The sequence below is a fragment of the Prevotella heparinolytica genome (assembly GCF_002998535.1).
In the GTDB taxonomy this organism is placed as follows: Bacteria; Bacteroidota; Bacteroidia; order Bacteroidales; family Bacteroidaceae; genus Bacteroides; species Bacteroides heparinolyticus.
This window is the reverse complement of the sequence record NZ_CP027234.1, coordinates 2,635,415-2,693,085: the sequence shown is the minus strand read 5'-3', so window position 1 is coordinate 2,693,085 and position 57,671 is coordinate 2,635,415. Positions and strand designations below refer to the sequence as shown.

Genomic DNA, 57,671 nt, shown 5'->3' with positions numbered 1-57,671 from the left:
CTTTGGTTTTCTTCTCATAATAGTCAAATCCGAAGCTCAAACGGTCGTTCAGCATCCGGAGGTCAATACCCAAGTCTATCTGTTCGGAAGTTTCCCACTTCAAATCATAGTTACCGGTTGCAGAAGGCAACGACCCCGTTTCATAAGACACATCACCGGACATCGGATAATTGATTCCAGACAAAATCGTAGCATCATACATATAGTCTGCCAAACCGGCGATACTACCATTCTGTCCCCAGCTTGCACGCAACTTCAAATGAGAGATTGACTTGAGGTTCTCCATAAATTTCTCGTTGGAAAGCACCCAACCGACAGATACAGCCGGGAAATAGCCCCAACGTTTCTGCAAAGGAAGGATAGACAAGTCGGCAGCATCCGCACGAAGAGTGAATTGGGCAAAATACTTGCCTGCATAGTCATAGGATGCCCGGCCAAAGTAAGAAAGATTGGCATACCTCCGCTTCTCTCCACCACTTACCGTACGGGTGGCAGTACCGGTCTGGAAAGCAAAATAGGCATAATTGGGATCCAACTTGGTAATACCTAAATCAACCTTGTCGCCGGAACGGCTACCATTGATTCCTCCCGTCACTCCAAAGGAGGTATTGGAAGAATAGGATATACCAAGCATCGCGTTTACATTATGCTTATTTGCAAATGTCTTGGTATAGTTGACAAAGTTTTCCCATTGCCAGTAGGTGGTGTTGGAGCTTGTCGCACTCACCGATACATAGTCCTGATAAAGGTCAGAGCAGGTAATGTTAGGCATAACATAGCCATAGGAATTGCTGTACGTATAGCGGTATCCCAAACGTGAAGTGATGACCAGCTCTTTGATCGGAGTAAAATCCAGATAAGTGGAACCGCTGAACACAAAACCATCTCTTTTTGTCGTACCGCGGTCACGCATGATATACGGATTGATATTATTGGAGTCGCCATAAGGAGAAATGGAATAATAATCACCATTGGCATTCTGAAGCAGGGTATGTCCTTGGTTCATATAGTTAACCATTGTGTCGGGCAGTTTGTCCGGTGCATAGGTAACCGGCGTCAGAGGGTCAAGCTGAATGGCAGACAGCATCAGGGAACCGGTTGCCGAACCTTCGCTCACCGCCTGTACATGATACCGGGAGAATGAATTGTTTGTCGTGAATTTCAGCCAATCCTTCACCTTATAGTCTGCGTTGACAGTACCGGTAATGCGGTCGAAAACATCCTTATTGCCTACAATGGGACCATTGTTGCTTAAATAAGAAAGTGATGCAAACAGTGAACCATTATCATTGGCTCCTTGGAAATTGATATTGTGACGTTGCATCATGGATGATTCAAACGTTTCTTTCACCCAATCTGTATTTGTTCTTCCATCCCAATACCTATCTATTGTTTCCTTGGGAATAAGATTGCCCTCAGTCATATAATCGATATATTCCTGGGCATTCAGAATATCAGGAGTACGGCCCAAAGATTGGGAGGACAACTGGAAATCATAAGAAATACGACGGACTCCTTTTTTTGCCTTCCGGGTGGTAATCAAAACAACACCGTTACCGGCCTGGGCGCCATAGATAGCAGCAGAGGCAGCATCCTTCAACACTTCCATACTCTCAATATCATTCGGATCGAGGTTGCTGATATCCTTCGTACGCAGCCCATCGACTACATACAAAGGATCTGAACTGGCATTACTGCTATATCCACGGATACGAATGGCAGGATTCGAACCTGGAGCTGCAGATGCAGAAATAATTTGCACACCGGCTGTCTTACCCTGCAGGGCCTGCTCGGCATTGGTTATGGTACGATTTTCAAAGTCTTCAGCCTTTACAGAAGAGATAGCCCCCGTTACGGAGCTTTTCTTCTGTACACCATACCCCACAACAACCACTTCGTCCAAAGTCTTGTTATCTTCTTTCAGCACTATATTCATAGTACCCGCAACGGCTTTCTTTTCCTGGGTCACATAACCTATATACGAAAAGACGATAGTGGCGCCCTCATTCACCGACAAGGTATAATCACCATCCAAGTTAGTTATGACACCATTTGCCGTGCCTTTTTCCAATACACTTACACCAATCATCGGTTCATTAAGCTCATCGGTGATTCTGCCAGATACACTTACATGTTTCTGCGCAAAAACAGATGTCATAGCTACCAAAAGTAACAGCACCGAGGCCATTAACCTTTTCTGTTTAATTTGTGTTACAATCGTTTTCATTTATTACTATTTTGGGTTAACAATGAATTAAAAAAATCAGTTTGAAAGAGTGATCAGTACCAATCCCACAACAAAGAGTACAAACATGGTCGCAATCATAGGAACAGTTCCTTTGGGAGCTCCTTTGAACTCTTTCCAGACAAAGCCCCCCCAGATCATGGCTACCACCGGTGCAGCATTGCTCAACGCATAGGCTATGGCCGGATTGGCTGAACCGGCCCCCATAAAGCTGACTACCATACCACTCATCCAGATAAAACCTCCCAACATACCGATCAGATGCGTACGGGCATCACCTTTCAGATAGTCCTTCATTGTGACCTTGTTTCCCTGAGCTGGATGACTCATTGCAAACGTATTGAAAACAGGAGTAGTGATAAGGACACCGGTGGCAAAACAAAATACTCCGGTATAGGGAGTCAGTGACCCCGTACCACCCGTAACATACTGGGAATCGAGTGATTTTACGACCAATCCATAGAAGAACATGATGGCCAATCCTGCCACAACAGCCAATAGGATACCTTTTTTAGGGGTGGATGCCTGACTTGCCGACATCTTTCCATAAGCCTTCCCACAAATGCAGATGGCTACAATGATAACAACGACCCCTATCCAAAGTAATGCCTGATTTCCGGGGTACACTTCACCGGCCAAAGCTATCAGCAGATAATTGAAAATTATACCCCCTATCCAAGCTAAGCCTCCACCAATGGGGAACCCTATTGACATACCAGCCACAGCGATAGCTGCCGTCAAAAAGATATTACCGAAATTCCATACAATACCACCCAACAATGCATACTTCATGCTGTTCCAATCCATTGCCGCTAAGTCCTCAAAGAAAGTACGGCCTTCACTTCCCAGACTTCCCAATGTCAAAGCCCCCAACAGAGCCGTGAAAAACAAACCGAAAGTCAAGTCCCAATAGAAAAGCTCGAAACTCCAGTTTTTCGAGGTCACCATCTTCTGCGTATTCGCCCAAGAGCCCCAACAGAGGCAGCAATAGACACAACACAAAATGGCCAAAATATAGTTGTCAACAAGTATCATAATTATCTTCTGTTGTTTACCGTGTGTTTACTATTCATTCATTCATGCACATACAGATTCCAGCCCAAATAATTCTCGATGGCTTCGTTCAGAATATCTTTCACATCATTGCGAACCATAGCCACATGATGTTCAAAACCATTTTTACAAATATACTTCATCAGAGTCTGCAAGTTATTCACCTTAGTAACAGCTATACATCCATCCATTCCATACGGGTCATCCGTGATTTCACCAGTACCCAAATAAGCCTTGATAGCGCCTTTAGTATCATCAGTGGAAATACGGAAGAACGTGAAGTCACCTTTGGCCACTTTGCCATATACGGCACCGAATGTATTGACCTTACCCAGCGTACGTCCCAAAACGCCCAGTGTACCAAGCTTCAAATCATTTCCGACAAACGATTTCGGGAAGTTACCGCAATGGGTACATACACATTTGTTCCGTTCTTCTGCAAAATTGTTGTTCCAGTCGAGCAATGCCGATTGACCTTGCGCTGCCAATGTCAGAGCATACATGGATACAGCGCCGGCAATATCTACCTCACAAGCGGCAGGAAGTATTTTTTCACCCAGCATACTCATTGTCACACAAGCTGCACAACCATAGTTTTGTTCCAAAGAGTCCCAACACTGAACAGCCACAGCATCAATCTGGTTGGCTTCAATCCAACGTTCTACAGCTACACCGAATTTTGCCTGAAGCACCAGCTTGTCACTATATTCCTTGGGAACTGCCGCATAGCACTTAATTTCTTCAAGCTTCTTCAGCAACTCCGCATCCGTATCCTCAATCTTGCGGGCAGCGCCGAGTATTTCAGAGAGGTCAACCGGAACGACTGTAATGCCACTCTTCTGTAACAGTTTCTCACTTGCACGTACCGTCTGGAAGCCTGCCGGACGGGCACCGATAGCACCGATACGTGCATGCCGCAACCCATTGACTACACGACAAATACCAGCAAACTTGTTGATATCCTTGGCTAACAATTCGGAGTATATAGAATAGGTGTGTAGCGTGGTATCTGTAAAAGGTATGCCATATTGATACAGATTGTTACAAACTGAGATCTTACCGCAGAAAGCATCACGGCGGCTGTCCAAATCCACCTTGTCGTTCTCGTCGTCACAAGCCTGTACCAAAACGGGGACATTCAAATCAGCCACACTGATAGCATTGATGATTCCAATCTCAAAGCCAAAGTTGGGCAGGGAAACTATGATACCGTCAATGCGGTCACGATTCTGTCGGAATAGTTCCGCACACTTCAATCCGTCTTCGCGGGTTTCAATACTGCTACTACCGGTAGGAGTAGCGTCTTCAGGTAAGATCACATAGTCATAGCCTTCGTCAACGAGTGTTTTCAACAATTGTTTGCGAACGTCTTTTGCCAATTCTGAATTAAAATAAGCACGGGTGCCGATAATTATACCGAAGCACATTCTTTCCTTGTTTTTCATTGTAGATAGTGGGTATTTAAATTATACTTTGAAAATATTTATCTGATTAATTGGTTTACCGCTTTCAACCAGCCTTCACACCATTTTTCTACCTGTGGCAAGTTACTTTGCGGTTCTATGCGGTAGCGACTCCGGCATAATACGGACACCTGCTCAAAGCTCGTCCATATCTTGCGGGCCATTCCATTCATTACAACGGCTCCCAAGGCCGAAGCTTCTTCAACATCTGAGCAATTGATCGGTACACGTAAGCAGTCGGCCTGGAACTGCATCAGGAATTTATTTTTTGTAGGTCCTCCATCGGCTCTGACTTCTTTCAGCTTTATACCTGCCTGACCGGTCATCACTCTGACCAGATCATTCACTTGATAGGCTATGGATTCAAGTGCTGCCCTGAGAACATGCGACTTCCCGGTACCTAAGGTCAGCCCTAAAATGGCTGCCTTTACATCCCCTTGCCACCAGGGAGCCCCCAACCCGGCAAAAGCCGGTACAATATACACTCCTCCATTGTCTTTTACTGTAACCGCTAACTCTTCCGCTTCGTCTGGCGAACCAATCATCTGCAATCTCTGCTCTAACCACTTGATAGTAGCACCAGTACAATGGATATTGCCTTCAAAAGCATAGAATACTTTTCCAAGTGCGGCAAAACCGATGGAAGTGACCAATCCACGGGGAGCAACGGCAGCTTTTTCACCAATATTCACCATCACTGATGAGCCGGTTCCATAAGTGACCTTGCCCAGCCCTTCTTCAAAGCACATCTGACCGGCCAGTGCACCATGGGAATCACCCAATACACCGGCTATGACAATAGGATTCTTGAATAGTCCTTCCACCGTGGTTTCTCCAAAAACAGCATCACATGGCAGTAACTCGGGCATCATAGTTTCGGGTATGGTAAATAGCTCCAGCAGGTCACTGTCCCATTGCATCGTATGAATATTAAACAAAAGAGTCCTGGAAGCATTGGTATAATCTGTCACATGGCGTTTACCATCAGTCAATTTCCAAATCAGCCACGTATCAATGGTTCCCATCAACAAGTCACCGTTATCAGCAGCCTGACGGGCTCCTTCCACATTGTCAAGTATCCACTTTACACCACTGGCCGAGAAATAAGGATCCAATAGCAAGCCGCTTTTTGCCTGCACGATTTCACTGTATCCATTGGCTTTCAACCCATTACAAATATCAGCACCACGCATGCATTGCCATACCACAGCATTGCATACCGGTTTGCCCGTATGCTTATTCCATACAACCACTGTTTCACGTTGATTAGTGATGGCCAACGAATACATATTGTCTGCCACTTCCTCCTTTATCAGTTCGGCTATACTTTTCTGTACATTCCGATAGATTTCTTCAGCATCATGCTCCACCCATCCGGATTTGGGATAATATTGTTCATGGGTGACATTGACGCGTCTCAGCATTTCACACCTCTCATTGAATAGCATGGCTTTGGTAGCCGAGGTACTTTGATCTATTGCAATTATCAGATTTTTCATTTTAGGTATTATTAAAGGCTGATTGATTTTAAGTTTATCGAACTGGAATTACTTAAGGAAGTCAAGGGCAGTTTTCACGATACCGGGTGAATCGAGCCCATAATGTGCAAAGATTTCAAGAGAGGTCCCATGCACCACATTCTCGTCAGGGATACCCAGGATTTTCACCGGTACGGGATGCTCGGAGATGATTTCAGTCACCATTGCCCCAAGACCTCCATACTGGCTATGCTCCTCAACCGTGATGATACGTCCGGTTTCAGAAGCAGCTTTCAAAACAGCTTCCGCATCACAAGGTTTAATGAAGGACATGTCCAGTACCCGGGTTGAAATACTATATTCACGTAACTTCAAAGCTGCCTGACGTGCGTGATATACAGTTTCACCGGTTCCGATAATAGTCAGATCTGTCCCGTTCAGCAACATGTTAGCCTTACCTATGGCAAAATCAAAATCATCGTTCTCATAAACATCGGGAACTGCTGCACGACCTACACGTACATAAACCGGTTCGGGATAATCAACCAAGAGTTTAACCAGTTTTTTCGTCTGTCGGGCATCGCAGGGTAACACAATATTCATTCCGGGGAAAGTACGCAGCACAGCAATGTCGTGCAAGCTATGATGAGTAGCCCCCAAAGCTCCGTAAGCTACTCCTCCACTTACTCCCAATATCTTTACGTTGTTCTGGCTATAAGCCAAGTCCACCTTTACCTGCTCCAAGCTACGAGCTACATAAAAACAAGCCGGGCCACATACAAACACTTTCTTTCCGCTATGGGCCAACCCGGCCGAAATACCCACAGCATTTTGCTCCGCAATACCACACTCCACGAATTGCTGCGGCAATTCCTTGGCAAAATCATTTAACGTCACAGAACCACGGGCATCCGTCGTCACAGCAATGATGTCCTTGTCCATCCGAGCCAATGACAACAAAGTGTCGGTGAAACTTTTTCTGCAAGCTATCATATCAATTATATTCTAAATCCTTAATTTTTTCTGATATTTCTTGAATGGCCAGTTCATACTGTTCATTACTCGGAACTCCATGATGCCATTTAGCTATCCCTTCCATAAAAGATACTCCTTTCCCTTTTGTCGTATGAGCCACCAACAAATGAGGATGAAGATTCGCATAATCAATAGAACGGAAAGTCCGGATAATATCTTCCATATCGTCACCATTCATATCCTTTACTTCCCAACCGAATGCCGTCCAGCGTTCATGGATATCATCAATCCCCATCACATCTTCCGTATTTCCGCTAATCTGCAAATGATTACGGTCTATTATCGCCACCAAATTATCTAATCTATACTGCCGGGCAGCCATTGCAGCCTCGTAGATGGAGCCTTCACCCTGTTCACCATCCCCCATCAACACATAGGTCTTATAATCCTTTTTGTCCATTTTGGCCGCTATCGCTATACCTACTCCGATAGACAAGCCATGCCCCAAGGCTCCGGTACTCACTTCAATACCCGGAACTCCGATAGTGGGATGCCCCGAAAGGATGGAACCATATTGCCCCAATGTATCCAAAATGCCTTCTGCTATAAATCCTTTGGATTCCAGCGTCACATACAAAGCCTCCACACAATGTCCCTTGCTCAAAATGAAACGGTCACGCAAACCATCCTTAGGACTACCAGCATTCACATTCATCACATCAAAGTAAAGAGCCGTAAGAACATTGAGGCAAGACAAATCTCCACCGATATGCCCGGCTTTTGCCTTATAGATAATTTCAATTAACCTTTTTCGATTCACTTCCGATCGAAGCGCTAATTCTTTTGTTTTCATTTCTTATTTATTTTCCTTTCCTTGCAAAGGAAACAAATTAAAACCATAAAACGAAATAAAACGAAAACTTTCCGCTGTTAATTAACGTATTTTATGATTAAGCCGAGGAAAAAGGAAAACAAATATCCAAAACAAAAGAAAATAAACGAAAGCATAGGAGATGATATATAAGAATAAAAAAAGAAAAACAGCAAAAAATAGACTTTCATTTGACTTTTTCTGACTACCTTTGCGAAAAAATTAAATGATTACATAATGCTCAATACTGTAGACGAAGGAATAGAAGCGATTCGACAAGGAAAAATAGTGATAGTTGTCGATGATGAAAATAGAGAAAACGAAGGTGATTTTATTGTATCCGGCGAAAGAATAACCCCTGACATTGTTAACTTCATGATTACACACGGAAGAGGGCTTCTTTGTGTACCGCTACCGCGTTCACGTTGCAAAGAACTCCAACTGTTCCCAATGTCTGAGGACAACACATCCCTTTTAGGCACGCCGTTCACCATGTCCGTTGACCTGAAAGGCTATGGCTGCACAACAGGAGTTTCCGCCTATGACCGCTCCGCCACCATACACGCTTTGGTTGCCGGTAATATAAAGCCGTCAGAACTGGCACGTCCCGGACACATTTTCCCTCTTTACGGACATACAAATGGGGTATTGGGACGTGACGGACATACAGAAGCATTACTTGACCTGACAAGAATGGCAGGATTGACACCCGGCGGTGCACTCATTGAGATACTGAACCAGGATGGGACAATGGCTCGTTTGCCACAACTGCTTGAAATAGCAAAAAAGTTCCGACTGAAGATTATAGCAATCAAAGATATCCAGGATTATCGCAGGAACAACAATATATAAAGTTCCTATGTTTAAAATCGGAAGTGACGGATAACAGAAGATAGCCCTAAAAAAGCTATACCATTATAGTTAACTTTGTAAGTGAAAAAAACAATATTAACTCATAACGATATAGCTTATGAAACGTGTACAAAGTAACACATTAGATTTTAGTGGACAAAATATTTACGTAGGAATTGATGTCCACCTGAAGAGTTGGTCGGTAGCAATCTTATCGGAACATTCAGTACTGAGAAGATTCAGACAAGATCCGGAGCCGGAAGCGTTGCATAAATATTTGGTAAGCAATCATCCGGGTGCCGATTACTTCTCAGTTTATGAAGCCGGTTTCTGTGGCTTCTGGATACACGAGAAGTTGACAGATTTAGGTATCAACAATATAGTGGTCAATCCTGCGGATGTTCCGACGATGAGCAAGGAGAAATTACGTAAGACCGATGCGGTGGATTGCAACAAGCTCGCCCGTGAGTTACGTTCAGGTTCGTTAGAAGGGATATATGTTCCGGGAACTGACATCCTGGAAATGCGCTCTTTGATAAGGCTGAGAAACCTGATAGTAAAAGACAGCACACGTGCCAAGAACCGTATCAAATCATTGCTTCGTTTCCATGGAGTGGAAATACCGGAAGAATTTACCCGGAGTTCAATCGGGTGCTGGTCGAAGCGTTTTCTGAATTGGCTGCACTGCCTTGAATTCTCAACGGAGTATGGAAAGAAAACACTGGAGCTTCACCTTGAGCAGTTCATCCGCTTGAGGAAGATGCTGCTGCAGGAAACACGTGCCATCCGTGAAATATCCCGGAAAGCACCATTCGACAAACCGATACGCCTGCTGACATCCGTTCCGGGTATAGGTGTTACAACCGCCGCTACCCTGATGGGCGAGATTGACGATATTGTCCGTTTCAGCAATGCGGACCATTTAGCCTCTTTCATTGGATTGGTTCCCATGTGTCATTCCAGTGGTGATAATGATAATGTGGGTGACATTACACCCCGTCGGCATTTCATGCTCCGGTGTCTGTTGGTGGAAGCCGCATGGGTTGCCATCCGGAAAGACCCGGCCATGACAATGGCTTATACGGAATACCGGAAACGGATGAATCCGCAAAAGGCTATTGTGAAAATTGCCAGACGGTTAGTGAACAGAGTCTATTTTGTACTTAAACATGAAAAGGAATATGTGCCATGTGTTATCAAAAGATATAGAATCCTATAAGGTAAAACAACTTTCTTTTGAGAGAAATACTACATATCTTTTGCGGCTTTGAAGTCCGCTCAAAAAAGTCTGTAACTCTCATTACATGGTTTGACTGATAAAGGAACTTGCGGCTCACTTCGTTGATGTCCGCTGTGGAAAGTTTGTTTTACCATAGGATTTTGGCTCAGGTTTTCTTAGCCATATCAGACAGTATCAGTAATACAAAAAGAGAGGCGTGTAACCGCCTCCACAAGTAGCATTACTGCGTGCCGTCAGGATGCTTATCGCTGGTAGGTTGCTCCTCAGCAGAGCCTACTTCCTCTTAACATCCTGATACAAAGATAAAATACAAAAGTTAATTATTAATGAATTATCCAACTTTGTTTGGATTTTAAATGGAAAGTAGATATGGCACTAAACCAAAGAAGAGTCAAGATTTTGGATCTAATCCGTGAAGACGGGCATGCAAAAGTTCAAGAGTTAAGCAGGATTTTCAATGTAACGGATGTAACAATCAGACAAGACTTGGAAGCTCTTGAAAAATTGGGGCACATCCAAAGAGAACATGGCGGAGCTTTCCTGAAAGACGTAGGCTCATTTGCAAAAACCGGAAAGGTCTTCAACCAGACCCATATTGAGGAAAAAAGGAAAATTGCCCAAAAAGCAGTGTCGTTTATCAGTGAAGGTGAATGTATCATCCTCGATTCCGGTTCCACTACCACAGAAATAGCCAAACTACTTATACAATACAAAGAGCTGACCGTCATCACCAATGCTCTGAATATTGCACTTATATTGGGCGAGAATCCTGGTATCAATCTCATTGTGACGGGAGGAGAATTCAAAGCACCCACCCTTTCACTGACCGGAAAGATGGCAGCCGATTCACTCAAAGGTTTCCATGCCAACAAACTGTTTCTTGCCACAGCAGGCATATCCCCGGACATGAGCCTGACCTATCCAAGCCTCAGTGACCTGATGGTTAAATCGGCCATGATAAAGGCTGCCGAGGAAGTCATCCTAGTAGCAGATTCCTCCAAGATAGGGGTTAGTGCATTTGCCAGCTTAGGTTCAATATCTATGGTAAATTCTTTCATCACAGACAATAATATCTCGGAAGAGAATATCGAAAAGATGAAAGAAAAGAGCATAAACCTTCTGATTGGATAATTTGAAAGGAAAGAAACATTCATTTCTTTTGTCTATTCATATTACAAGTAAGGGTATATACGGACTGGTCTCCAATGTTTCTTTCTCTTCTTGACCGAACCACGTTCAGAAGCTATTATGCAGGCTATCCAGACAGTAATGAAACAAGGTTGTTCTGAGTAAAATTATGAAACATTCTTTGAATACAGCCAAGCAAACACCAGTACGATAAGATGTACAGTTAAAAAACTATTATGCCGCTTTCCTATAATAGAATTAATTTCGTACTTTTGCCCGCAACTGAAAATCAGCCATATCATTGAACAGACAATCCCCGAACAAATATGAACGAAGATTTTGAAGCTCCGAAAGACGATTTGGACAACGAACTGCCCGCCAGCAAAGAAGAACACTCCGACTACAAACCTGCCGACACGAAAGACGCCAACGTAAAACACCAGCTGAGCGGCATGTATCAGAATTGGTTTCTGGACTATGCCTCGTACGTGATACTGGAACGTGCCGTGCCTCACATCATGGACGGGTTGAAGCCCGTACAACGGCGCATCCTGCACTCCATGCGCCGCATGGAAGACGGACGATACAACAAGGTGGCCAACATCGTGGGGCACACCATGCAGTTCCACCCCCACGGCGACGCTTCCATAGGCGACGCCTTGGTGCAACTGGGGCAGAAGGACTTGCTTGTAGACTGTCAGGGGAACTGGGGAAACATCCTGACGGGCGACAGCGCGGCCGCACCGCGATACATCGAGGCACGCCTCTCCAAGTTTGCGCTCGACGTGGTGTTCAATCCCAAAACCACCGAGTGGAAACTCTCTTACGACGGACGGAACAAAGAACCGGTGACGCTGCCCGTGAAATTCCCTTTGCTACTGGCACAGGGAGTGGAAGGAATCGCTGTGGGGTTGTCATCCAAAATTCTGCCGCACAACTTCAATGAACTATGCGACGCCTCCATCAAGTATCTGCACAACGAAGCCTTCAAGCTCTATCCCGACTTCCAGACGGGAGGCTCCATCGACGTGTCCAAGTACAACGACGGCGAGCGGGGAGGCGCCGTACGCGTGCGTTCAAAGATAGAGAAGATTGACAACAAGACGCTTGCCATCAAGGAGATTCCTTACGGGAAAACGGTGGCCGGCATTTGCGACTCCATCGTAAAGGCAAGCGAAAAAGGGAAAATAAAAATCCGTAAGGTAGAAGACCTCACATCGGGCAATGTGGAAATTCTGGTGCACTTGGCGCCGGGCGTATCGTCCGACAAGACGATAGACGCACTCTATGCCTTTACCGATTGCGAAGTGAGCATCTCGCCCAACTGTTGCGTCATCGACGAGCAAAAGCCGCACTTCCTCACCGTGAGCGACGTGCTGCGCAAATCGGCCGACAACACGCTGGCCCTGCTGCGCCAAGAATTGGAGATACGCAAGAGCGAGATTCTGGAAAGCCTCCACTTCGCCTCGCTCGAAAAGGTCTTCATCGAAGAGCGCATCTACAAGGACAAGGAGTTCGAGCAGGCCAAGAGCATGGATGCCGCCTGCGAACACATCGACGACCGCCTGACGCCCTACTACCCCACCTTCATCCGCGAAGTGACCAAAGACGACATCCTCCGCCTGATGGAAATCAAGATGGCACGCATCCTCAAGTTCAACTCCGATAAGGCCGAAGAGCTGATTGCCCGCATGAAAGCGGATATCGAGGAGACAGACCGCCACTTGGCAAACATCGTGGAATATACCGTGGACTGGTTCCGCATGCTGAAAGAGAAGTACGGCAAAGGCTTTGCCCGCCGCACGGAATTGCGCAACTTCGACACTATCGAGGCCACCAAGGTCATCGAGGCCAACGAGAAGCTCTACATCAACCGCGAAGAGGGCTTCATCGGCACCGGCCTGAAGAAAGACGAGTATCTGGCCAACTGCTCGCCCATCGACGACGTCATCATCTTCTTCCGCGACGGGAAGTACATCATCACGCCCGTGGCCGAGAAAAAGTTCGTGGGCAAGAATATACTCTATGCCAGCGTATTCAAGAAGAACGACAAACGCACCATCTACAACGTGTGCTACCGCGACGGAAAAGAGGGAACCACCTACATCAAGCGTTTCGCCGTCACCGGTGTGGTGCGCGACCGCGAGTACGACGTGACGCAAGGCACGCCCGACTCCCGCATCACCTACTTCAGCTCCAACCCCAACGGCGAAGCCGAAATCATCAAAGTGACGCTGAAGCCCAACCCGCGCATACGTCGCATCATCTTTGAAGAAGACTTCAGCACCATCAACATCAAGGGACGTCAGGCCATGGGAAACATCCTGACCCGCAACCCGGTGCACAAGATAGCCTTGAAGCAACGCGGAGGCTCCACATTGGGCGGACGGCAGGTATGGTTCGACCAAGACGTGCTGCGCCTCAACTATGACGGACGCGGAGAGTATCTCGGAGAGTTCCAGAGCGACGACACCATCCTCGTGGTGCAGAACAACGGCGATTTCCACACCACCAACTTCGACTTGAACAACCACTACGAGGACAACATACGCGTGCTTGAGAAGTACGACCCCAACAAGGTATGGACGGCCGTGCTCTACGATGCCGACCAACAAGACTATCCGTATATCAAGCGTTTCTGCTTCGAAGCTACATCGCGCAAGCAGAATTATCTGGGCGAAAACAAGAACAACAACCTCATACTGCTCACTGACGAATACTACCCACGATTAGAGGTCATCTTCGGCGGGCACGACAACTTCCGCGAACCTCTGGTAGTGGAAGCTGACGAGTTCATCGCCGTGAAAGGTTTCAAAGCCAAAGGCAAACGGCTGACCACTTTCACCGTCGACACCATCAACGAGCTGGAACCTACCCGCCGCCCCGAACCGACGCAACAGCCGGAAGACGGGAAGGGGGAAGACGAACCGGAAATTCTGGACCCCGACCACGGGAAGAGCGAGGGAGACATTCTGGATGAGATGACAGGGCAGATGAAACTGTTTTAGAGTGGTTAGCAATAAGTGATGAGCGGTTAATATGGAAGGAAGGGTTATGAAGTTATATTGGATAATCGCCTTGGTGGGGCTGCTTTCAGGCGGCGGCGCACTGCAAGCTCAGGATGCGGAGGCCGACTTCGTGCAGAAGCTGCGTACAGACTCCGCAGCCCGCAGCCGCATCGTCAGCCGTGCCACGCTATACGGCGTGGGCTTCGCCAATGTGTTCGATACTTATCTATCGCCACAGGAATACAAAGGCATCGACTTCCGCGTCTCCCGCGAAAGCATACGGATGACACGGCTGATGAACGGCAACATCTCGCAACAGACCTTCTTTCAGGCCGACTTGGGATATACGCACAACAAGGCGGAGAATAACAACACCCTCTCCGCACTGGCCAACTGGAACTACGGCCTGCACTACAACTTCGCCATCACAAGCAACTTCAAGCTGCTGGCCGGAGGCGTGGCCGACCTCAACGGGGGCTTTGTCTACAACCTGCGCAACGGCAATAACCCCGCCCAAGCACGCGCCTACATCAACCTTGCCGCATCGGGCATGGCCATCTGGAAGTTGCGCATCAAAACCTCCCCTTTCACGCTGCGCTATCAGATAAACCTCCCGCTGGCAGGCGTGATGTTCATGCCCAACTACGGACAGTCATACTACGAGATATTCACGCTGGAACATTGGGACGGAGTGGTGAACTTCACCTCACTGCACAACCAGCCGTCACTGAGGCAGATGTTCTCCGCCGACTTCCCTGTGGGGCGTTATACCATACGCCTTGCCTACTTGTGGGACGCACAGCAGTCAAACATCAACAAGATAAAGACGCACACCTACTCGCATGTATTCATGGCGGGTTTCGTAAAAGAGTTCTATCTATTCCCCAATAAGAGGAGGTAAGATTTTTTAGTAACAAGAAGACGGTAAGGACGATGAAAAGAAGATACCTTTTAAGCATTTGGGGCATTCTGCTCAGCCTGCTCCCCCTGCTGCACGGATGCATCCGTGAGGAGGAATATGCCAACACCCCGCAAGGCAATTTCGAGGCTTTGTGGCAAATCATCGACGAACGCTACTGCTTCTTCGACTACAAGCAGATAGACTGGAACGACATTCACGACAAATACCAAGCGCTCATCACTCCGAACATGGGCAACGACGCCCTGTTCGAGGTATTGGGCAACATGCTTGCCGAACTGAAAGACGGGCACGTCAACCTATACTCCTCCTCTAACATGGCACGCTACTGGGATTGGTATCTCGACTATCCCCGCAACTTCAACGAAGCCATCGTAGAAAAGTATCTGGGCAGGGACTACCGCATTGCCGGCGGCGCCAAATACACCATTCTGGAAGATAACATCGGCTACATCTACTACGGCAACTTCTCCAGCCCCATCGGCGACGGCAATCTGAGCGAGATTCTGTCGTACCTCTCCGTGTGCAACGGGCTGATTATAGACGTGCGCAACAATGGTGGAGGCAACCTGACAAACGCCACCCGCATGGCCCAACGCTTCACCAACGAAAAGGTGCTGACGGGCCACATCATGCACAAAACCGGCAAGGGGCACAGCGACTTTTCCGAACCTACACCCATTTATATAGAGCCCTCGAACAGCATTCGCTGGCAAAAAAAAGTGGCCCTGCTCACCAACCGCCATTGCTACAGCGCCACCAACGACTTCGTCAACTCCATGCGCTACTTCCCCAACGTTACACTGATAGGCGATAAGACCGGCGGCGGCTCCGGACTGCCTTTCTCGTCCGAACTTCCCAACGGGTGGGGAATACGTTTCTCGGCTAGCCCACATCTTGATGCAGGCAAGCAGCAGATAGAGTTCGGCATCGCCCCGGACAAAAAGGTGGACATGAGCAAGGAAGACGAGGCCAACGGAATAGACACTATTATTGAAGAAGCTCGAAAAAACCTTAAAATAGGGGCTTTGAAGTAACTTTGCAACTTCAACTATTTGCTGAAATGAAATTTCTTTCTACCTTTGCAGCCACTACAAAACGAACTTGCGGGTGTGGCGTAATTGGTAGCCGCGCCAGACTTAGGATCTGGTGCTGTGAGGCGTGTAGGTTCGAGTCCTATCACCCGCACGATTTATAAGAAGAACAATCAAACAAAACAAAACGGAAAGGAGAGCGTCGTGAGACAGTTTCCTTTTATCTTTTTATATCCCCCTTTCTGATGACATGCCTTTGCGATAGTCAGAAAAGCCGATGGGCAAACCCTTTCTTTCTTGCTACAAAAAAGTTCAATCTTATATGCTTGGCAGACATAACCCCACATCCGGGCAATTCCAAGCCCACACTTCACGAGGCCTATGCCCACACTTCACGAGGTGTAAGCCCACACTTTACGGGACGTAAGCCCACACCTTAGAGGCGCTACTCCCGCGTATCGAGGCAAAGTAAACCCGGAGGAAGACGAAATGCCACCGGGACTTTGCTGATTGTTCGGCCGTTTATACAAAAAAGGATGCGGAAGCACAACATTCAGGAGTATCGGCAATGAAAGAACTATTCCGCAGATAATACAACAAAGACGCGGAGGCGCAGCATTTCCTGTTCGTTGCAGATGAACGGAAAATGTTGTGCCTCCGCGTCTTCCTATACCAAACCTTCCTTATTCGGCTCCTCCACCGCCACTGTTTCCCTCGCCCTTCACGTCATCGTTGCTGATGGTGCGCGAGGCTTTCTTCACGCTTGCCTTCAGTTCGCCGATGCGATAGCTGACGCTCACGCCGAAACGCCGGCGACTATACTTGTAGCGACTTTCTTGTATGAAGTTGGCATTCTCCAACGTATTATTCTGATGCATATATTTCGAGAAGAAGTTTCCGGCAAATGCCGACAAGGTAAGACGCTTTTTCAGGAAAGACTTGTTAACGCTCAAACTGTAATCGAAGAAACTGCTTCCCTTGCCTTGAAGCATTATCCACGGAGTCTGTCCGTACATGTTCATACTGATGCGCCAGTCGCGAGGCAACGACTGCTGGATGCCGCCATAAGCAAAGAGACTCCACCCGTCGTTCTTCAGTCCCCTGCCGTCTTCCATATAGGCGTAACTGCCATAGAAGTTCATATAAATACGCGTGTTGGCAGTCGCGTTCCAGTTCACATAGCCGCTCAACCCCGCATTCCTGCTCTTACCGATGTTTTGATAGGTGTTGTAGAGGACATCCTTGCCGGTAGGGTTCTGCAATCCCTTTTCCACCAGCGTTCTGTCCGACACAAGTTCGGTGATGCTCTCGATGCTGTTGTTGGTGAACGAATAGCGCATGGAGAGGTTGATGTTGAACTTTTGGGTAAAATTGCTGTAGCTAAGGTTGAACGAATGGTTCTTCTCACTGTCCAGATTCGGATTACCCTGACTGATGTAGGTGGGATTGCTGTCGTTCAGATAAGGATTCAGGAACCAGATGCCCGGACGGTAAATGCGCATGTTGTAGCCCAGTTGCAGGTTCGACATATCGGTCAGCTTCCAGCCGATGCTTGCCGAGGGCACCACATCGTTAAAATGCTCCTTGAAATCATCGCCCTTGCCCAACCTGTATTTCACGTTCTGGATGGTATGCTCATAGCGCACACCCAACCGTCCGGAAAGTTTCTTTACCCTCAATCCATAGCCCAGATAGGCGGCCAGAATGTCGTTCTGATGCTTGTAGTGAGAGCTGTGGTCTCTGTCGAACTCGTAAGCATCCGCTCCAATCATACGCTCATAGCGGTCGTTCTCCGAAATGTTGTTGCGCAAGATGTATTTGGTACCGGCTTCGAGCGTATGAATCTTGCCGATGGGCGTGGTATAGTCCACCTGGAAAGTATGTTCCGTGGTGCTTTGCGAACCGTCGTTACGCTGATTGCGCATGCGCTTCATGAAGTCCTGCCAATCCGTGGCTGCATGCGTATCGTTGTAGTCGGAATACGAATCCAAGGTCTGCGGACGGGTATTTATCTTATAAGACAAGGTGAGCATGCGGTTTTTCACACCGAACAGACGTTGATAGTCGAGGCCTCCGTCGATGGAGTACCACGAGCGCTTGTTATGGTTGTTCGAGGTGTAGCGGTATAGTTCGTTGTCCGTGCCCGGTGCGGTGGCTCGGGCGTGATTCTCGCCGGACCCCTTGTTTCCGCCTCCCCACAACCCGAAAGACATGGAAAGCAGGCGTAAGGTGTCTATCTCATAACTTGCCTCCATACTGCCCGACTGGAAGTGATCGCTTCCTTCGTTCATTCCATCAAAATCCAGATCCGAAGACATTGCTGTGATTTTGCCTTTTGTGCGCTGGCTTCCACCGGAATAGCTGCGCGGCTGGTCGTGGTAATCGTAGTTGTAGCGACCGCTGACAGTCAGTTTACCGCTCTTCACCGTACCAAACAAGCCGCCTCCTGCACCTCGGTTGCTGACATTCCCGCTGAAAGTCACCGTGTAACCTTCCAGTCCGCTGCCCATAGTGACGATGTTAAGGATACCTCCCACGCCTTCGGCGTCGTACTTGGGGCCGGGATTGGTTATCACCTCAATGTGCTTGATGGAGTTGGCGGGCATACTCTTCAACACCTCCGTAGGATTGTTGCTCATCATGTTGTTGGACTTCCCGTTGACGTAGACCTTGAAGTTACTGCTACCGTTCACCTTGATGTTGTCCTCCCCGTCCACTGTCACCAGAGGCACTTTGCGGAGCATCTCCAGCAAGGAGTTCGATTTCGAGTCGGGGTCATCCTGTATATTGTATTCTATCTTATCCACATCGGCTTTCACCAACGGCTTTTGGGCCACGATTTCCACCTGCGCCAGCTCGTTGGTAGCATCCACGGCATACAGCGTGCCGAAGTCTACTACCTGCTTGCCTGCCTTCACCGTGAAATTCTTCACGATAGGCACACGCCCCACAGAGGTTATGGTGAGCACGAAGTTTCCCGTGCCGGTCACTTTCTCTTGAAAACGGCCTTTCATGTCCGTCACCATCATCTTCAAAGCACGTCCGGGATTTTCTTTCTTCACGATTTTAATAGTGGCATAAGGCTCTCCCTCGTGGGTAAGCGAGTCGAGCAACACTCCTTTGACTTGAAAAGATAAGGGAGCCGTACTTTGTGCAGCCAGCATTGCGGATAGCATCAGCATCCACAGCAGCACAAACCATTTCATTCTCATTGTTTTCATGTTAAGTGATTATTCAGATCATTCATCCACCATTGTCCTGAGGTAACAGACGGCGCTTGCCCCGGTTTTGTCACAATGATTGCGACAAAAATAGCTCCTTTCCACGCTTTTACGAGACTATCGGAGTTAAAAAAGCAAAAAAAGGAGTTGCACAACAGCTTATACAGGTCTGGCAGCAGAACAGGTTAAAGTTCTTCAGCTCCTTCAGGAAGAGAACAATCAATTGCGTAACGAAACCAAAGTTCTTCAGGATATAAGGAAAAGCCAATGGGAACTTTGCTGGGTGCATGACAGACAGAAAACTATAAGAAAATATAAATAAAAACAGAACTATAAAATTAAATTATTATATAACATAATGCTACAATTACAGAAGGAACACATACGGCAATTATAATATTTATAAGTTTACGCCGGCATGATTGGTAAAGAGTTATTATTGTAATCGGAAAGAATAATAAATAACAAATATCACCAATCGCCTGAACTTCTTGAAATGTCAAATTAAAAAGGAAATTAATCTTTTCAAAATAATTTTCCACAGAAATAATAGATACATCCGGGGTATACATTACTAAATTAAACCAAAAGAAATATTGGTATAGGAGTAAGGGAATTAAGCCTACGGATACCGCGAAAAAAACTTCGCCTGATTTAATATCTATTTCAAATAGTGACCGCATCATCAAATTAATCGTAATGCCATAAAAAAGGAAAAAAGACAAAGGAATTACAGAAGAAAAGCCTCCAGAAAACCAAGAAAAGACGTGTGCACTATCATTAAACTCTGGAATATCCAACATTCTAAAAATAGATATACTGGAATAGTAACTAACAAAGAAAGAGCATAATACTAACAACAGTAATACTAAAACCGAAAATGACACTTTAATATAATCCATATCTTAACAAATAGAAATATAGCTTTCTATACACGCAGAAATTAAAATAAGTAAAAGTGATACGATGAATAATAAAACCATTCTTATAAGAGATAAATAGAGTTTCCTACACAAAAGCGAAATACCTAAAATCGTCCCAACATACCCCATTCCAATAATGCCAACTATCTCAAGACTATGCGGAAGAGTAGTGTATAAAATTTTCTCCACCGATAACACCACAGTACTCTTTTTTAAAACCACACCGAAAACAAACGCACTATACATATTACTTATAACAGAAAAAAATCCCAAAGAAAATAATCCACCACAAAAGCACTTACACCCAACCAGAACATTGTTCTTCGCTATAAAGAAAAAGCGTTCTATAGGCTTCATAGTAGACAATTGACCGATAACAGAATGATTTTCATCCCCCACATCTTGCACAGATGGAATCAAATCGCACAAAATAAATCCTAAGAAAATTCCAATCAAACACGAGAGCGAAAGAACACATAGTATCGAACGCTTCACAAACGAAGTACTGGAAAAATATTTAGCGACGATGTGAAAATTTATTACCATATTGAATAAGAGTTAAAACTCATCCCAATTGTTATATAACAACTGGGATGAGTGAGAGCCTGTTTGAATAATACTATTATTGCAGCTTTTATTCAAAATATAAATTCTTATACCAAATGTACACACTTAAAAAGCAAGTAATAATAATAAAAGGAAGAGCTATCAAATATGCTGTAATAAGATCTGTATGATATATATATATACTAATAATTGCTGGAAGCCAAGCTGAAAGCGCTCCAAAATACACCCCCTTTCGAGATGAATAAGGATTATTTTTCGGATGAATACTACGCCCACAATTATTACAAAGAACAGAATGTTCCTTTCCTTTATTTAGATATGATAAACATTGGCGTAACGTCAACTTTTTCCCACAATAAGGGCATTCGCAGCTATTTGACATACACTACTATAAACCAAAAGCCGCTCCCATTATTGTTCCCGCTGGACCAACAGCTGATCCCCATAAAGCACATTGCGCAACACCTAACACGCCAATGCCAGCACAAGCTTCAGCAGAGTGACCAGCTTTTGCTGCTGCAAGTCCAACACCCACCCAGATTTGAGTTTCTTTTGCCTCTACATTTTTCATTGCCACAGATGCGCATAACGACATACCAGCAATCAAAGAAAAAACTAAAAATTTCTTTTTAATGTCCATCATGATTAATACAATTAAATTAATATATAGGTTAATTATAATGTATAAATACTTTCTTTTTTCAGAATGAACAACACCTACAAATAATGAATTTTATCATCTTTTTTCAGCACTTATGCAATAGGCGCTCATCATCTCACCATAAATAGGTACAAATTAATTTCTTTTTCTGATGCAAAAAGCGTTGTTCCTACCGTAGATTTTTAGAAAATAATCAGTGTGGCTTTTATTGAAATATATTTTTCTGCCTTTTCAGTGCGGGGTCTTCCTCCAGCCGCTTCTTCCGCCGCGGTGCCCGACCAATGTCCGGAATCAGGGAACAACTTGCTTACAGAAAGTAAAAAAGGAGCAGGATGCAGATGTTCACGGCTATGACACAACCGAAACCCCTCAATATCCACGGGCGCAAAGGGTTCTGCCGGCCGGCAAAGAAAAGGGCGTAGCACATGTTCACCGCAATGTTGCTGACAATGGCCTGCATGCTGCAAGCCGCAACAACCGTCACCGCCACACTGTTCGTGCCCTGAAGCAGGTTCAGGATGAAAGGAGTGATGTCGCTGAAACCGGAGATGAAAGAGAGCAGATTCAATCCGCCCGTACCGGCATACATCAACGTATAATGGGTCAGTATGGTGAACACGACAAACAACACGGCGAAGATGAGTGCCACCTTGAACTCCAACGGATTGCTGCCGTCTTCTTCCTCGCCTGCATGGTCGCCGTTATCCGCCGGTCTGCGCCGGGAATGCAGATACCATGCCGTGCCTGCCGCCACAACCGACATAAGCAGCAGGTAGGGATAGATGGCCAACAACGTATCGCGGCTGAAGATGCCTATCAGTATCAGGAAGCGCAGGAACATCATGCTCACCGCCAGCAACATGGCAGCCGCATATTCCGGGGCATCCTGCGCGGAGGCCCTGCGGCTTTTGCGTGCCAGCACGGAGATGGTGGCCGTGCTGCTATACAGCCCTCCCACGATGCCCGAAACCAGCACGCCCGATTCGTGGAAGACATAACGCTTGAGCAGATACGAGAGGTAGGAGAAGCCCGATACCACCACCGTGGCCAGCCAGATGGTGTAAGGCGTCAGGTTGATGCCGGGGATGAGATTCTTATTGGGCAGCATGGGCAGGATGATGCCACTGATGGCAAGAAACTTGGCAAGCGTTATCATCTCGTCGTTCTTCATGCGCTGCGCCAGCTCCGTAAAGGTGTGCTTCAGTTCGGTGAAAAGCAGCACCGTGACGACGACCATGACGTAGAACCACGAAGGCTGCGTGGCCACAATAGGTGCTATGCAGTAGGTGATGAGCGCAATGACGATGGTGGTTACGCCGAACACATGGAACTGCGCCTGTTTCACGTAGTAGTTCAGCCCGAGCAGCAAGCCCAGAACGGCACCGCCACCCATGAAGAGGCGATACTCCACAGGGTCGAGGATGTAGAGCAGGTAGCCCAGAATGCCGATGAAGGTAAACGTGCGGTCGGTGCCGAAGAGCGTGGTCTCGCCTTCGCGCTTCAGGCTGATTTTACGCTGCGAAAGCCCGATGAGCAGAGAAAACAGGGTGACCAGAATAAAGGAGACCAGTTCTCTTGGCAAGTACTCGTAAAGTTTCTCCATGATTGCGTAAGGATTAGGGTGAATCGTGGGTTTGCGGCCACGTGCCGAAAGGCTGCTTCATCAGTTGCGAGTTATAATACCGGACGTCGCCCGTCACCTCCCGGCCGAGGAAAGCGGGCTTCACGAACACTTCGTCGGCCGAGGAAAGCTCCACTTCGGCCAAGGTCAGCCCTTCGTTTTCGCCTCGAAACTCGTCCACCTCGAAGATGTGGCGGCCGCTGCGCACCAAATAGCGCGTCTTGTCGATGACACCCGGTTCGCACAGCCGCATCAACTCTTCGGCCTCTTCAAGCGGAAGTTCCCTCTCCCATTCGTAGCGTGCGGTTCCCGACGCATCGGACGGTCCTTTAATGGTGAGATAGCCTTTGCCGTCGCGAATGCGTACCCTCACCGTCCGCCCGCGCGCGCTGCTGATGTAGCCTTGCACGATGCGGCTCTGTGCGTGGGCTTGCGACTTATACTCGCCCGTCACAAGGAATTTCCGTTCTATCTCCTGCGGCATGCCCGTCCTTTCTAATTTGTCATCAGCCCCGGTAAGAGTAGCCCACAAACATGGCTATAACCAAAACGATGGCTACGATGCCGATGACAATCATCACTTTCTTGGCTTGTTGCTCTTCCTTCAGGCTGTGCTTTGTCTTCTTTTTACTTTTTCCCATGGCGTTTTTGCTGTTTAAAGTTCAACGATGAACAAAGTAAGAGGAAATTCGGGAAGTTTCCAAACGAAAAAGAGAAAAATGTTCAACCATCGTCCCGCCTCACCCTCCGCCCCGCTCCCGGACGGCCGGACTTTGCCTTGACAGACACAGGCGTTCGGCACGACAGAGGCTTGTGTCTGACGTGTCAGAGGCTTGTGTCTGAGGCGCCAAACACAAGCCTCCGGCACGACAAGCACCCGTGCCCGGCACTCCCTCGCCCGACAAAGGCATGCCTGAAGAATCTTCATTGCACCGGCACCCGAAAGAAACCCGGCAGAACAACATCGCGAGAGAGGCGGCCGACACAGGGAGAACCCGTCCGTTAAATGTTACATTTATCGCCAAAAATGCAACATTTAAGCTCGAAAAAGCAGGATTTACGTACCAAAAGCCCGTTGAAGCGGCATTTGGTACACAAAGCAAAGCAAAGCATATAAAAGCATACCTCCTCCTTTAATGGTTCCTCCGAAACCGGAGGAAACCCGAAGGGAGCGGACGTGCCGTCCGCAGAGGAGAGATATGCAGCAGGAAGAACGACAGCCGCCATCCCCGAAAAGCAATCGCGGCAACCACCCGCCCTCCGCCCCGCATCAGAGAGGATGCCGAAACGCCGGAAAGAAAAAAGAGAGAGAAAAAGTTGTATTTTCATATAACTATCGCTATCTTTGCACCATGAGGAAGATTATCGCATACAAAGGGTATTATTCTGACTTCATGTCCCGATTGTCAGACCAAGAACGAAAAAAGATAAGGCATGCCCTGCTGCTGCTCGAAACAGAGGATAAAGTGCCAAACCACTATATCAAGTTCATAAGAAACGGGATTTACGAGTTCCGCGTGAATTAGGGCAACAATGAATTTCGCCTTCTCTTCACTTACGACGGAGACACGATAGTGATATTGTTCAACTGTTTCAGGAAAAAGACGCAGAAAACCCCAAACAGCGAAATCGAAAAAGCACTCAAACTAAAGAAAGAGTATCATGAGCAAAAAGAATGAAATCTACGACGTCAGCGCCGAACTCGCAAGAGAGTTCGGAGAGATTGGCACAAAAGAGCGCGAACAAGCCAGAGAAAAGGCTTGGGAAGAATACAACGCCCAAATCCTGCTGGATGCCCGCAAAAACGCGAAGCTGACGCAGGAAGAACTCGCCAAGCGCATCGGGGCGGACAAAGGCTACATTTCGAGAATCGAAAGAGGGCTGACCATCCCCACCGTCTCCACGCTCTACCGCATCGCGGCGGCAATGGGGCTCACGGTGGAACTGCGCCCCATGTAGCGCCCCACCTCCGCCTCTATTCGCCGCTTCCGGCAAACTCCATGAGGTATGCCTTGATGAAGCCGTCTATCTTTCCGTCCATCACCCCGTTCACGTCGCTGGTCTGGAAGTTGGTGCGATGGTCTTTCACGCGGCGGTCGTCGAACACGTAACTGCGTATCTGCGAGCCCCATTCGATTTTCTTCTTGCCGGCTTCCACCTTGGCCTGTTCGGCCATGCGGTGCTGAAGTTCCTTGTCGTACAAGATGGAGCGCAACTGGCGCAGGGCATTCTCGCGGTTCTTGGGCTGGTCGCGCGTTTCGGTGTTTTCAATCAGGATTTCTTCTTCCTCGCCCGTATAAGGGTCTTTGAACTGATAGCGCAGACGCACGCCGGACTCCACCTTGTTCACGTTCTGCCCGCCTGCCCCGCTGGAACGGAAGGTATCCCACGAGATGTTGGCTACGTTGATGTTCACCTCAATGGTATCGTCTACCAACGGAGTGACGAACACAGAGGCAAAAGAAGTCATGCGCTTGCCCTGTGCGTTGTAGGGAGAGACGCGCACCAAGCGGTGCACCCCGTTCTCGCCCTTCAGGTAACCGTAGGCATAATCGCCGGCAATCTCGATGGTACAAGTCTTGATGCCCGCCTCGTCGCCCTCCTGCAAGTTGGCAATGGTGGCCTTATAACCGTTGGTCTCGGCATAGCGCAGGTACATGCGCATCAGCATGCTGGCCCAGTCTTGGCTTTCCGTGCCGCCCGCACCGGAGTTTATCTTCAGCACGCAGTCCATCTGGTCGGCTTCTTCGCGAAGCATATTCTTGAGTTCAAGTTCCTCTACGGCAACGGATGCTTTGGCATAGGCCTCGTCCACCTCTTCCTCGCTCACCAGCTCGTCCTTGTAGAAATCGTAGGCCAGCTGCACTTCTTCCGTCAGCGTCTTCACCTCGTTGTAGCCCGAAATCCATTGTTGCAAGCCCTTCACTTTCTTCATCTGCGCTTCGGCGGCCTTTTGGTCGTCCCAGAATCCGGGGGCTTGCGTGCGGAGTTGTTCTTCCTCTACTTGTATTTTTTTTCCTTCGATGTCCAGATAGCGGTTCAAGGCATCGGTACGTTCTTTGATATCTTTCAGTTGTTCTGCGGTAATCATACGCTTGTTCCTTTTCGGTTTTCAGGACGGCAAAGGTAGGAAAAAAACACAATTACTCAAAAAGCAAGCTCCTGAAATAGTTGAAGCAGTGAAACATAGCCCGTTTTTCAAAAAATAACCTGCTACATGCACCACCTTTGGATAAAAATACATACTTTTGTGTTTATCAACCCAATAACTTTAATTTATGAATAAATTATTCCGCTTGGCGTGCCTGCTGCTTTTCATTCTGGCAACAGCAAGCATGCGTGGCGCTGGTCCCAAGGACTATCGCTACACCACCGTGCCCAACGACCCGCTGAAAGCACGTATCTACACCTTAGACAATGGACTGAAAGTCTACATGACAGTTAACAAAGAGAAACCGCGTATACAAACGTTTATCGCCGTACGTGTGGGCGGAAAGAACGACCCTGCCGAAACCACCGGACTGGCACACTATTTCGAGCACCTGATGTTTAAAGGCACCAACCACTTCGGCACGCAAAACTACGAAGCCGAGAAGCCACTGCTCGACCAGATAGAACAGCAATTCGAAATCTATCGCAAAACAACGGACAGCGTTGCCCGCAAAAACATCTACCACGCCATCGACAGCCTTTCTTACGAGGCATCCAAACTGTCCATCCCCAACGAATACGACAAGCTGATGACTGCCATCGGCGCCAATGGGACGAATGCCTATACCAGCTTCGACGTGACGTGCTACACCGAAGACATACCCTCCAATCAAGTAGAGAACTGGGCAAAGATACAGGCCGACCGCTTCAAGAACAGTGTGATCCGCGGTTTCCACACCGAGCTGGAGACGGTGTACGAGGAGAAGAACATGTCGCTCACCAGAGACCCGCGTAAGGTGTACGAAGCTACCCTATCGGCCCTCTTCCCCCACCATCCCTACGGCACGCAAACCGTACTCGGCACACAGGAGCATCTGAAGAACCCCTCCATCACCAACATCAAAAACTATTATAAGATGTGGTATGTGCCCAACAACATGGCCATCTGCCTCAGCGGCGACTTCGACCCCGACAGTATGATTGCCGTCGTTGACAAATACTTCGGCTCACTGAAGCCCAATCCCAATCTGCCCAAACTGAATCTGGCGAAAGAAAAGCCTATCACCGCCCCGATTGTGCGCGAAGTGTTCGGCCCGGACGCCGAAAGCGTGGCTTTGGCATGGCGATTCCCCGGAGCAGCCAGCAAAGAGGCCGAAATACTGGAAGTGGTATCGCAAATCCTCTACAACGGCCAAGCCGGTCTGATTGACCTCAACCTGACCCAACAACAGAAGACGCTGAGCGCTTACTGCTATCCGATGAGCATGTCAGACTATTCCGCACTGATGATGCAGGGACGTCCCAAACAGGGCCAGACATTGGACGAGGTGAAAGACCTGCTGCTGGGCGAAGTCAAGAAACTGCGCAACGGCGACTTCGACGAAAAAATATTGGAAGCCAACATCAACAACTTCAAACTGAACCAGCTATACAGACTGGATAGCAACGGCGCACGCGCCAACTGGTTCGTACAGTCTTTCGTCAACGGCAGCGACTGGGCCGACGAGGTGAACCAACTGAACCGCATCTCCCGACTGACCAAAGCCGACATCGTGGCTTTCGCCAACCAATATCTGGAAGACACGAACTACGTCGTTATCTACAAACGTCAGGGAAAAGACCTGAACGAGAAGAAGATTGCGAAACCCACCATCACCCCCATCTTCATGAACCGCGACGCCATCAGCCCGTTCCTGAAAGATATACAGGGAAGCCAAGTCACTCCCATCGAGCCGGTATTCCTCGATTACAGCAAAGACTTGTCGCAACTGAAAACACAGAACGGTATCCCCGTACTCTACAAGCAGAACACCAACAACGACATTTTCGAGCTGACCTATCTTTTCGATATGGGCAACAACAACGACAAGGCATTGGGCACGGCAGCCCAGTATCTGGAATACCTGGGCACATCGGACATGACTCCCGAACAGGTGAAAAGCGAGTTCTACCGCATGGCTTGCAGCTTCAGCGTATATCCCAGCAGCGAACGCACGTATGTGGAGCTTTCGGGCTTGAACGAAAACATGCCCGCCGCCATCGCCCTCTTCGAAAAGCTGTTGGCCGATGCGCAAGTCAACAAGGAAGCCTACGCCAACCTCGTGCAAGACATCCTGAAGAAGCGTAAAGATGCCAAACTGAACCAGATGCAGAACTTCTCGCGCCTGACGACCTACATCGTCTATGGCCCGAAAAACGCCGCAACCAACCTCTTGAGCGAAGCCGAACTGACCGACATGAACCCGCAAGAGCTGGTAGACCGCATCCACGGCCTGAACGGCTTCAAGCACCGCATTCTGTACTACGGCCCCCGCAGCGAACAAGACGTGCTTGCCCTTCTTGCCAAAGAGCACAAGACTCCGGCCATGCTGAAAGACATCCCCACGGGCAATGACTTCAATGAACAGCTTACGCCGAAAACCACTTTCTACATTGCTCCATACGAGGCAAAACAGATTTACATGACCCAGATATCCAACCGGGGAGAGAAGTTCGATGCCTCCATCGAGCCGGCACGCCAGCTCTACAACGAGTATTTCGGGGGCGGCATGAACTCCATCGTGTTCCAAGAAATGCGCGAAAGCCGTGGGTTGGCCTATTCGGCATGGGCAGGTTTCAACCGTCCGTCTTATCTGAAAAACAATTACCTTGTTATGAGCCAGATAGCCACGCAGAACGACAAGATGCTGGATGCCATCAAAACATTCAACGACATCATCGAAAACATGCCCCAATCGGAAGCAGCCTTCAAACTGGCCAAAGAGGGCATGACGGCACGCCTGCGCACCGAACGCATCACGAAGATGAGCGTCATCTGGTCGTTTATCAGCGCCCAATATCTGGGTCAGGATGTAGATTCACGCATCAAATTGTACAACGACATTCAGGGCATGACGCTGAAAGACGTTGTCGACTTCCAAACCAGCCGGATAAAAGGACGCACGTACAACTACGGTATCCTCGGCGACAAGAAAGAGCTCGACATCGAAGCCTTGAAGAAAATAGCCCCGGTGGTTGAACTGACACAGGAAGAAATCTTCGGATACTAAAAAAACAAACAGCCTTTCGGACGCCACTGTATGCCGGGCTGCCCGAAAGGCTGTTTATACATCATTCAGACGCAGACGATGCGTATTACACAGATTTTAAATTAGGCACTATATATTTCTATAGTGCTTTTTTTTCGCTACTCCTCATACATCTTATCTATCACATCCTTGTAGTTCTTCGCCACCACGGGACGTTTCAGCTTCAACGTGTTCGTCAGCTCGCCGCGCTCCATGCTGAAAGGTTCGGGCAGGAGCGTGAAACGTTTCACCTGTTCGTAATGGGCAAACTGCTGTTGCAGCGTGTCGATGCGGGCACGGAACAAGGCCTGTATCTTAGGATGCTGCAACAACTCTTCCATGCTGCCATACGCAATGCCTTTCTCGTCGGCATAATCCTTCACGAAACCATATACAGGGACTATCAGGGCAGAGACGAACTTCCGCTCATCGGCAATAATGGCAATCTGGTCGATGTAGCGGTCGATGCCCAACTTGGTCTCCAACGCCTGCGGGCAGATATACTTCCCGTTGGACGTCTTGAACAAGTCTTTAATGCGCTCTGTCAGATAGAGATGATTATCTTTCAGATAACCTGCATCGCCCGTATGAAACCAACCGTCTTCATCAATGGCGGCCGCAGTGGCTACCGGCTTCTTATAATAACCGGTGGTAATGGTCTTGCCACGCAAGAGTATCTCATTGTTCTCGCCAATCTTCACCTCCACATCGGGCATCAGCGTACCCACGGAGCCTATCTCGTAGCCTTCGTTCAAGAAGCACGACACGGTGGCCGTCGACTCCGTCAGTCCGTAGCCCACCACCATGTTGATGCCCACCGAATGCACAAACTCGCAAATCTCATCGGGCACGGCAGCACCCGCCGTGGGGAAGAAATTGCCGTTTTCAATGCCGATGGTCTTCTTCAACAGCGCATAGACGGTCTTCTCGTAAAACTTATATTTCAGATGAAGCATCACCGGAGGAGTTTTTCCACGGCGCAGATAGTCGATGTTGTGCGCTTTGCCCACCTTGATGGCATCCAGCATCATCGCTTTGCGCAAGCCGGTTTCTTGGGCAATCTTTTCCTGTACGCCGGCATAGACTTTCTCCCAAAAGCGCGGCACGCTGCACATCAGCGTGGGGCGTATCTCTTTGATGGTGGTCTGAATATCCTGCGGACGGAGATTGACGCAGACCTGCACACCCCGATGGATGCAGAGATAAGTCCACGCCTTTTCGAACACATGCGTCAACGGAAGGAAGTTCATGGAAACATCTTTGTCGGTCATAAAAGGCAGGCGGATGTCGTGGATGCGGAAAGCTTCACGATAATTGAAATGGTGGAGCATGACTCCTTTCGGTTCGCCGGTGGTGCCGGAGGTATAAAGGATATTGGCAAGGTCGTCGTACGAAGCTGCTGCGGTACGCTCTTCCACAACTGCAGCGTATCGTGCCTCTTTGTCTATCTCCAGAAACTCGTCAAAATAGATGGACGTGGTGTCTCGCGGGTCGCGCACCACGGCACGATCGAAGATGATAAGTTGCTGCAAGGAGGTGCAGAAGCCGAACACACTGAAAGCTGCGTCATACTGAAACTGCTCACCCACGAACACATAGCGCATCTTTGCATCGTTGATGATATACTGCGCTTGTGCCGGCGAACTGGTGGCATACAAAGGAACAGTCGCCGCCCGGTTGGCAAAAGCGCCGAAATCAGTATAAAGACATTCGGGTTTATTCTGCGAGAAGATACCGACGTTCTCCTGCGGCTCTATCCCTAAGGCTGCCATTGCCCGGGCAACCCGATGCACAATCCGCGAAAACTCATTCCAGGAAACCGGTATCCACTGCGCCGTCTCATAGTCCCTGTATTTCAGGGCCGTTTTGTCTCCATACTTTTCTGCCTGGCGATGCACCAGAACAGATAAATGATGATAAGTCATAAGTCTATGAATTAATAAATACACCGCAAAGGTAGTGGTTTCATTTGAAACCTTCTTCCTTTTTCAGGATTTATCCGTAGATACAGAAAAACTTCCCGAATCATCATAAGGATTTCAAGAAAGGGTACTCCTTCATTCATCTTACCCATATCCGAGATTTCTTGTTATCGTGAGGCTTTCCATGCATCTTATTTAAGGGTCAAGGCTTTAACTTTCTCGTTCTTATATCAAACATAGGTAACGAAGTATTTCCAGTATATACCAAACCAAAAAGAAAATTCCCGGAATTATTAAAGCTGTCTTGCGAAAGTTTACAAAATCAGGAATCCAAGTCATTATTATAAGAAGCAGCCAAACGATTAAAAACGCCCACCAATAGTCTTCACCAAAAGTCATGTAAGCATAAACGATGTCTTTCATTCTTTTTATTTTTTATGTAATTCCAGCCCTCAAAGTGTACTTTCATAAATCACGAAGCGTGGAACTGTAATGCCACATCGTAAAGTTGAGGTCCTGAGAAACCCTTGATACAAATATGGTAATAGCAGCCCACGCTATAACGTGAGAATCACTATGCCAATCTCTTGTATCAAAATAGAAATTTCTCAGGTTTCCAACTTTACAAGATAAGCATAACGCTTCCTTCTTTATCTAATACACCTTGGGATGAGTTGCCCCAATCCGGTGGCAAAAATAATAAAATTCTGATAAAAGTTGCATATAGACATTGCACTAATGTGTCTTACATTAACGTGAACTCAATATAACTTAACCTGAGTCGGGATAAGAAGCAAGTCGACAACCTCACCCGGCGGCTTGTGTTTTAAGGTCAAAGCATATTGGTTATCAGGTGTTTGCCATGCCCCGTCAGACACTTGTCCCTGACAGCTCAAACACTTGCGTCTGTCGCGACAAAGGATTGCAGCTGTCAAAACAGGGCGAGGGCGGGTCGGCGTAAAAGGCCCTCTTCTGCCCGGCCACTGTAAACCGGTGCATTCAGGAAATATCCGTCCGATAGGATGCAGCCCCTAAAATCTTTAGCAAAAGCAACCGCCTGTTCCGAATTCTGGTTACATTGAATACAATGAACCAACTTGGCAAAACAATAAAGCGTTTCTCTTCTTTATATTAATTCTGAAATTTATCCGTAAATTTGCGCCCAAACAGATTATAACCCCACAGCATTATGAACTACGATATACCCGGCCTGACATCAGAAGCCATCGGACTGCTGAAGTCGCTCATCAGCATCCCCTCCATAAGCCGCGACGAAGAGAAGGCCGCCGACTTTCTGCAAAACCACATCGAGATGCAAGGTATGGCAACGGGCAGGAAAGGCAACAACGTATGGTGTCTCAGCCCGATGTTCGATCTGGAAAAGCCTACCATCCTGCTGAACTCCCACATAGATACGGTGAAGCCCGTGAACGGATGGAGAAAAGACCCGTTCGCCCCGACGCAGGAAAGCAACGGAAAGCTGTACGGATTGGGCAGCAACGATGCCGGCGCAAGCGTAGTCAGCCTGCTGCAAGTGTTCCTGCAACTGTGCCGCACCACGCAGCCCTACAACCTGATATATCTTGCCTCGTGCGAAGAAGAAGTGTCGGGCAAGGATGGCATAGAGAGCGTCTTGCCGGAACTGCCTCCCATCCGGTTTGCCATTGTGGGCGAGCCTACCGAGATGCAACCCGCCGTGGCCGAGAAAGGGCTGATGGTGCTGGATGTAACGGCAACCGGCAAGTCGGGACACGCCGCACGCAACGAAGGAGACAATGCCATCTACAAGGCGCTGGACGACATCGCTTGGTTCCGCGGTTACCGCTTCCCGAAAGAATCTCCCCTGTTGGGCCCGGTAAAGATGAGCGTGACCATGATAAATGCCGGAACACAGCACAACGTCGTCCCCGACTGCTGCACGTTCACAGTGGACATACGCAGCAACGAATGCTACAACAACAGCGAACTCTTCGACGAGATACAGAAACATATCACCTGCGAGGCCAAAGCCCGCTCCCTCCGGTTGGGTTCGTCGCACGTACCGCTCAATCATCCCGTCGTACAGAAAGCCATTGCCATGGGGCGCACGCCTTTCGGCTCGCCTACGCTTTCCGACCAAGCCCTGATGCCGTTCCCCTCCATGAAGATGGGACCCGGCAAGAGCGCACGCTCTCACACGGCCGACGAATTTGTCTTCATCAAAGAGATTGAAGAGGCCATCGCATTGTATCTGGAACTGCTGGACGGGATAAGAATGTAAGCCCTCTCCCCCCCTATCTGTTGAGCCACGGTTCGGGGTTCAGCTTCTCCTTCTCCTTTCTTAACTGGAAGTGAAGCACCGTGCGTCCGCCATCAGCCCCGTCGGAAAAGATTTCGCCGAGCGTCTGCTTGGTAGTGACATTATCGCCCTGCTTCACCGAGGCGGAAGAGAGGTTGCAATATACGGAAATGTAATTGCCGTGGCGGATAAGGATGTTGAACAGTCCGTTCAACCGGAATACCGCCGCCACCTTGCCGTCGAAGATGGCACGAGCCTGAGCACCCGGCCTGCCTTGAATATCGATGCCTTTATTGTCGAGTTTGACGTTGCGCAACCCCTCTACGGCATACTGCCCGTAGTGGCTGACGATAATATAAGCACCGGTGAGGGGCATCGGCAGTTTTCCCCGGTTATTGGCAAAGTTGCCTGAAAGCTCGCGGTCGGCCTTGCTCATCGAATAAGTCTCCAAAGGAGTGGCCTTAGGCTTCGAGGACGTGGAAGAAGCGGCACTCTTCTCACTCTTTCCACCTTTCTCATCGGCCTTTTTGCGTGCGGCGGCCTCGCGTCGCGCCTCTTCCTCGGCACGCTTACGGGCTTTCTCTATCTCTTCGGCTATCAACCGGTCGATACGGGCATTGAGGCGGTCAGCCTCGCGGCGTTTCTTACCGATTTCATCTTGCAAGCCCCGTTGCTTCTTCCGCAGATTGGCAACCAACGTCTTTTTCTCTTTCTCTTGCACCTCCAAGCGGGCTTTCTCCGCCTCACGCTCCTTCAGCAAGCCTTCTTTGGCGGCCTTCACTTGCCGGAGTTCCGCCTGCTTGCGGTTCACCTGCTCCTGCTTTTTCAATACCTCTTCGCCTTGCAGGCGCTGATAGGTGGCGTATTCGCGCACATAGCGCATGCGACGGTAGGTTTGGGCCAACGTCCGGGCAGAAAAGATAAACATCAGCTTCTCCTCAATGGAACGGTTCTTATACAGATATTGGACAGACGATTCGTACTTCTGCTTTTTGTCCTTCAAATCGTTTTGCAGGCGCACAAGCTGACGCCCCAACACGCCCAGCTCACGCTCTATCGCCTCAACATCGTTGTTGATGGCAAGGATATAACGTTTCCGTTCTTCTATCTGTCCGGTCAGTGCGGCAAGTCCGCTCAACTGGCTGCCCACATCCTTACGCGTATTGACCAACAGCGTCTCCGACTCTGCAATCTGCTTCTGCAAAGCCCCGCGCCTGTTTTCCAACTCCTTAATCAGCTTGTTGGACTGGGCAAGAAGCGGAATAGCCAGACAGAAACAACTTATAAGAATAGAAAAGAAACGTTTCATGCACATGACATATGTTGATTAAAGGTCCATCAGCATCTCCAACAACTCCTCCCATGCCACCTCTCTGTATTTTTGCGAGAGTTGAGTGGGAGACATCGTGAATCCCTTGTTAGAGAAGTCGGAAAAGACAAGTTTCCCTTTTGCCAGAGAGGGAATGCCCAGTTCTTTGCCGGTCAATGTTTTTTTGCCATCGGGTTTGGAAGCGGCATAGAGCAGTTTCTCCAACCGGGCAAAGTCCGCTTTCTTGGGCAATATGCGCTTCAGTTCCTTACGGGTGGCCTGCACGTAGCGTTTTCCCATACGGTCTACCAGCAGGATGTCGTCCGGTGTGACTTCCATGCGTGCCACTTCCGTGCGCAGGATGGGCATAAGGAAAGAGAGTTGCATGCGCTCGCCCTCTTTCAGTTTCATGGTTCCGTTCACCGTGAGCACCGCATCCTTATGGGGAACGGTCAGTTGCACTTTGGAAGAAAGGTATCCGGTATTCTCAACGCCCATGTGAGCCATGCGCGATGTCTTGCACCCGGCAAGGGCCACGGCCAGCAGAAGCAAAGGCAACATGCGGAGTGCCTTCGACACTGTTTTATTGAGCAGGTTTGTTTTCATCGGCTATGTATTTCTTTTTCTGGATTTTCTGTTTCAGCGTATCGGAGCGGCTGCCCTTCTCCCAAGCCTGTTTCCAATACTTCAACGCTCCTTCCACGTCGCCCGTCATGTAGTAGATGTCGCCGCAATGCTCTATCACCACGCTACTGTTTCCGGCATCGTTTTTCATGGCTTCGTCCATGTAGAGGCGCGCTTCGGCATAATTTCCCTTCACAAACAATATCCATGCGTAGGTGTCGAGGTAAGTGGGGTTATTCGGATCGGCCTTCACGGTCTTGTAGCTCATCTCTTCCGCCTTGTCCAGGTCGCGCCGCTCCAAAGAGAGGTAGTAGGCATAATTGTTCAGCGTACCGATGTTCGACGGATTGTAGACCAAAGACGAGTCGTAGGCGGCATAGGCATCGAGGTTGCGGTTCTTGGTGTGGTAGATGTCGCCCATAATAGCATAGAAGTTCGACACCATTTCCTTATTGCTCTCATCGGTGACACGAGTCAGGGCTTTGAGGCAGACGTTCAGGGCATCGTCTGTCCGTTCCGCCTGATTGTATGCAAAGGCCAAATAGAAATAAAACTCCAGCATATCGGGATTCGACTCCACTCCGGCTTCGCACAAAGCCACCAATTCCTTATTGTCTTCCTTGCGCACGGCCTCGCCCACCAGCATCATGCGTGCCGCCGTGTTGGTAGGATCGATAACCAGCACCTGCCTCAGCACCGGCCACGTCTGCTCGTTCATCTTTTTGGAAAGAAGATATTGGGCATAGAGCATCGGCAGGTTGGCATCGTCGGGGTCTTGCTCCATGATGCGGTCGAAGAGGGTGAGCACACGGGTGCTGTCGCGCCCTTCCTGCTCGTTCTGCACAATGAAGCGGCGCATCACGTTCAGCTTGACGTCCGAAGCCACTTTTTTGTTCAGGAGCAGCGTATCCAGTTGCTGTTCGTAAAGCTCTTTCTGCCCGGTCTGGTCGTAGTAAGAGGCCAGCGAATACATCGCCATCACGTTGTCGGGCTCTTCGGCCAGCACTTTCTTGTAAATGCCGTAGGCTTCGTCTTCCTTGCCGTGTTGCATATAGACATCGCCCAGCACCACTTGATAGCGCATGTCGTTGGGATACTCTTCCACCAGACTCTCTATTTCACGAAAAGCGCGCTTGTCGTCTTTCTTCTGCAAATAGATGCGGAACTTCTCCATGCTGAGCTGCTCGTTCTTGCCCGTTTTCTTCTCCAGCTTGTTCAGTATGCCTATTACCTTGTCATAGGCTTCTGCCTTGTTGTAGATTTCCAGCAGATTGTAAAGCGGGTCCATCTTGTCGGAGAAGCGGGCCGCCATCTGTTCCAGCAGTACCGCAGCCTTATCGGTTTCGTTTTGCTGCATATAGAGATTGGCCAACGCCTGACTATACCAATAGTTGTCGGGAGCTTTCTCCACCGCTTTCTCCAAAGCGGCCTGTCCCGGCGGCACTTGCTTGAGGAAGAGGTAATACTGGGCTATCTCGTACAAAGCCGAAGGCTCGTCGGGGGCAATCGTCAGGCAGTGTTGCAGCAAGTCGAAGGCGGCGGCATACTCTTTCTGCACCTTCAGGCGTGCAGCCTCAAGGAAGAAGTAGTCGTAGCGCCGCTGCTCCTCGTCGGTAAGTTGCACCGGAGGGGAAGCCGGCTTTCTTTGTTTCTTCTTGTTTTTCTTGGCTGCCGCACCGGCGATGACAGAGGAAGCCGCTCCGGTCGCAACGCTTCCAGCCAAGACTCCGTACGACGGGCCGACCGAAGAAAGGAGCAAAAGAAAAGCTATCAGTCTGATATATCTCATGTTTTCAATCTTAAATCCTTATTTTTTCCCGGTATGTCCGAATCCACCGGCACCGCGCTCCGTCTCGTCCAGCACTTCCATTTCCTGCCAAACGGCCTGTTCGTGGCGGGCTATCACCATTTGGGCAATGCGTTCGCCGTCTTCTATCACAAACGCTTCGGCAGAAAGGTTGACGAGGATGACGCAGATTTCACCGCGATAATCGGCGTCGATGGTTCCGGGAGAGTTCAGCACCGTGATTCCCTTCTTCAGGGCCAACCCGCTGCGGGGACGCACTTGCGCTTCAAAGCCTGTGGGCAGGGCGATATAAAGCCCCGTAGGAACCAGGCACCTTTGCATCGGAGCCAGCGTAAGGGGTTCGTCGAGGTTGGCACGGAGATCCATCCCGGCAGACAATTCGGTGGCATAAGCGGGAAGAGGATGTTTTGACTTGTTGATTATCTGTACATTCAGCATGATTCACAATTTAGGGGTTATTCAACAGCGAAAGGCAGTAGAGTCTTCGCCGGCCATCCAAGAGCCGCAAAACCTGCCTGTTGCATTTAATGGGCGAAAATACGGAATTTGATACAAAATAATGGTACATTTGCAGTTAAATAATAAGAAAGCTCGGGAAGAATGCCGGGTAAACCCCGACAGACCCTGAATTAATTTGACTTAATATGGACTGGAATACGCTTATATCCGCCAAACGTTTCGGATTGGAAGAGTTTCACCGCGAACGCCACGAAAACCGTTCGGAGTTTCAACGGGATTACGACCGCCTTGTATTCTCCGCCCCGTTTCGCCGGTTGCAGAACAAGACGCAGGTATTCCCCCTGCCGGGAAGCATCTTTGTCCACAACCGGCTGACGCACAGTCTGGAAGTATCGTGCGTGGGACGTTCGTTAGGCAACGACGTGTCCAAAGCCATCCTTGCCCGCCGCCCGGAGTTGCAGCACACCTACCTGCCCGAAATCGGTTCGATTGTCTCGGCCGCCTGCCTTGCTCACGATTTGGGCAATCCTCCCTTCGGGCATTCGGGCGAACGGGCCATCTCCACTTACTTTTCCGAAGGCAAAGGCATGGATTTGAGGGCGCACCTCACGCCTGAGCAATGGGAAGACCTGACGCACTTCGAAGGAAACGCCAACGCCTTCCGCCTGCTCACGCATCAGTTTGAAGGGCGGCGAAAGGGAGGCTTCGTACTTACCTACCCCACCCTTGCAAGCATCGTAAAATATCCCTTTTCGTCGAGTCTGGCGGGCAAGAAGCCGAAGTTCGGCTTCTTCACCACGGAAGAGGAGGGCTTCCGCCGCATTGCCGAAGAGCTGGGGATAAAGAAGCTGAGCGACGCCCCGCTAAGATATGCCCGCCATCCGTTGGTATATCTCGTAGAGGCTGCCGACGACATCTGCTATCAGATGATGGACATCGAGGATGCGCACAAGCTGAAGATTCTTACCTCGCAAGAGACGCAGGAGTTGCTGCTGGCCTACTTCACCGACGAGCGCAAGGAGCACATGCTGAAGACGTTGGAGATTGTGAGCGACGTCAACGAGCAGATAGCCTACCTGCGCTCCAGCGTCATCGGGCTGCTCATAAGCGAATGCACCGAGGCTTTCCTGAACAATGAAGCGAAAATCCTGGAAGGAGAGTTCGAGGGAAGCCTCATCCGGCATATATCCGAACAGCCTGCCGCCGCCTATAAGCATTGCGCCGACGTTTCAATGCGGAAGATTTACCGCTCGCGCGACGTACTGGACATCGAGCTGGCGGGTTTCCGCATCATCAGCACGCTGCTCGAACTGATGATAGACGCCGTGCGCTCGCCCGAGAAGGCATATTCGCAACTGCTCATCAACCGCGTGTCGGACCAATACAACATAAAAGCACCCGCACTCTACGAAAAAATTCAGGCGGTGCTGGACTACATTTCGGGCATGACGGACGTGTATGCCCTCGACCTCTATCGAAAGATAAACGGAAACAGCCTGCCGGCGGTGTAAGCTGCGGTGAAGGGTGAGTGGAGGAGGCATGCCGCGCGTTTCGGCCGGAAGCATCCACGTAGCCACCTATAAATCAAGTGGTTGACAGACACAAGTGTGCGAGCCGACAGAGACAAGTGTTTGAGACGACAGACGCAAGCGCCTGACATGACGGAGACAAGCGTCTGCGAAACCGCCCAACCGCCCGCCGCCAACCGTAGGCCACCGGCCGCTAACAGCTGCTTTTATACACCACTTTGTTTGCGCCCGACGTCAGCCTACACGCTTCCGGTTCGCTCTCGATGAACGATTGGATGTGACGGATGCGCTTCTCTGCCAAGATTTCGTCCACGGCAATCAGGATGCCCGTTTCCTCCACTTCGCCGAAGCCGTAGTTGATGGCTGTACCGAACATGCGCATCGTTGGACTGAGTCCCATGTAAGCGTTCACTAAAGGAGGAATGTTATATCCCAACCTGCGTATCTCACTGTTCAGGATTTTATAATCTTCTTTGAATGTATCTTTACAGAACAAAGCCTCCAACTCTCTCTCGTCCGACTCCAAAACCAACGGTTTCATCGGGGTAATCAGGTTGTCTTTATCGGCAAAATGCTTTCTGAGAAAATAAAGAATCATGTCGCGCCCCTGCCGGTGATAGCTGGGATACATGGTAACCTTCCCGAAGAAGTACTTCACATCGGGCATCACCACCGTCAGTGCGCCCAAGCCGTCCCACAAATTGTCCAAAGCAAAAAGCCCCTTACTGTCGCTACGTGTAGACTGGTATTCCAACGTGACGAACGAACGCCCCAACTCGATGGTGGTAGGAAGATACTCCTTCAGGAATTTTTCGGAGAAGTTAAACATATGTGCAGTAGCCAGCACAGGCGCGCCATGCCCGTCCAAACGCACATCCGTGCCCAAGATATAGCGATATCCGCCCAATATTTCTTCGGCCTCCGGATTCCATACAATCAGTTGCTTGTAAGGGTTATCCATCACGTCATACTCATCTATATCCATGGACTTCCCGGTTCCCCCTCCTGCAGCACGAAACGCAATCTCACGCAAACGCCCTATTTCCCTCATCGTGTTTGGCGAGTCTTGAGCCGTAATGATATATATTCGGTTGTTGCTTCTGTTCGTCATGCGCAAGCGCTTAGCCTCAGTCAACTCTGCTTTCAGCAATTCCTTGCTCACCGGTGCAATAATATCTTCCATATCCTTTGTCAGTAGTACTTCTTTAAGTAAAATAACGGTCTTTCTACAATTTATATACAATGTCCTTCACATACTGCGCCCACTCCACAGGCGTCTTCGACTTATCGAACGTCTGCCACGGTATGGGCTTTCCAATAGTTACGGTAAAGGTCTTGTGACGATTCTTCAGCATCTCGTCTGCCAGATAAAGCATGGCTATATTGAACTTGATGCCCAAAGCCTTGCACAGGTTGGCAAGGTTGTAAAAAAAGTTGGAGTTACGTCCCTCGAAATGGATAGGAACCACATCGCGTTGTGCCTCGACACTCTTTACAATGAACGTCTTTTTCCAGTCCAAGTCACGAATCACACCGTTCTGCCTGCGCGAACACAACCCGGCCGGGAACATAATCAACTGGTCGTCCGAGGCGAAACCCGCTTCCACCATTTTCGGGAAGTCTTTGGATTGCTTTCCGGTCTTGTTGATGGGTATGCAGAGCGGTGCCAGTCCACGCAGGTTCATCAGCAGGTCATTGACCATATATTTCACCTTGCCATCGTAGAAAGTGCCCAACACATAGCCCAATGCCACTCCATCTTGCCCACCCAAAGGATGATTGGAGACAAAAGTATAAAGCCCCTCCTTGGGCAAGTTCTCTTTCCCTTTCACCACGATGTGCGCATCAAGGAAATCCAAAGTCGATTTCAGGAAATCCACCCCGACTTTATCTTTCGATTCGCGCAAAAAGACATTCAGTTCCTCTTGATGTACAATGCGCTTCAGATAAGAAACAACGAACTTAGGAATGTAGCGGACTTTCCCCGGAGCTTTCTCCCGGAGTATCTTGTCTATATCAATCAAAAATAAAGAGTCGTCAGTCATTCTTCGTTTGGGTGAAATGAATGCGCAAAATAACTCATCTTTTTAATCAATCACAAAAAAAACAGCAGAAAACTGCACCCGAACACTATCAAAAACACCTGAAATCTATCAATTGACAATTTATCCCCCAAAGAATGTCTGAAATCCGTCGGTCGAAACGGAAGATAATTCATAAACTTGCAACATCGAATTAAAAAAACAAGAAAAGAAAATACAGCACTTATGAACAGCATCACTTTTAAGACAGATTTAATAAAAGTTCAAGACGACTTGTTACGCTTTGCATATAAGCTCACTTCCAACCGCGAAGAAGCCAACGACCTGCTTCAGGAAACTTCTCTGAAAGCCCTGGACAACGAAGACAAATACACGCCCGACACCAACTTCAAAGGATGGATATACACCATCATGCGCAATATCTTCATAAACAACTACCGCAAAGTAGTGCGCGACCAGACGTTCGTTGACCAGACCGACAACCTCTACCACCTGAACCTGCCGCGCGACACTGCTTTCGAAAGTACCGAAAGCGCATACGACCTGAAAGAGATGCACCGCATTGTCAACGCCTTGCCGCGCGAGTACAAAATCCCGTTCTCCATGCACGTTGCCGGCTTCAAGTATCGCGAAATCGCCGAAAAACTGGAACTTCCCTTAGGCACCGTGAAGAGCCGCATCTTCTTCACCCGCCAAAAACTACAACAAGAATTGAAGGATTTTGTTTAGTCTTTACGAACCAAACTGTTCCGAACAACCCCTATTCCGCACAAGACCTACGGTGCGTGGTAAGGTTGTGGTTCAGTAGCCCGCAGAGAGAATTACATAACCGTTTTTTCATCTTGATAATTATAGGGGGGGAAGGAGAAGCCCTTATATATCAGACCTTATCCAACTCACTTTACAATATTCACCGAAAATAAAGTTATAGAAATATTCTTTATGGCAGATGGGTTCTGCAAGTTTTTTGACCAAATGATGGCAAAATACACTATCAAAGAACGTTTAATACGAAATGTAATAAATTTCCGCATCATTGCCACACAACATCACGGCTTTTTCATTTAAAACCGGGAAAAAGTTCCGGCAAAGGCTAAATATGTCACTATTTTTCCTGCATAGTCGCCCCTTCTCTACCATCTTCCTACCAACTCCTTATCATCTTCTTATCATGTCCTTATCATGTCCTTATCATGTCCTTATGATACCCGACCCATGTCTATATTTTCTTTCTCGCTATAAACAAGGAGATTACACGAATTTGATAAAAAAATATACACCCTCTTTGGAGAGACGGAAAACCATTTTATTTGGTGAGATTTTTCATAAAACAGCAATGAATTATTTGCAAAACATCGCTTATCTCCCCACTAAAAAAATCACCGAATTAAGATTGTTCATTATCAAACAAATAAACAATCAACAAGATGTTGATAACTTCTCCATAAGATTTTTATAAAAACATGGTGGGGAATTGTGGGGAAATATGTATTTTTACCGTCGCTTATTATACTAAGGTAAGAAATGGTGCAATTCTTAGGCAACATAGAGGCCAAGACGGATGCAAAAGGAAGAGTTTTCATCCCCGCCGCATTTCGGAAACAGCTCCAAGCCGTTTCCGAAGAAAGACTTGTGTTGCGCAAAGACGTGTATCAAGACTGCTTGGTGCTCTACCCCGAAAGCGCATGGTTTGCCACGCAAAACCTGCTCAGAAACAAACTGAACAGATGGGACGCCCGGCAACAAATGATTTTCCGCCAGTTTGTGAGCGATGCCGAAGTCGTGATTCCCGACAGCAACGGACGTATCCTGATACCGAAACGATACTTACAGATGGCAGGCATTCAAAGCGACGTCCGCTTCATCGGCATGGACAACACCATGGAAATCTGGGCGAAAGAGCGTGCCGACAAACCGTTCATGCCGCTCACAGCATTCAGTGAAGCCCTCGAAGAACTGCTTGGAAGTTCAAACAGCAGCCCGGAAAAGGAAGAAGCGACAGCAAAGGATTAACCAACCACCGGATTTATACCGGGGCGACAAAGAAGACAGAAGATGAAAGAAGAAACAACATATCACATCCCCGTATTGCTGAAACAAAGCGTAGACGCAATGGACATCCGCCCGGACGGCACATATGTGGACGTCACCTTCGGCGGAGGAGGACATTCGCGCGAAATCTTGTCCCGGCTGAAGGACGAAGGACGCCTACTAAGTTTCGACCAAGACGAGGATGCAGAACGCAACATCGTGAACGACCCGCACTTCACCTTCGTACGCAGCAACTTCCGCTACCTGCACAACTTCCTACGGTATCACGGCATAGACCGCGTGGATGCCGTGCTTGCCGACCTCGGCGTTTCGTCCCACCACTTCGACGACAGCGAACGAGGCTTTTCTTTCCGGTTTGAGGGAGCACTGGACATGCGGATGAACAAGCGTGCCGGAATCACTGCCGCCGATGTGGTGAACACATACGGTGAAGAGCAATTGGCAGATATTTTCTACCTGTACGGCGAATTGAAGAACAGCCGGAAACTGGCATCTGCCATCGTAAAGGCACGTGCCACCGCAAGAATCACTACCATCGGCGATTTTCTAAACATCATCAAACCCTTCTTCGGACGCGAACGCGAGAAAAAGGAACTGGCAAAAGTATTCCAGGCCCTGCGCATCGAAGTCAACCAAGAGATGGAAGCACTGAAAGAGATGCTATATGCCGCCACAGAAGCACTAAAGCCCGGAGGCAGGCTGGTGGTAATCACCTACCATTCTTTGGAAGACCGCATGGTAAAGAACATAATGAAGGCCGGCAACGTGGAAGGCAAAGCAGAGAAAGATTTCTTCGGGAATGTGCAGACTCCGTTCCGCCCGGTGAACAACAAAGTGATTACCCCCGACAACGACGAAATAGAACGCAATCCACGCTCACGAAGCGCCAAGCTGCGAATTGCAGAGAAAATAAAACAATGATATGAAACAAGAAAAAACAGAGAAAACGAAAAAAGGCCCTTCGCTGACAAGCATCATCGGAGGAGATATTCTCGCCACGGACTTTTTCCGCCGGCAGGCAGGATTGCTGTTTCTCGTCACCGTGCTTATCATTATCTACATCAACAACCGCTACGAATGCCAGCAGCAACTCATCGAGATAGACAACCTCAAAAAGGAATTGACAGACATCAAGTATGATGCCCTGACACGCAGCTCGGAACTGATGGAGCGAAGCCGGCAATCGCGCATCGAAGAGTACATTGCCACCAAGGAGAGCGACTTGCAGACCTCTACCAACCCGCCGTATCTCATAAAGAAAGAACCTTAAGATAATCTGCGAACGCATTTCCTGATATAAAAGATTAGTAACCCCTTAAACAAAATCAGATTTTGGCCGTAAACAAAAGCAACATAATGAACCGTTACTCCCTCGTACTCCTTGTACTGGGATTGATAGGGATAGCTATTATCGTAAAAGGCGGTATAATCATGTTTGTCGAGAAGCAGTACTGGCACGATGTGGCCGATAGGTTTGTGAAAGAGAATGTAGCAGTGAAACCCAACCGTGGGAACATACTCTCAGCAGATGGCAAACTCATGGCAAGTTCATTGCCCGAATATAAAATCTTCATGGACTTCATGTCCGGCGAAAGAGATGAAGAACGACGTAGAAAAGACCAGCACCGCAAAGACTCCATCTGGAAAGCCAACCTCGACTCCATCTGCATTGGCCTTCATCAGATATTCCCCGACATCAGCACAGCCACCTTTAAAAGCCACCTGCGCAAAGGACGGGAAATGAAAAGCCGCAACTACAATATTCTGCCCAACCGCAACAGGCGCATCTCTTACATTCAATACAAAGAAGCTAAACGGCTGCCGGTATTCAAGATGACCAAATACAAGGGAGGCTTCCACGAACAGATATACAACCAGCGCAAGAAGCCTTTCGGCTCTTTGGCCGCCCAAACGCTGGGACGCTTGTATGCCGACACGGCAATGGGAGCACGCAATGGCCTCGAACTGGCTTTTGACACCTTACTTAAAGGACACGACGGAATCACCCATCGGCAGAAGGTGATGAACAAATTCCTGAATATCGTGGATGTGCCGCCCATCGACGGCTGCGACATCATCTCTACCATCGACGTAGGCATGCAGGATATCTGTGAGAAAGCACTGGTAGACAAGTTGAAGGAACTTGACGCCACCGTGGGTGTGGCTGTATTGATGGAAGTAGCCACCGGAGAGGTGAAAGCCATCGTCAACATGATGAAGGCAAGCGACGGCAACTATTACGAGATGAACAGCAACGCCATCAGTGACATGATGGAACCGGGTTCTACTTTCAAGACAGCCTCCATCATGGTGGCATTGGAAGACGGCAAGATTACGCCGGACACAGAAGTAGATACGGGTAATGGTGTCATGAGAATGTATGGCAGCAACATGAAAGACCATAACTGGCACCGTGGCGGCTACGGAAAAATAAACGTGACGCGTATTCTGGAAGTGTCTTCCAATATCGGTGTCTCCTACCTCATAGACAAGTATTACAAAGACAACCCGCAGAAATATGTGGACGGACTGAAGCGGATGAGCATCGACCAACCGCTCCACCTACAAATACCGGGTGAGGGAAAGCCCAACATCAAGGGACCAAAAGAACGCTATTTTGCCAAAACCACCTTGCCATGGATGAGCATCGGCTATGAGACGCAGGTGCCGCCCATGAATATCCTGACATTCTACAATGCCATAGCCAACAACGGCGTGATGGTGCGCCCCAAATTCGTAAAAGCCGCCATGAAAGGCTCCGAAGTGGTGAAAGAATATCCCACCGAAATTATCAATCCGAAAATCTGCTCGGACCGCACGCTGACACAAATCCGCGAAATACTCCGCAGAGTGGTAGCCGAGGGATTGGCTAAACCGGCAGGGAGCAAGCAATTCTCGGTAGCTGGAAAAACGGGGACGGCACAGATTTCACAAGGAGCAGCCGGATATAAATCCGGCCGCGTGAACTATCTGGTAAGTTTCTGTGGTTATTTCCCCTCCGAAGCACCCAAATACAGCTGTATCGTGTCCATACAAAAGCCGGGGCTTCCCGCCTCAGGCGGATTGATGGCAGGTAGCGTATTTGGTAAAATAGCAGAAAGGGTATATGCCAAAGACCTGCGCTTCGACATACGCAGTGCCATAGACAGCACCACCAACGTAATTCCTTCCGTGAAAGCGGGAGAGATGAACGAAACGTTTCTGGTACTGAACAAGTTGAAAGTTCCTGTCCGGAAAGAGTTCTCCGAACAGAAAAAGAAAGAAGTTTGGGGACATGCCCAAGCAGCCCCGACGGCCGTTATCTTACAAGACCAGACGCATTCTTCTTCGCCCACCGCCGTGCCCAGTGTCATCGGCATGGGAGCCAAAGATGCCGTCTACTTGCTGGAAAGCAAAGGTCTGAAAGTAAGGCTGAGCGGCGTGGGACAAGTGAAAAATCAGTCGATAGCCGGTGGTACCCGGACAGTGAAAGGACAGACCGTCTCTTTGACGCTGCACTGACATCTGAAAAGAGAATGATAAGATTAGTATATACTATATTAAGTACACTTGATACAAAAACAAATAAGAGAACAGACTTATGAAATTAAGTGATTTGTTGAAAACGATACAGCCGGTTCGGATAATCGGAAGTACGGATGTAGAAATTACGGGAATAAACATTGACTCCCGTTTGATAGAAGCCGGACATCTGTTCATGGCTATGCGCGGTACGCAAACCGACGGACATGCCTATATCCCGGCCGCCATCGGGAAAGGCGCTGTGGCTGTCCTATGCGAAGAACTGCCGGAAGAACCGGAAACCGACATCACCTATGTTCAGGTAAAAGATAGCGAAGATGCTGTGGGGAAAGTGGCTACCGTTTTCTATGGCGACCCCACTTCGAAAATGGAACTTGTAGGAGTGACCGGAACCAACGGGAAGACAACCATTGCCACTTTGCTATACAATACGTTCCGCTACTTCGGCTATAAAGTGGGGCTGATCTCTACCGTATGCAACTACATAGACGACCGTCCCGTGCCAACCGAGCACACCACCCCCGACCCCATCACACTGAACCGCCTGCTGGGTGAAATGGCCGACTCCGGATGCAAATATGTTTTCATGGAAGTAAGTTCTCACTCCATTGCACAGAAGCGAATCAGTGGTTTGAAGTTTGCCGGAGGTATCTTCACCAACCTGACCCGAGACCATCTGGACTATCATAAGACGGTAGAAAACTACCTCAAAGCCAAAAAAGAATTCTTTGACGATATGCCTAAAAGTGCTTTCAGCCTGACCAATATCGACGATAAAAACGGACTGGTAATGACCCAGAACACACGTTCAAAAGTTTACACTTACTCCCTGCGCAGCCTCAGCGACTTCAAAGGAAAGGTTTTGGAATCGCACTTTGAAGGGATGTTGCTCGACTTCAACAATCACGAACTGGTCGTGCATTTCATCGGAAAGTTCAACGCAAGCAATCTGCTGGCCGTATTTGGCGCAGCGGTATTGCTGGGAAAGAAAGAGGAAGATGTTTTGGTAGCACTCAGCACCCTTCGCCCTGTGGCCGGACGTTTCGATGCCGTCCGTTCGCCCAAAGGATTTACTGCCATCGTGGACTATGCTCACACTCCGGATGCATTAGTCAATGTGCTGAATGCCATCCACGGAGTGCTGGAAGGAAGAGGCAAGGTCATCACTGTATGTGGTGCGGGCGGCAACCGCGACAAGGGTAAGCGTCCCATCATGGCAAAAGAATCGGCACGCCTGAGCGACCGCGTCATCATCACCTCCGACAATCCGCGCTTCGAAGAGCCACAAGACATCATCAACGATATGCTGGCCGGACTCGACAAAGACGACTTGCAGAAGACAATCTGCATCGTAGACCGTCGGGAAGCCATTAAAACCGCCTGCATGCTTGCACAACCGGGAGACGTGATTCTCGTTGCCGGAAAAGGACATGAAAATTATCAGGAAATAAAAGGTGTGAAACATCATTTTGACGATAAAGAGGAACTGAAAGCCATTATGTGTTGAGCATAACAGAAAAGTGAAAAAAGCCTCTCGACGTACAACGCCCATGCGTTCTCATTTATAAAAAACGAATCTACAAGAAGTCTGATAAATTAGAAGAGATTATGCTGTATTATTTATTTCAATGGTTAGACCGATATGACTTTCCCGGCGCGGGAATGTTTGGCTATACATCGTTCCGGTCGCTGATGGCAATCATTCTGGCGTTGCTCATTTCGAGCATTTGGGGAGACAAGTTCATCGACCTGCTGAAACGTAAGCAAATCACCGAAACGCAACGCGACGCCAGCATCGACCCGTTCGGTGTAAATAAGATAGGCGTGCCCAGTATGGGAGGTGTCATCATCATATTTGCCATTCTTATTCCCTGCTTGTTGTTAGGCAGACTGGGAAACGTGTACATGATACTGATGCTGGTTACAACCGCTTGGCTGGGTTCGTTGGGATTTGCAGACGATTACATCAAAATATTCAAGAAAGACAAAGAAGGGTTACACGGAAAATTCAAAATCATCGGGCAGGTGGGTCTGGGTCTTATAGTAGGGATGACACTCTACCTCAGCCCGCAGGTGGTTATCCGCGAAAACATAGAGCAGCAAAAGCCGGGCGGACAAATAGAAGTGGTGCATGCCGCCAAAGAAATCAAGGCCACGCAAACCACCATTCCGTTCTTCAAGAGCAATAACTTCGATTATTCCGACCTTGTAGGCTTCATGGGCGAATATGCCCAAACTGCCGGATGGATATTGTTTGTCATCATCACCATCTTCGTTGTCACTGCCGTTTCCAACGGTGCCAACCTGAATGACGGTATGGATGGCATGGCCGCCGGGAACTCTGCCATCATCGGATTGACGTTAGGAATTCTGGCCTACGTATCCAGCCATATTGAATATGCCGGCTATCTGAACATCATGTACATTCCCGGTTCGGAAGAACTCGTAATCTTTATCTGCGCATTCATCGGTGCACTTATCGGTTTCCTTTGGTATAATGCTTATCCCGCTCAAGTATTCATGGGCGATACAGGCAGCCTGACCATTGGAGGAATCATAGCTGTATATGCCATCATTATACACAAGGAATTGCTGATACCTATTCTTTGCGGCATATTCCTCGTAGAGAATCTGTCGGTCATCCTGCAACGTATCTACTACAAAGCAGGCAAACGAAAAGGCGTGAAGCAGCGCCTCTTCAAACGAACACCGATACATGACCACTTTCGCACCGGCATGAACCTGGTGGAGCCGGGATGCAAAGTGGTATTCACCAAACCGGACAAGTTATTTCACGAATCGAAAATCACCATTCGTTTTTGGATCGTGACCATCATGTTGGCAGCAATCACCATTATAACATTAAAGATAAGATAAAAGCTAAGAAGCAAAACAAAATAAGTTATGAGTAGAATTGTAGTTTTAGGAGCCGGCGAAAGCGGTGCAGGAGCTGCCGTATTGGCTAAGACGAAAGGATTCGACACGTTTGTATCAGACATGTCAGCCATTAAAGACAAGTACAAAGAGCTGCTGAACAAACATGACATTGCGTGGGAAGAAGGCCGGCATACGGAAGAGTTGATTCTGAATGCCGACGAAGTGGTGAAAAGTCCCGGTATCCCCAACGATGCTCCGCTCATTCTGAAACTGAAAGAAAAAGGCACGCCCATCATCTCGGAAATAGAATTTGCCGGCCGCTACACCAATGCCAAGATGGTGTGCATCACCGGCTCGAATGGAAAGACCACGACCACCTCGCTCATCTACCATATCTTCAAAAGTGCAGGATTGAACGTGGGGTTAGCAGGAAACATAGGCAAGAGCTTAGCTTTACAAGTAGCCACCGAACAGCATGACTATTATGTGATTGAACTCAGTTCTTTCCAACTGGACAATATGTATAACTTCCGTGCCAACATAGCCGTACTGATGAACATCACCCCCGACCATTTGGATCGCTACGACCACTGCATGCAGAAGTATATAGATGCCAAATTCCGTATCACACAAAACCAGACACCTGAGGATGCTTTCGTCTTTTGGAACGACGACCCCATCATCAAGCAGGAGTTGGACAAGCACGGATTGAAAGCTCATCTCTACCCTTTCGCCGCTGTAAAAGAAGATGGAGCCATTGCCTATGCCGAAGACGGAGAGATAGAGATTAATGAACCGATAGCTTTCAACATGGAGCAAGAGAAGCTGGCGCTGAGCGGAAAGCACAATTTATATAATTCGCTGGCCGCCGGTATATCTGCCAATCTTGCCGGCATTAAAAAGGAATATATCCGCAAAGCCTTGTCCGACTTCAAGGGAGTGGAGCATCGTCTGGAGAAAGTGGCTACAGTGCGTGGCGTGCACTTCATCAATGACTCCAAGGCTACAAATGTGAACTCCTGCTGGTACGCCCTGCAAAGCATGAATACAAAAACGGTATTGATTCTCGGCGGAAAGGATAAAGGCAACGATTATATGGAGATAGAAGACCTTGTTCGCGAAAAGTGCTCGGCCCTTGTCTACTTGGGACTGCATAATGAAAAGCTGCACGACTTCTTCGACCGCATGGGCTTACCCGTAGCCGATGTGCAAACCGGAATGAAAGATGCCGTAGATGCGGCTTTCAAGTTGGCAAAGAAAGGTGAAACCGTGCTACTCAGCCCTTGCTGCGCTTCGTTCGACCTTTTCAAGAGTTATGAAGACAGAGGAGACCAATTCAAAGCTTGCGTAAGAGCTTTGTAGCAGACAAATGCCGCATTGCCTCCAATAGAGGAATATAATGTTTGACTTTTTATTATAAACTTTAAAATAGAGAAGTATTGGACTTATTAAGAAGCATATTCAAGGGCGACAAGGTGATTTGGATTATCTTCCTTTTCCTCTGTCTCATCTCCATCATAGAGGTGTTCAGTGCCGCCAGTACACTGACTTACAAGAGCGGCGACCATTGGGGGCCCATCACCCAACACAGCATTCTTCTGATGGTAGGTGCGGTGATTGTGGTATTGGTACACAACATCCCCTACAAATGGTTTCAGGTATTCCCTATACCTCTACTGGCCATTTCTTGCTTGTTACTGGCCATTGTCATGGCGACGGGTTTCTTCACAGGCGACCGCGTGAACGGTGCCGCCCGATGGATGTCCTTCATGGGCATTCAGTTCCAGCCATCGGAAATAGCCAAAATGGCCGTCATCATAGCTACTGCCTCCATCCTTGCTCGTGGGCAAAATGAGGATGGAGCAAATCCAAAAGCCTTCAAACGTATCATGCTGATCACTTGCCTCGTCTGCGGGCTTATCTTGCCCGAAAACTACTCAACAGGGATGTTGCTATTCGGAACCGTATATCTGATGATGTTCATCGGGCGAGTACCTGCCAAAAAACTGATAATACTGGGCGGAGGAATTCTTGCCTTTATAGTCCTGTTCGTAACCTTCCTGCTTGCCACACCGAACGATACACTCGAAAAAATACCGATGGGACACCGCTTCACAACCGTGAAATCCCGTATCGCCGACTTTAGCGGCAAGGAAGAAATACCTGCCGCCAAATTCGACATAGACGGAGACGGACAAGTGGCACATGCCCGTATTGCCGTAGCCACAAGCAACTTAATTGGCAAAGGACCGGGCAACTCCGTACAACGTGACTTTTTAAGTCAGGCATTCTCCGACTTTATCTATGCCATCATCATCGAAGAGCTGGGACTGCTGGGCGGATTCTTTGTCGTATTCCTCTATATCTGCCTGCTAATACGCGTAGGACGCATCGCCAAAAAATGCGACCGGACATTTCCGGCTTTCCTTATCATCGGAATAGGGTTGCTACTCGTCACGCAAGCATTATTCAACATGATGGTTGCCGTAGGACTCGCACCTGTTACCGGACAACCGCTACCTCTCATCAGCAAGGGTGGTACATCCACCTTTATCAATTGCGCCTATATCGGCATGATATTAAGCGTCAGCCGCTATACGGCCAAATTGGAGGAACAGCGTCTGCACGATGCACAAATCCCTATGCTGATAGATACCGGAGATATAGGAAACCAAGCATCTACAACAATCAGTGACGCACAGACGGCAGCCGACCCGACAGCAGAAATGCTGAATAGGGATGCAGAATTCAAATAAATCCGACGGCAAGCAATAACTAAAAAAGACAGTATAAAGAAAGGAACCTAATATGAATCAAAACAGCAACAATAACAACCTTCCACCTCTTTCTGCAGATGAAAAGCAAAAGATCAGGCTCATTATCAGCGGTGGTGGAACCGGAGGACATATTTTTCCTGCAATTTCCATAGCCAATGCAATAAAAGAACTCCACCCCAGTGCCGAGATTCTATTCGTGGGAGCCGAAGGAAGAATGGAAATGCAGCGAGTTCCTGATGCCGGATACAAGATCATAGGACTCCCCGTTGCAGGCTTCGACCGCAAACGACTGTGGAAAAACTTTGCCGTACTGGTGAAGCTGGTACGCAGCCAATGGAAAGCACGCTGCATCATCAAGGAGTTCCACCCACAAGTTGTTGTAGGCGTAGGTGGTTATGCCAGCGGTCCCACGCTGAAAATGGCAGGAATGATGGGGATTCCCACGTTGATACAGGAACAGAACTCTTATGCCGGCGTCACCAATAAACTGCTCGCCAAGAAAGCCGACAAGATTTGTGTGGCTTATGAAGGCATGGAGAAATTCTTTCCGGCAGAAAAAATCATCATGACCGGAAACCCTGTACGCCAAAGTCTGCTCACGCACCTCACCTCGCACGAAGAAGCCATAGGAAACTTCGGGCTGAATCCGGCAAAGAAAACCATTCTTATATTGGGCGGCAGTTTAGGAGCACGCACCATCAACCAAACACTGACCGCAGAGCTGGAAAGCATCCGTGCCAACTTCGACATACAGTTTATCTGGCAGACAGGGAAGATATATATCAATCAGGTCAGAGAAGCAATCACTGCTGCCACAGGTGAACCCGTGCGCCAGCCTCACATCCCTGCAATCCCCAATCTATATGTAACGGATTTCATCAAGGACATGGCACAAGCCTATGCAGCAGCCGACCTCGTAATTTCACGTGCCGGTGCCGGTTCCATTTCCGAATTCTGTCTTCTACACAAGCCCGTCATTTTGGTACCCTCGCCCAATGTGGCAGAAGATCATCAAACTCAAAATGCTTTGGCTTTGGTGAATAAAGGTGCTGCAATCTTTGTAAAAGATGCAGAAGCCAATGAGAAATTGTTACCTACTGCGTTAGAAACCGTCACCAACGCAGAAAAGCTGAAGAGCCTGAGTGAGAACATTGCTGCGCTGGCACTGCCAGACTCAGCTACCATTATTGCAAAAGAAGTATTGAAACTAATTAAGAAATGAATATAGAAACTATCAAATCTGTCTATTTCGTCGGTGCCGGAGGCATCGGCATGAGTGCCTTGATACGCTACTTTCTATCCAAAGGAAAGATGGTGGCGGGATATGACCGCACCCCCAGCGAACTGACCGAACGCCTGATGAAAGAAGGAGCGCAAATACACTATCAAGAAGATATAGACCTTATCCCCGAAGCATGCAAAGACAAGGCCGGCACTTTGGTGGTTTACACTCCCGCCGTTCCGCAAGAGCATGCAGAGCTGAGCTATTTCCGTGAAAACGGGTTCGAAATTCACAAACGCTCCCAAGTATTGGGAATCATCACTCGCAGCAGCAAAGCCCTGTGCGTGGCAGGAACACACGGCAAAACAACTACCAGCACCATGGCCGCCCATTTGCTTCATCAATCCCATATAGGTTGTACGGCATTCCTCGGAGGAATATCAAAGAACTATGGTACCAACCTGTTACTTTCTCCAACCAGTCCTTACACCGTTATCGAGGCAGATGAGTTCGACCGCTCCTTTCATTGGTTGTCACCTTGGGTAAGCGTGATCACTTCCACCGACCCCGACCATTTGGATATATACGGAACCAAAGAAGCTTATCTTGAAAGTTTCCGCCACTATACCACCCTTATCCAACCGGGCGGTGCATTGATTATCCACAAAGGACTGGAACTACAACCCGATGTCCGTCCCGGCGTGACCACTTACATCTATTCGCGCAACGAAGGCGACTTTCGCGCCGAGAATATCCGTATCGGGAACGGCGAAATCTTCATAGACTTCGTGGCACCGGACACCCGCATCAACAACATCCAATTAGGTGTCCCCGTCAGTATCAACATCGAAAACGGCATAGCCGCTATGGCACTTGCCCATCTGAGTGGTACCACAGACGAGGAAATCAGACAAGGCATGAAAAGCTTCAGTGGAGTAGACCGTCGTTTCGACTTCAAATTGAAGACCGATCAGATTGTTTTCCTCAGCGATTATGCCCATCATCCGGCAGAAATAGCGCAAAGCGTGAAGTCCGTTCGCGAACTGTATCAAGACAGGAAGATAACCGCCATTTTCCAGCCTCACCTCTATACCCGCACCCGCGATTTCTATAAAGAGTTTGCCGACAGCCTCTCCTTGCTCGATGAAGTCATCCTGACCGAGATATATCCTGCCCGTGAGTTACCTATTCCCGGAGTAACCAGTCAATTGATTTATGACCATCTGCGGTCGGGCATTGAGAAGTGTATCTGCAAGAAAGAGGATATACTGAAACTGCTTTCCGAGAAAGAAATAGAAGTGCTGATAGTATTGGGAGCCGGCGATTTGGATAATTACGTACCCGAAATCACCCGTCTGCTTGAACAGCGCAGCAAACAGTAAACCGTAAAATGTAATTAGAGATATGATTAAAAGGATTCTGCTTTCTATCGTTCTGCTGCTTGTCATTGCCTACCTGGTAGTGGCAGTCACCACTTTCAACAGGCGACCATCCTCGCGGGTGTGTCGTGAGGTGGAGCTGGTGATAAAGGATACGGCATACGCCGGCTTCATTACGAAAAAGGAAGTAGTGGCCCTATTGGAGAAGAAAGGCATCAGCCCTATAGGAAAGGAGCTGGAACGCATACGTACCAAAACCTTAGAAAAGGAACTTGCCAAACATTCCCTCATCAATCGGGTGGAATGTTACAAAACGCCAAGTGGTAAACTTTGCATCGAAGTAAGCCAGCGCATCCCCATTCTGCGAATAATAGCCAACAACGGCGAGAACTACTATCTGGACAATGAAGGCACCGTGATGCCCCCCGACGTGAAGTGCGTTGCACACCTTGCTGTAGTGACCGGAAATGTAGAAAAGTCGTTTGCAATGAGGGATTTATATAAGTTTGGTGTATTTTTGCAAAATAATTCATTCTGGGATGCACAAATAGAGCAAATCAATGTGTTGCCCGGCAAGAATATCGAATTAGTGCCACGCGTAGGCGACCATCTTATCTATTTAGGCAAATTGACGGATTTCGAGAAGAAGCTGAAACGCGTCAAGGCATTTTATGAAAAAGGATTGAATCAGGTGGGGTGGAACAAATATTCCCGCATCAACGTAGAATTTGATAACCAAATAATTTGTACGAAAAGGGAATAAAGGATTTTACCATCCGTTCATTTTTCAATCACGATTCAATTGTCGGATGGTATCGTGCAGCAAATAATTAATTGTAAATAGTCTAATAGTAAATAAAAAGATATGGCAACAACAGATTTTATCGCCGCCATCGAGTTGAGTTCTTCCAAGATTTCCGGTATTGCAGGAAAGAAGAACAGTGACGGAAGTCTCCAAGTGTTGGCTTACACACGCGAAGATGCCTCCTCGTTCATCCATAAGGGGGTCATCTACAACATCGACAAGGCAGCTCAGGCACTGACTTCCATCATCAATAAGCTGGAAGGACAACTGAACAACTCCATAGCCAAGGTATATACAGGCATCGGCGGACAATCTTTGCGCACGGTCAAGAATAAGGTGAGCCGCACGCTGGAGGAAGAAAGCATCATCTCGCAAGAATTAGTGGACGAGATTTGCGATGAAAATCACGACGCACCTCTGATAGAGATGAGTGTGCTGGATGTAGCCCCTCAAGAGTATAAGATAGACAATACACTACAAGTAGAGCCGGTGGGTGCTACGGGACAATACATCACCGGACAATTCCTCAATATCGTGTCGCGTGCATCGCTGAAGAAGAATCTGGAGCACAGCTTCGAGCAAGCTAAGATAGAAATAGCCGACGACTTACTTGTGACCCCCATAGCATTATCCAAAGTGATGCTGACCGAAAGTGAAATGCGTTCGGGATGTGCGCTGGTGGATTTTGGTGCCGATACCACCACCATTTCTGTCTTCAAGAACAACATTCTGCGCTACCTCAGCGTACTGCCATTGGGTGGAAACACCATCACCCGAGACATTGCCTCGCTGCAAATGGAAGAAGAGGATGCCGAGAAACTGAAAATACAATACGGAAACGCACTCTACGAAGAGGAAGAAGAAAGCGAAACAACCGTTGCATGTACGCTTGAAGACGGACGCACATTCGAGTTGAGCTTGCTGAACAACATCATCGGAGCACGTGCCGAAGAGATTCTTGCCAACGTATGGAGCCAACTGCAACTTTCGGGCTATGAGGATAAACTCTTCTCCGGTGTTGTATTCACCGGTGGAGGCTCTAACCTGAAGAATCTGGAAAAGGCCTTCCGCAGGATAAGCAAGATGGAGAAGGTGAGAATCGCCCCATTCATATGTAACGCTGTGCACGGCCGTGTCGAAGGACTAAAGAAAGATGGCATGCAGAATACGCTGCTCGGCCTGCTGGCCGCCGGAAACGAAAACTGCTGCTTGCAGGAAGTAAAGCCTGCGCAGACCTCCGATCCCGAAAGCGCTTTTTCCCAACAGATTGACATGTTCGATAATGACGAAACATTAAAAGAACAGGAAGCTGCCGCACGTGCCGCCAAAGCACAGCGCGACAAGGAAGAGAAAGAACGCAAGGAGCGTGAACGCAAAGAAAAAGAAGAGCGTGAGAAAGCAGAGAAGAAGAGAAGGCCCGGTTGGATTGAGAAGGGCATTAGCAGATTTTCCAATGTAATCTTCTCGGACGACGACATGAACTAAAAAAGTAATCATCAAATTGCCAATTGTCAGTCATCAATTGTCAATTATCAATTTATAAAAGATATGGATAATATAGTACAATTCGATTTCCCCACCGATTCCCCG

47 protein-coding genes and 1 tRNA gene (2 of these 48 running past the window's edge) are annotated in these 57,671 nt (G+C 48.4%); 27 read left to right on the top strand and 21 right to left on the bottom strand.

The window, feature by feature from the left end; all coding sequences use genetic code 11:
• The 6 genes from C3V43_RS10820 to C3V43_RS10795 form a co-directional block, all read right to left on the bottom strand.
• Positions 1 to 2,188: the 5' portion of a SusC/RagA family TonB-linked outer membrane protein gene (locus C3V43_RS10820; protein ID WP_106069822.1), read on the bottom strand. The gene continues 869 nt to the left of window position 1, outside the view; only the first 2,188 of its 3,057 coding nucleotides appear in the window; the start codon lies at positions 2,186 to 2,188; the stop codon falls past the left edge of the window.
• Positions 2,189 to 2,263: 75 nt separating this feature from the next.
• A complete protein-coding gene (locus C3V43_RS10815) occupies positions 2,264 to 3,280 on the bottom strand; it encodes a GRP family sugar transporter (protein ID WP_106069821.1) in 1,017 nt (338 codons plus the stop codon).
• Between the two features lie 38 nt (positions 3,281 to 3,318).
• On the bottom strand, positions 3,319 to 4,743 hold the full coding sequence (locus C3V43_RS10810; RefSeq protein WP_106069820.1) for an L-fucose/L-arabinose isomerase family protein: 1,425 nt from the start codon (positions 4,741 to 4,743) through the stop codon (positions 3,319 to 3,321).
• Positions 4,744 to 4,781: 38 nt separating this feature from the next.
• Positions 4,782 to 6,260, bottom strand: coding sequence for an FGGY-family carbohydrate kinase (locus C3V43_RS10805; RefSeq protein ID WP_106069819.1), 1,479 nt, complete (start codon positions 6,258 to 6,260; stop codon positions 4,782 to 4,784).
• Between the two features lie 48 nt (positions 6,261 to 6,308).
• Positions 6,309 to 7,232 (bottom strand): transketolase family protein, encoded by a 924-nt coding sequence (locus C3V43_RS10800; RefSeq protein ID WP_106069818.1) that lies wholly within the window; start codon positions 7,230 to 7,232, stop codon positions 6,309 to 6,311.
• A 1-nt stretch (position 7,233) separates the two neighbouring features.
• Entirely contained in the window at positions 7,234 to 8,067 is an 834-nt protein-coding gene (locus tag C3V43_RS10795) for a transketolase (protein ID WP_106069817.1), read from the bottom strand.
• A gap of 255 nt (positions 8,068 to 8,322) precedes the next feature.
• Between C3V43_RS10795 and ribB the strand changes: the two genes are divergently transcribed.
• From ribB to C3V43_RS10760, 7 genes are all read left to right on the top strand, one after another.
• On the top strand, positions 8,323 to 8,937 hold the full coding sequence (gene ribB / locus C3V43_RS10790; protein ID WP_106069816.1) for a 3,4-dihydroxy-2-butanone-4-phosphate synthase: 615 nt from the start codon (positions 8,323 to 8,325) through the stop codon (positions 8,935 to 8,937).
• Between the two features lie 118 nt (positions 8,938 to 9,055).
• On the top strand, positions 9,056 to 10,156 hold the full coding sequence (locus tag C3V43_RS10785) for an IS110 family RNA-guided transposase (protein WP_106069815.1): 1,101 nt from the start codon (positions 9,056 to 9,058) through the stop codon (positions 10,154 to 10,156).
• A 390-nt stretch (positions 10,157 to 10,546) separates the two neighbouring features.
• The gene (locus C3V43_RS10780; protein ID WP_106069814.1) at positions 10,547 to 11,308 is read left to right on the top strand and encodes a DeoR/GlpR family DNA-binding transcription regulator; all 762 of its coding nucleotides are present in this window, start codon (positions 10,547 to 10,549) and stop codon (positions 11,306 to 11,308) included.
• Positions 11,309 to 11,631: 323 nt separating this feature from the next.
• Positions 11,632 to 14,313 (top strand): DNA gyrase/topoisomerase IV subunit A, encoded by a 2,682-nt coding sequence (locus C3V43_RS10775; RefSeq protein ID WP_106069813.1) that lies wholly within the window; start codon positions 11,632 to 11,634, stop codon positions 14,311 to 14,313.
• Positions 14,314 to 14,359: 46 nt separating this feature from the next.
• Positions 14,360 to 15,214: a DUF3316 domain-containing protein gene (locus C3V43_RS10770; protein ID WP_106070564.1), complete on the top strand. Its 855-nt coding sequence runs from the start codon at positions 14,360 to 14,362 to the stop codon at positions 15,212 to 15,214.
• Positions 15,215 to 15,246: 32 nt separating this feature from the next.
• Complete coding sequence (locus C3V43_RS10765; RefSeq protein ID WP_106069812.1) at positions 15,247 to 16,269, top strand: S41 family peptidase; 1,023 nt, start codon at positions 15,247 to 15,249, stop codon at positions 16,267 to 16,269.
• 69 nt (positions 16,270 to 16,338) lie between these two features.
• Positions 16,339 to 16,420, top strand: a tRNA-Leu gene (locus C3V43_RS10760).
• Positions 16,421 to 16,949: 529 nt separating this feature from the next.
• Here C3V43_RS10760 and C3V43_RS10755 read toward each other — a convergent pair.
• The 7 genes from C3V43_RS10755 to C3V43_RS15055 all read right to left on the bottom strand — a co-directional run bounded on the left by C3V43_RS10755 (position 16,950) and on the right by C3V43_RS15055 (position 23,900).
• Positions 16,950 to 19,478, bottom strand: coding sequence for a TonB-dependent receptor (locus C3V43_RS10755; RefSeq protein WP_106070563.1), 2,529 nt, complete (start codon positions 19,476 to 19,478; stop codon positions 16,950 to 16,952).
• Positions 19,479 to 19,825: 347 nt separating this feature from the next.
• On the bottom strand, positions 19,826 to 20,389 hold the full coding sequence (locus C3V43_RS10750) for a hypothetical protein (RefSeq protein ID WP_217349950.1): 564 nt from the start codon (positions 20,387 to 20,389) through the stop codon (positions 19,826 to 19,828).
• A gap of 3 nt (positions 20,390 to 20,392) precedes the next feature.
• Positions 20,393 to 20,866 carry a stage II sporulation protein M gene (locus C3V43_RS10745; RefSeq protein WP_164996243.1) on the bottom strand — a complete coding sequence of 158 codons (474 nt, stop codon included), beginning with the start codon at positions 20,864 to 20,866 and terminating at the stop codon, positions 20,393 to 20,395.
• Positions 20,867 to 21,365: 499 nt separating this feature from the next.
• A complete protein-coding gene (locus tag C3V43_RS14700; protein ID WP_129588755.1) occupies positions 21,366 to 21,620 on the bottom strand; it encodes a hypothetical protein in 255 nt (84 codons plus the stop codon).
• A gap of 325 nt (positions 21,621 to 21,945) precedes the next feature.
• The gene (locus C3V43_RS10735; RefSeq protein WP_106069808.1) at positions 21,946 to 23,241 is read right to left on the bottom strand and encodes an MgtC/SapB family protein; all 1,296 of its coding nucleotides are present in this window, start codon (positions 23,239 to 23,241) and stop codon (positions 21,946 to 21,948) included.
• A gap of 13 nt (positions 23,242 to 23,254) precedes the next feature.
• Positions 23,255 to 23,743 (bottom strand): CYTH domain-containing protein, encoded by a 489-nt coding sequence (locus tag C3V43_RS10730; RefSeq protein ID WP_106069807.1) that lies wholly within the window; start codon positions 23,741 to 23,743, stop codon positions 23,255 to 23,257.
• Positions 23,744 to 23,765: 22 nt separating this feature from the next.
• Entirely contained in the window at positions 23,766 to 23,900 is a 135-nt protein-coding gene (locus C3V43_RS15055) for a hypothetical protein (RefSeq protein ID WP_262494712.1), read from the bottom strand.
• 268 nt (positions 23,901 to 24,168) lie between these two features.
• On the opposite strand from C3V43_RS15055, the gene C3V43_RS10720 reads away from it, so the two are divergent.
• From C3V43_RS10720 to C3V43_RS10710, 3 genes are all read left to right on the top strand, one after another.
• Positions 24,169 to 24,396, top strand: a complete 228-nt coding sequence (locus C3V43_RS10720) for a hypothetical protein (protein ID WP_129588754.1) — start codon at positions 24,169 to 24,171, stop codon at positions 24,394 to 24,396.
• 437 nt (positions 24,397 to 24,833) lie between these two features.
• Positions 24,834 to 24,938, top strand: a complete 105-nt coding sequence (locus C3V43_RS15070; protein WP_317045997.1) for a type II toxin-antitoxin system RelE/ParE family toxin — start codon at positions 24,834 to 24,836, stop codon at positions 24,936 to 24,938.
• The gene (locus C3V43_RS10710; RefSeq protein ID WP_106069804.1) at positions 24,922 to 25,218 is read left to right on the top strand and encodes a helix-turn-helix domain-containing protein; all 297 of its coding nucleotides are present in this window, start codon (positions 24,922 to 24,924) and stop codon (positions 25,216 to 25,218) included. The genes C3V43_RS15070 and C3V43_RS10710 overlap by 17 nt, the downstream gene beginning before the upstream one ends.
• A 16-nt stretch (positions 25,219 to 25,234) precedes the next feature.
• Here the strand turns inward: C3V43_RS10710 and prfB are convergent, their stop codons facing one another.
• On the bottom strand, positions 25,235 to 26,350 hold the full coding sequence (prfB, locus tag C3V43_RS10705) for a peptide chain release factor 2 (RefSeq protein ID WP_106069803.1): 1,116 nt from the start codon (positions 26,348 to 26,350) through the stop codon (positions 25,235 to 25,237).
• A gap of 187 nt (positions 26,351 to 26,537) precedes the next feature.
• On the opposite strand from prfB, the gene C3V43_RS10700 reads away from it, so the two are divergent.
• Positions 26,538 to 29,459 carry a M16 family metallopeptidase gene (locus C3V43_RS10700; RefSeq protein WP_106069802.1) on the top strand — a complete coding sequence of 974 codons (2,922 nt, stop codon included), beginning with the start codon at positions 26,538 to 26,540 and terminating at the stop codon, positions 29,457 to 29,459.
• 137 nt (positions 29,460 to 29,596) lie between these two features.
• Here C3V43_RS10700 and C3V43_RS10695 read toward each other — a convergent pair whose 3' ends face one another.
• Complete coding sequence (locus C3V43_RS10695; RefSeq protein ID WP_106069801.1) at positions 29,597 to 31,402, bottom strand: AMP-dependent synthetase/ligase; 1,806 nt, start codon at positions 31,400 to 31,402, stop codon at positions 29,597 to 29,599.
• Positions 31,403 to 32,588: 1,186 nt separating this feature from the next.
• On the opposite strand from C3V43_RS10695, the gene C3V43_RS10685 reads away from it, so the two are divergent.
• Positions 32,589 to 33,659 carry a M20 family metallo-hydrolase gene (locus C3V43_RS10685; protein WP_106069799.1) on the top strand — a complete coding sequence of 357 codons (1,071 nt, stop codon included), beginning with the start codon at positions 32,589 to 32,591 and terminating at the stop codon, positions 33,657 to 33,659.
• 13 nt (positions 33,660 to 33,672) lie between these two features.
• Here the strand turns inward: C3V43_RS10685 and C3V43_RS10680 are convergent, their stop codons facing one another.
• The 4 genes from C3V43_RS10680 to dut are packed head-to-tail and all read right to left on the bottom strand — an operon-like array spanning position 33,673 to position 37,852.
• Entirely contained in the window at positions 33,673 to 34,986 is a 1,314-nt protein-coding gene (locus C3V43_RS10680) for a murein hydrolase activator EnvC family protein (protein WP_106069798.1), read from the bottom strand.
• Positions 34,987 to 35,004: 18 nt separating this feature from the next.
• Positions 35,005 to 35,592: a lipoprotein insertase outer membrane protein LolB1 gene (locus C3V43_RS10675; RefSeq protein WP_106069797.1), complete on the bottom strand. Its 588-nt coding sequence runs from the start codon at positions 35,590 to 35,592 to the stop codon at positions 35,005 to 35,007.
• Positions 35,570 to 37,399: a tetratricopeptide repeat protein gene (locus tag C3V43_RS10670; protein WP_106069796.1), complete on the bottom strand. Its 1,830-nt coding sequence runs from the start codon at positions 37,397 to 37,399 to the stop codon at positions 35,570 to 35,572. Before C3V43_RS10670 ends, C3V43_RS10675 begins: the two co-directional genes overlap by 23 nt.
• 18 nt (positions 37,400 to 37,417) lie before the next feature.
• Positions 37,418 to 37,852: a dUTP diphosphatase gene (gene dut, locus C3V43_RS10665; protein ID WP_106070562.1), complete on the bottom strand. Its 435-nt coding sequence runs from the start codon at positions 37,850 to 37,852 to the stop codon at positions 37,418 to 37,420.
• Positions 37,853 to 38,061: 209 nt separating this feature from the next.
• On the opposite strand from dut, the gene C3V43_RS10660 reads away from it, so the two are divergent.
• Positions 38,062 to 39,387 (top strand): deoxyguanosinetriphosphate triphosphohydrolase, encoded by a 1,326-nt coding sequence (locus tag C3V43_RS10660; protein ID WP_106069795.1) that lies wholly within the window; start codon positions 38,062 to 38,064, stop codon positions 39,385 to 39,387.
• Between the two features lie 211 nt (positions 39,388 to 39,598).
• Here the strand turns inward: C3V43_RS10660 and C3V43_RS10655 are convergent, their stop codons facing one another.
• Positions 39,599 to 40,588, bottom strand: a complete 990-nt coding sequence (locus tag C3V43_RS10655; RefSeq protein ID WP_106069794.1) for a glycine N(alpha)-acyltransferase GlsB — start codon at positions 40,586 to 40,588, stop codon at positions 39,599 to 39,601.
• 43 nt (positions 40,589 to 40,631) lie between these two features.
• Positions 40,632 to 41,450, bottom strand: a complete 819-nt coding sequence (locus C3V43_RS10650) for a lyso-glycine lipid O-acyltransferase GlsA (RefSeq protein WP_106069793.1) — start codon at positions 41,448 to 41,450, stop codon at positions 40,632 to 40,634.
• A 222-nt stretch (positions 41,451 to 41,672) separates the two neighbouring features.
• Between C3V43_RS10650 and C3V43_RS10645 the strand changes: the two genes are divergently transcribed.
• The 14 genes from C3V43_RS10645 to ftsZ all read left to right on the top strand — a co-directional run.
• The gene (locus C3V43_RS10645; protein WP_106069792.1) at positions 41,673 to 42,176 is read left to right on the top strand and encodes an RNA polymerase sigma factor; all 504 of its coding nucleotides are present in this window, start codon (positions 41,673 to 41,675) and stop codon (positions 42,174 to 42,176) included.
• A 795-nt stretch (positions 42,177 to 42,971) separates the two neighbouring features.
• Positions 42,972 to 43,460, top strand: coding sequence for a division/cell wall cluster transcriptional repressor MraZ (gene mraZ, locus C3V43_RS10630; RefSeq protein WP_106069790.1), 489 nt, complete (start codon positions 42,972 to 42,974; stop codon positions 43,458 to 43,460).
• A gap of 42 nt (positions 43,461 to 43,502) precedes the next feature.
• Positions 43,503 to 44,420 (top strand): 16S rRNA (cytosine(1402)-N(4))-methyltransferase RsmH, encoded by a 918-nt coding sequence (rsmH, locus tag C3V43_RS10625; RefSeq protein WP_106069789.1) that lies wholly within the window; start codon positions 43,503 to 43,505, stop codon positions 44,418 to 44,420.
• 1 nt (position 44,421) lies between these two features.
• The gene (locus C3V43_RS10620) at positions 44,422 to 44,769 is read left to right on the top strand and encodes an FtsL-like putative cell division protein (RefSeq protein WP_106069788.1); all 348 of its coding nucleotides are present in this window, start codon (positions 44,422 to 44,424) and stop codon (positions 44,767 to 44,769) included.
• 86 nt (positions 44,770 to 44,855) lie between these two features.
• Positions 44,856 to 47,000, top strand: a complete 2,145-nt coding sequence (locus tag C3V43_RS10615; protein WP_106070561.1) for a penicillin-binding protein — start codon at positions 44,856 to 44,858, stop codon at positions 46,998 to 47,000.
• A 79-nt stretch (positions 47,001 to 47,079) separates the two neighbouring features.
• Positions 47,080 to 48,528: a UDP-N-acetylmuramoyl-L-alanyl-D-glutamate--2,6-diaminopimelate ligase gene (locus C3V43_RS10610; protein WP_106069787.1), complete on the top strand. Its 1,449-nt coding sequence runs from the start codon at positions 47,080 to 47,082 to the stop codon at positions 48,526 to 48,528.
• A gap of 101 nt (positions 48,529 to 48,629) precedes the next feature.
• Positions 48,630 to 49,898 (top strand): phospho-N-acetylmuramoyl-pentapeptide-transferase, encoded by a 1,269-nt coding sequence (mraY, locus tag C3V43_RS10605; RefSeq protein ID WP_106069786.1) that lies wholly within the window; start codon positions 48,630 to 48,632, stop codon positions 49,896 to 49,898.
• Positions 49,899 to 49,925: 27 nt separating this feature from the next.
• Positions 49,926 to 51,260, top strand: coding sequence for a UDP-N-acetylmuramoyl-L-alanine--D-glutamate ligase (gene murD, locus C3V43_RS10600; protein WP_106069785.1), 1,335 nt, complete (start codon positions 49,926 to 49,928; stop codon positions 51,258 to 51,260).
• A 77-nt stretch (positions 51,261 to 51,337) separates the two neighbouring features.
• Positions 51,338 to 52,654, top strand: a complete 1,317-nt coding sequence (locus C3V43_RS10595; RefSeq protein WP_106069784.1) for an FtsW/RodA/SpoVE family cell cycle protein — start codon at positions 51,338 to 51,340, stop codon at positions 52,652 to 52,654.
• Positions 52,655 to 52,706: 52 nt separating this feature from the next.
• The gene (murG, locus tag C3V43_RS10590) at positions 52,707 to 53,897 is read left to right on the top strand and encodes an undecaprenyldiphospho-muramoylpentapeptide beta-N-acetylglucosaminyltransferase (RefSeq protein ID WP_106069783.1); all 1,191 of its coding nucleotides are present in this window, start codon (positions 52,707 to 52,709) and stop codon (positions 53,895 to 53,897) included.
• Positions 53,894 to 55,279, top strand: a complete 1,386-nt coding sequence (murC, locus tag C3V43_RS10585; RefSeq protein WP_106069782.1) for a UDP-N-acetylmuramate--L-alanine ligase — start codon at positions 53,894 to 53,896, stop codon at positions 55,277 to 55,279. Before murG ends, murC begins: the two co-directional genes overlap by 4 nt.
• Before the next feature lie 22 nt (positions 55,280 to 55,301).
• The gene (locus tag C3V43_RS10580) at positions 55,302 to 56,039 is read left to right on the top strand and encodes a cell division protein FtsQ/DivIB (protein ID WP_106069781.1); all 738 of its coding nucleotides are present in this window, start codon (positions 55,302 to 55,304) and stop codon (positions 56,037 to 56,039) included.
• Positions 56,040 to 56,141: 102 nt separating this feature from the next.
• Positions 56,142 to 57,566 (top strand): cell division protein FtsA, encoded by a 1,425-nt coding sequence (ftsA, locus tag C3V43_RS10575; protein ID WP_106069780.1) that lies wholly within the window; start codon positions 56,142 to 56,144, stop codon positions 57,564 to 57,566.
• Between the two features lie 63 nt (positions 57,567 to 57,629).
• Positions 57,630 to 57,671, top strand: partial view of a cell division protein FtsZ gene (ftsZ, locus tag C3V43_RS10570; protein ID WP_106069779.1) — the beginning only. The gene runs 1,284 nt beyond the window's last position; the window shows 42 of its 1,326 coding nt (coding positions 1-42); the start codon lies at positions 57,630 to 57,632; its stop codon lies beyond the right edge, outside the window.

What these genes read in the sequence shown, in the direction of transcription:
- C3V43_RS10670 (WP_106069796.1), bottom strand. Translation starts at nt 37,399, where the DNA reads ATGAGATATATCAGACTGATAGCTTTTCTTTTGCTCCTTTCTTCGGTC.
- C3V43_RS10805 (WP_106069819.1), bottom strand. Translation starts at nt 6,260, where the DNA reads ATGAAAAATCTGATAATTGCAATAGATCAAAGTACCTCGGCTACCAAA.
- murG (WP_106069783.1), top strand. Translation starts at nt 52,707, where the DNA reads ATGAATCAAAACAGCAACAATAACAACCTTCCACCTCTTTCTGCAGAT.
- C3V43_RS10615 (WP_106070561.1), top strand. Translation starts at nt 44,856, where the DNA reads ATGAACCGTTACTCCCTCGTACTCCTTGTACTGGGATTGATAGGGATA.
- C3V43_RS10695 (WP_106069801.1), bottom strand. Translation starts at nt 31,402, where the DNA reads ATGACTTATCATCATTTATCTGTTCTGGTGCATCGCCAGGCAGAAAAG.
- ribB (WP_106069816.1), top strand. Translation starts at nt 8,323, where the DNA reads ATGCTCAATACTGTAGACGAAGGAATAGAAGCGATTCGACAAGGAAAA.
- C3V43_RS10580 (WP_106069781.1), top strand. Translation starts at nt 55,302, where the DNA reads ATGATTAAAAGGATTCTGCTTTCTATCGTTCTGCTGCTTGTCATTGCC.
- C3V43_RS10750 (WP_217349950.1), bottom strand. Translation starts at nt 20,389, where the DNA reads ATGGATTATATTAAAGTGTCATTTTCGGTTTTAGTATTACTGTTGTTA.
- C3V43_RS10720 (WP_129588754.1), top strand. Translation starts at nt 24,169, where the DNA reads ATGCCTGAAGAATCTTCATTGCACCGGCACCCGAAAGAAACCCGGCAG.
- C3V43_RS10755 (WP_106070563.1), bottom strand. Translation starts at nt 19,478, where the DNA reads ATGAGAATGAAATGGTTTGTGCTGCTGTGGATGCTGATGCTATCCGCA.
- C3V43_RS10680 (WP_106069798.1), bottom strand. Translation starts at nt 34,986, where the DNA reads ATGAAACGTTTCTTTTCTATTCTTATAAGTTGTTTCTGTCTGGCTATT.
- C3V43_RS10650 (WP_106069793.1), bottom strand. Translation starts at nt 41,450, where the DNA reads ATGACTGACGACTCTTTATTTTTGATTGATATAGACAAGATACTCCGG.
- rsmH (WP_106069789.1), top strand. Translation starts at nt 43,503, where the DNA reads ATGAAAGAAGAAACAACATATCACATCCCCGTATTGCTGAAACAAAGC.
- C3V43_RS10775 (WP_106069813.1), top strand. Translation starts at nt 11,632, where the DNA reads ATGAACGAAGATTTTGAAGCTCCGAAAGACGATTTGGACAACGAACTG.
- C3V43_RS10675 (WP_106069797.1), bottom strand. Translation starts at nt 35,592, where the DNA reads ATGAAAACAAACCTGCTCAATAAAACAGTGTCGAAGGCACTCCGCATG.
- C3V43_RS10785 (WP_106069815.1), top strand. Translation starts at nt 9,056, where the DNA reads ATGAAACGTGTACAAAGTAACACATTAGATTTTAGTGGACAAAATATT.
- C3V43_RS10660 (WP_106069795.1), top strand. Translation starts at nt 38,062, where the DNA reads ATGGACTGGAATACGCTTATATCCGCCAAACGTTTCGGATTGGAAGAG.
- C3V43_RS10655 (WP_106069794.1), bottom strand. Translation starts at nt 40,588, where the DNA reads ATGGAAGATATTATTGCACCGGTGAGCAAGGAATTGCTGAAAGCAGAG.
- C3V43_RS10610 (WP_106069787.1), top strand. Translation starts at nt 47,080, where the DNA reads ATGAAATTAAGTGATTTGTTGAAAACGATACAGCCGGTTCGGATAATC.
- C3V43_RS15055 (WP_262494712.1), bottom strand. Translation starts at nt 23,900, where the DNA reads ATGGGAAAAAGTAAAAAGAAGACAAAGCACAGCCTGAAGGAAGAGCAA.
- C3V43_RS10645 (WP_106069792.1), top strand. Translation starts at nt 41,673, where the DNA reads ATGAACAGCATCACTTTTAAGACAGATTTAATAAAAGTTCAAGACGAC.
- C3V43_RS10730 (WP_106069807.1), bottom strand. Translation starts at nt 23,743, where the DNA reads ATGCCGCAGGAGATAGAACGGAAATTCCTTGTGACGGGCGAGTATAAG.
- murD (WP_106069785.1), top strand. Translation starts at nt 49,926, where the DNA reads ATGAGTAGAATTGTAGTTTTAGGAGCCGGCGAAAGCGGTGCAGGAGCT.
- C3V43_RS10735 (WP_106069808.1), bottom strand. Translation starts at nt 23,241, where the DNA reads ATGGAGAAACTTTACGAGTACTTGCCAAGAGAACTGGTCTCCTTTATT.
- C3V43_RS10810 (WP_106069820.1), bottom strand. Translation starts at nt 4,743, where the DNA reads ATGAAAAACAAGGAAAGAATGTGCTTCGGTATAATTATCGGCACCCGT.
- C3V43_RS10795 (WP_106069817.1), bottom strand. Translation starts at nt 8,067, where the DNA reads ATGAAAACAAAAGAATTAGCGCTTCGATCGGAAGTGAATCGAAAAAGG.
- prfB (WP_106069803.1), bottom strand. Translation starts at nt 26,350, where the DNA reads ATGATTACCGCAGAACAACTGAAAGATATCAAAGAACGTACCGATGCC.
- C3V43_RS10780 (WP_106069814.1), top strand. Translation starts at nt 10,547, where the DNA reads ATGGCACTAAACCAAAGAAGAGTCAAGATTTTGGATCTAATCCGTGAA.
- mraY (WP_106069786.1), top strand. Translation starts at nt 48,630, where the DNA reads ATGCTGTATTATTTATTTCAATGGTTAGACCGATATGACTTTCCCGGC.
- C3V43_RS10765 (WP_106069812.1), top strand. Translation starts at nt 15,247, where the DNA reads ATGAAAAGAAGATACCTTTTAAGCATTTGGGGCATTCTGCTCAGCCTG.
- C3V43_RS10620 (WP_106069788.1), top strand. Translation starts at nt 44,422, where the DNA reads ATGAAACAAGAAAAAACAGAGAAAACGAAAAAAGGCCCTTCGCTGACA.
- C3V43_RS10710 (WP_106069804.1), top strand. Translation starts at nt 24,922, where the DNA reads ATGAGCAAAAAGAATGAAATCTACGACGTCAGCGCCGAACTCGCAAGA.
- C3V43_RS10800 (WP_106069818.1), bottom strand. Translation starts at nt 7,232, where the DNA reads ATGATAGCTTGCAGAAAAAGTTTCACCGACACTTTGTTGTCATTGGCT.
- C3V43_RS10685 (WP_106069799.1), top strand. Translation starts at nt 32,589, where the DNA reads ATGAACTACGATATACCCGGCCTGACATCAGAAGCCATCGGACTGCTG.
- murC (WP_106069782.1), top strand. Translation starts at nt 53,894, where the DNA reads ATGAATATAGAAACTATCAAATCTGTCTATTTCGTCGGTGCCGGAGGC.
- C3V43_RS14700 (WP_129588755.1), bottom strand. Translation starts at nt 21,620, where the DNA reads ATGATGGACATTAAAAAGAAATTTTTAGTTTTTTCTTTGATTGCTGGT.
- C3V43_RS10770 (WP_106070564.1), top strand. Translation starts at nt 14,360, where the DNA reads ATGAAGTTATATTGGATAATCGCCTTGGTGGGGCTGCTTTCAGGCGGC.
- mraZ (WP_106069790.1), top strand. Translation starts at nt 42,972, where the DNA reads ATGGTGCAATTCTTAGGCAACATAGAGGCCAAGACGGATGCAAAAGGA.
- C3V43_RS10815 (WP_106069821.1), bottom strand. Translation starts at nt 3,280, where the DNA reads ATGATACTTGTTGACAACTATATTTTGGCCATTTTGTGTTGTGTCTAT.
- ftsA (WP_106069780.1), top strand. Translation starts at nt 56,142, where the DNA reads ATGGCAACAACAGATTTTATCGCCGCCATCGAGTTGAGTTCTTCCAAG.
- C3V43_RS10700 (WP_106069802.1), top strand. Translation starts at nt 26,538, where the DNA reads ATGAATAAATTATTCCGCTTGGCGTGCCTGCTGCTTTTCATTCTGGCA.